Annotated in this window: 47 protein-coding genes and 1 pseudogene (2 of these 48 only partly in view); 15 read left to right on the top strand and 33 right to left on the bottom strand. The window is 67.5% G+C overall.

All coding sequences use genetic code 11. The features are described from left to right. The 3 genes from rfbB to E6C64_RS09265 all read right to left on the bottom strand — a co-directional run. Nucleotides 1–319, bottom strand: partial view of a dTDP-glucose 4,6-dehydratase gene (gene rfbB / locus E6C64_RS09255; protein WP_136427226.1) — the 5' end (the start) only. 692 nt of this gene lie to the left of the window's left edge; the window shows 319 of its 1011 coding nt (coding positions 1–319); the start codon lies at nt 317–319; the stop codon falls past the left edge of the window. After that, nucleotides 319–1194: a glucose-1-phosphate thymidylyltransferase RfbA gene (rfbA, locus tag E6C64_RS09260; RefSeq protein WP_136427227.1), complete on the bottom strand. Its 876-nt coding sequence runs from the start codon at nt 1192–1194 to the stop codon at nt 319–321. The genes rfbB and rfbA overlap by 1 nt, the downstream gene beginning before the upstream one ends. Before the next feature lie 81 nt (nt 1195–1275). Next, nucleotides 1276–3099, bottom strand: coding sequence for a DUF4012 domain-containing protein (locus E6C64_RS09265; protein WP_136427228.1), 1824 nt, complete (start codon nt 3097–3099; stop codon nt 1276–1278). Between the two features lie 168 nt (nt 3100–3267). Between E6C64_RS09265 and E6C64_RS09270 the strand changes: the two genes are divergently transcribed. Further along, entirely contained in the window at nt 3268–4551 is a 1284-nt protein-coding gene (locus tag E6C64_RS09270) for an O-antigen ligase family protein (protein ID WP_136427229.1), read from the top strand. A gap of 57 nt (nt 4552–4608) precedes the next feature. Here the strand turns inward: E6C64_RS09270 and E6C64_RS09275 are convergent, their stop codons facing one another. Then, nucleotides 4609–6570, bottom strand: coding sequence for a hypothetical protein (locus E6C64_RS09275; protein ID WP_136427230.1), 1962 nt, complete (start codon nt 6568–6570; stop codon nt 4609–4611). A 211-nt stretch (nt 6571–6781) separates the two neighbouring features. On the opposite strand from E6C64_RS09275, the gene E6C64_RS09280 reads away from it, so the two are divergent. Continuing rightward, nucleotides 6782–9007, top strand: a complete 2226-nt coding sequence (locus E6C64_RS09280; RefSeq protein WP_136427231.1) for a glycosyltransferase — start codon at nt 6782–6784, stop codon at nt 9005–9007. Nucleotides 9008–9101: 94 nt separating this feature from the next. Here the strand turns inward: E6C64_RS09280 and E6C64_RS09285 are convergent, their stop codons facing one another. Then, complete coding sequence (locus tag E6C64_RS09285) at nt 9102–11219, bottom strand: glycosyltransferase family 4 protein (RefSeq protein WP_136427232.1); 2118 nt, start codon at nt 11217–11219, stop codon at nt 9102–9104. 137 nt (nt 11220–11356) lie between these two features. Here E6C64_RS09285 and E6C64_RS19420 point away from each other — a divergent pair, with 137 nt between their 5' ends. Both E6C64_RS19420 and E6C64_RS09295 read left to right on the top strand, forming a co-directional pair. Next, complete coding sequence (locus E6C64_RS19420; protein WP_136427233.1) at nt 11357–12226, top strand: ABC transporter permease; 870 nt, start codon at nt 11357–11359, stop codon at nt 12224–12226. A gap of 142 nt (nt 12227–12368) precedes the next feature. Next, nucleotides 12369–12956 (top strand): annotated as a pseudogene (locus E6C64_RS09295) (ABC transporter ATP-binding protein); the annotation flags it as partial. A gap of 27 nt (nt 12957–12983) precedes the next feature. On the opposite strand, the gene E6C64_RS09300 reads toward E6C64_RS09295, so the two are convergent. After that, nucleotides 12984–13904, bottom strand: a complete 921-nt coding sequence (locus E6C64_RS09300; protein WP_158437809.1) for an NAD-dependent epimerase/dehydratase family protein — start codon at nt 13902–13904, stop codon at nt 12984–12986. A gap of 4 nt (nt 13905–13908) precedes the next feature. Further along, entirely contained in the window at nt 13909–14922 is a 1014-nt protein-coding gene (locus E6C64_RS09305; RefSeq protein WP_233255539.1) for a GDP-mannose 4,6-dehydratase, read from the bottom strand. Between the two features lie 313 nt (nt 14923–15235). Between E6C64_RS09305 and E6C64_RS09310 the strand changes: the two genes are divergently transcribed. Further along, the gene (locus E6C64_RS09310; protein ID WP_158437810.1) at nt 15236–15832 is read left to right on the top strand and encodes an SGNH/GDSL hydrolase family protein; all 597 of its coding nucleotides are present in this window, start codon (nt 15236–15238) and stop codon (nt 15830–15832) included. Here the strand turns inward: E6C64_RS09310 and E6C64_RS09315 are convergent, their stop codons facing one another. Continuing rightward, on the bottom strand, nt 15833–16801 hold the full coding sequence (locus tag E6C64_RS09315) for a glycosyltransferase family 2 protein (protein ID WP_136427238.1): 969 nt from the start codon (nt 16799–16801) through the stop codon (nt 15833–15835). It lies immediately after the preceding gene. Nucleotides 16802–16851: 50 nt separating this feature from the next. Here E6C64_RS09315 and E6C64_RS09320 point away from each other — a divergent pair, with 50 nt between their 5' ends. Together E6C64_RS09320 and E6C64_RS09325 are read left to right on the top strand one after the other, a co-directional pair. Further along, complete coding sequence (locus E6C64_RS09320) at nt 16852–18282, top strand: SDR family NAD(P)-dependent oxidoreductase (protein WP_136427239.1); 1431 nt, start codon at nt 16852–16854, stop codon at nt 18280–18282. Continuing rightward, nucleotides 18279–19112, top strand: a complete 834-nt coding sequence (locus E6C64_RS09325; RefSeq protein WP_158437812.1) for an NAD-dependent epimerase/dehydratase family protein — start codon at nt 18279–18281, stop codon at nt 19110–19112. Before E6C64_RS09320 ends, E6C64_RS09325 begins: the two co-directional genes overlap by 4 nt. A 21-nt stretch (nt 19113–19133) precedes the next feature. Here E6C64_RS09325 and E6C64_RS09330 read toward each other — a convergent pair whose 3' ends face one another. The 6 genes from E6C64_RS09330 to E6C64_RS09355 form a co-directional block, all read right to left on the bottom strand. After that, nucleotides 19134–20276: a glycosyltransferase gene (locus E6C64_RS09330; RefSeq protein ID WP_136427241.1), complete on the bottom strand. Its 1143-nt coding sequence runs from the start codon at nt 20274–20276 to the stop codon at nt 19134–19136. A 92-nt stretch (nt 20277–20368) separates the two neighbouring features. After that, the gene (locus E6C64_RS09335; RefSeq protein ID WP_158437814.1) at nt 20369–22771 is read right to left on the bottom strand and encodes an LGFP repeat-containing protein; all 2403 of its coding nucleotides are present in this window, start codon (nt 22769–22771) and stop codon (nt 20369–20371) included. Between the two features lie 143 nt (nt 22772–22914). Next, a complete protein-coding gene (locus tag E6C64_RS09340; protein ID WP_136427243.1) occupies nt 22915–24918 on the bottom strand; it encodes a glycosyltransferase in 2004 nt (667 codons plus the stop codon). Continuing rightward, nucleotides 24915–26078 (bottom strand): UDP-galactopyranose mutase, encoded by a 1164-nt coding sequence (gene glf, locus E6C64_RS09345; RefSeq protein ID WP_136427244.1) that lies wholly within the window; start codon nt 26076–26078, stop codon nt 24915–24917. The genes E6C64_RS09340 and glf overlap by 4 nt, the downstream gene beginning before the upstream one ends. A 94-nt stretch (nt 26079–26172) precedes the next feature. Further along, nucleotides 26173–27381, bottom strand: coding sequence for an acyltransferase family protein (locus E6C64_RS09350; protein WP_233255574.1), 1209 nt, complete (start codon nt 27379–27381; stop codon nt 26173–26175). A 141-nt stretch (nt 27382–27522) separates the two neighbouring features. Then, nucleotides 27523–28164: a histidine phosphatase family protein gene (locus tag E6C64_RS09355; RefSeq protein ID WP_136427246.1), complete on the bottom strand. Its 642-nt coding sequence runs from the start codon at nt 28162–28164 to the stop codon at nt 27523–27525. Nucleotides 28165–28201: 37 nt separating this feature from the next. Between E6C64_RS09355 and E6C64_RS09360 the strand changes: the two genes are divergently transcribed. Then, on the top strand, nt 28202–29164 hold the full coding sequence (locus E6C64_RS09360; protein ID WP_136427247.1) for a decaprenyl-phosphate phosphoribosyltransferase: 963 nt from the start codon (nt 28202–28204) through the stop codon (nt 29162–29164). Here E6C64_RS09360 and E6C64_RS09365 read toward each other — a convergent pair. From E6C64_RS09365 to E6C64_RS09410, 10 genes are all read right to left on the bottom strand, one after another. Further along, nucleotides 29149–30387 carry a lipopolysaccharide biosynthesis protein gene (locus tag E6C64_RS09365; protein ID WP_136427248.1) on the bottom strand — a complete coding sequence of 413 codons (1239 nt, stop codon included), beginning with the start codon at nt 30385–30387 and terminating at the stop codon, nt 29149–29151. The genes E6C64_RS09360 and E6C64_RS09365 overlap by 16 nt on opposite strands. Nucleotides 30388–30433: 46 nt before the next feature. Further along, a complete protein-coding gene (locus E6C64_RS09370) occupies nt 30434–31294 on the bottom strand; it encodes a glycosyltransferase (protein ID WP_233255540.1) in 861 nt (286 codons plus the stop codon). Then, nucleotides 31291–32247: a glycosyltransferase gene (locus E6C64_RS09375; protein ID WP_233255541.1), complete on the bottom strand. Its 957-nt coding sequence runs from the start codon at nt 32245–32247 to the stop codon at nt 31291–31293. Before E6C64_RS09375 ends, E6C64_RS09370 begins: the two co-directional genes overlap by 4 nt. Then, nucleotides 32244–32987, bottom strand: a complete 744-nt coding sequence (locus E6C64_RS09380) for a glycosyltransferase family 2 protein (RefSeq protein ID WP_136427249.1) — start codon at nt 32985–32987, stop codon at nt 32244–32246. The genes E6C64_RS09375 and E6C64_RS09380 overlap by 4 nt, the downstream gene beginning before the upstream one ends. Beyond that, nucleotides 32984–33748 (bottom strand): glycosyltransferase family 2 protein, encoded by a 765-nt coding sequence (locus E6C64_RS09385; protein WP_136427250.1) that lies wholly within the window; start codon nt 33746–33748, stop codon nt 32984–32986. The genes E6C64_RS09380 and E6C64_RS09385 overlap by 4 nt, the downstream gene beginning before the upstream one ends. Then, on the bottom strand, nt 33745–35895 hold the full coding sequence (locus tag E6C64_RS09390) for a lysylphosphatidylglycerol synthase domain-containing protein (protein ID WP_136427251.1): 2151 nt from the start codon (nt 35893–35895) through the stop codon (nt 33745–33747). Before E6C64_RS09390 ends, E6C64_RS09385 begins: the two co-directional genes overlap by 4 nt. Continuing rightward, nucleotides 35892–36455 carry an HAD family hydrolase gene (locus tag E6C64_RS09395; protein WP_158437817.1) on the bottom strand — a complete coding sequence of 188 codons (564 nt, stop codon included), beginning with the start codon at nt 36453–36455 and terminating at the stop codon, nt 35892–35894. The genes E6C64_RS09390 and E6C64_RS09395 overlap by 4 nt, the downstream gene beginning before the upstream one ends. 13 nt (nt 36456–36468) lie before the next feature. Further along, nucleotides 36469–39237: a GtrA family protein gene (locus E6C64_RS09400; protein ID WP_158437819.1), complete on the bottom strand. Its 2769-nt coding sequence runs from the start codon at nt 39235–39237 to the stop codon at nt 36469–36471. A 138-nt stretch (nt 39238–39375) separates the two neighbouring features. Next, entirely contained in the window at nt 39376–40881 is a 1506-nt protein-coding gene (locus E6C64_RS09405; protein WP_136427254.1) for a glycosyltransferase family 39 protein, read from the bottom strand. Continuing rightward, nucleotides 40878–41714 (bottom strand): glycosyltransferase family 2 protein, encoded by an 837-nt coding sequence (locus E6C64_RS09410; protein ID WP_136427255.1) that lies wholly within the window; start codon nt 41712–41714, stop codon nt 40878–40880. The genes E6C64_RS09405 and E6C64_RS09410 overlap by 4 nt, the downstream gene beginning before the upstream one ends. Nucleotides 41715–41753: 39 nt before the next feature. Between E6C64_RS09410 and E6C64_RS09415 the strand changes: the two genes are divergently transcribed. From E6C64_RS09415 to E6C64_RS09425, 3 genes are all read left to right on the top strand, one after another. After that, on the top strand, nt 41754–42200 hold the full coding sequence (locus E6C64_RS09415; protein ID WP_136427256.1) for a GtrA family protein: 447 nt from the start codon (nt 41754–41756) through the stop codon (nt 42198–42200). Beyond that, entirely contained in the window at nt 42193–44202 is a 2010-nt protein-coding gene (locus E6C64_RS09420; protein ID WP_136427257.1) for a DUF6541 family protein, read from the top strand. The genes E6C64_RS09415 and E6C64_RS09420 overlap by 8 nt, the downstream gene beginning before the upstream one ends. 75 nt (nt 44203–44277) lie before the next feature. Then, complete coding sequence (locus E6C64_RS09425) at nt 44278–45414, top strand: glycosyltransferase (RefSeq protein WP_136427258.1); 1137 nt, start codon at nt 44278–44280, stop codon at nt 45412–45414. Nucleotides 45415–45434: 20 nt separating this feature from the next. Here E6C64_RS09425 and E6C64_RS09430 read toward each other — a convergent pair whose 3' ends face one another. From E6C64_RS09430 to E6C64_RS09440, 3 genes are all read right to left on the bottom strand, one after another. Further along, a complete protein-coding gene (locus tag E6C64_RS09430; protein ID WP_136427259.1) occupies nt 45435–46172 on the bottom strand; it encodes a hypothetical protein in 738 nt (245 codons plus the stop codon). Between the two features lie 174 nt (nt 46173–46346). Next, nucleotides 46347–46832, bottom strand: a complete 486-nt coding sequence (gene purE, locus E6C64_RS09435; RefSeq protein ID WP_233255575.1) for a 5-(carboxyamino)imidazole ribonucleotide mutase — start codon at nt 46830–46832, stop codon at nt 46347–46349. A gap of 232 nt (nt 46833–47064) precedes the next feature. Further along, complete coding sequence (locus E6C64_RS09440; RefSeq protein ID WP_199241001.1) at nt 47065–48183, bottom strand: 5-(carboxyamino)imidazole ribonucleotide synthase; 1119 nt, start codon at nt 48181–48183, stop codon at nt 47065–47067. Nucleotides 48184–48248: 65 nt separating this feature from the next. On the opposite strand from E6C64_RS09440, the gene E6C64_RS09445 reads away from it, so the two are divergent. Then, complete coding sequence (locus E6C64_RS09445) at nt 48249–48800, top strand: GtrA family protein (RefSeq protein ID WP_233255542.1); 552 nt, start codon at nt 48249–48251, stop codon at nt 48798–48800. A gap of 103 nt (nt 48801–48903) precedes the next feature. Here the strand turns inward: E6C64_RS09445 and E6C64_RS09450 are convergent, their stop codons facing one another. From E6C64_RS09450 to E6C64_RS09460, 3 genes are all read right to left on the bottom strand, one after another. Further along, nucleotides 48904–50139 carry an acyltransferase family protein gene (locus tag E6C64_RS09450; protein WP_158437820.1) on the bottom strand — a complete coding sequence of 412 codons (1236 nt, stop codon included), beginning with the start codon at nt 50137–50139 and terminating at the stop codon, nt 48904–48906. 202 nt (nt 50140–50341) lie between these two features. Beyond that, nucleotides 50342–50854 carry a PH domain-containing protein gene (locus E6C64_RS09455; protein ID WP_158437822.1) on the bottom strand — a complete coding sequence of 171 codons (513 nt, stop codon included), beginning with the start codon at nt 50852–50854 and terminating at the stop codon, nt 50342–50344. Nucleotides 50855–50980: 126 nt separating this feature from the next. Further along, nucleotides 50981–51757 (bottom strand): biotin--[acetyl-CoA-carboxylase] ligase, encoded by a 777-nt coding sequence (locus tag E6C64_RS09460; RefSeq protein ID WP_136427263.1) that lies wholly within the window; start codon nt 51755–51757, stop codon nt 50981–50983. Nucleotides 51758–51862: 105 nt separating this feature from the next. Here E6C64_RS09460 and E6C64_RS09465 point away from each other — a divergent pair, with 105 nt between their 5' ends. The 3 genes from E6C64_RS09465 to E6C64_RS09475 all read left to right on the top strand — a co-directional run bounded on the left by E6C64_RS09465 (nt 51863) and on the right by E6C64_RS09475 (nt 54652). After that, a complete protein-coding gene (locus E6C64_RS09465; protein ID WP_233255543.1) occupies nt 51863–52648 on the top strand; it encodes a polyprenol monophosphomannose synthase in 786 nt (261 codons plus the stop codon). A gap of 187 nt (nt 52649–52835) precedes the next feature. Beyond that, nucleotides 52836–54407 carry an acyl-CoA carboxylase subunit beta gene (locus E6C64_RS09470; protein ID WP_136427523.1) on the top strand — a complete coding sequence of 524 codons (1572 nt, stop codon included), beginning with the start codon at nt 52836–52838 and terminating at the stop codon, nt 54405–54407. Next, nucleotides 54404–54652: an acyl-CoA carboxylase subunit epsilon gene (locus E6C64_RS09475; protein ID WP_199241002.1), complete on the top strand. Its 249-nt coding sequence runs from the start codon at nt 54404–54406 to the stop codon at nt 54650–54652. The genes E6C64_RS09470 and E6C64_RS09475 overlap by 4 nt, the downstream gene beginning before the upstream one ends. Before the next feature lie 388 nt (nt 54653–55040). Here E6C64_RS09475 and E6C64_RS09480 read toward each other — a convergent pair whose 3' ends face one another. The 3 genes in view from E6C64_RS09480 to E6C64_RS09490 are tightly spaced (at most 1 nt apart) and all read right to left on the bottom strand, a layout consistent with a single transcriptional unit that may run on beyond the window. After that, complete coding sequence (locus tag E6C64_RS09480; protein WP_233255544.1) at nt 55041–56135, bottom strand: DUF8320 family protein; 1095 nt, start codon at nt 56133–56135, stop codon at nt 55041–55043. Nucleotide 56136: 1 nt separating this feature from the next. Beyond that, complete coding sequence (locus E6C64_RS09485; RefSeq protein ID WP_136427265.1) at nt 56137–57483, bottom strand: sensor histidine kinase; 1347 nt, start codon at nt 57481–57483, stop codon at nt 56137–56139. Continuing rightward, nucleotides 57473–57671, bottom strand: partial view of a response regulator transcription factor gene (locus E6C64_RS09490; RefSeq protein WP_136427526.1) — the end only. Its footprint extends 515 nt past the window's final position; only the last 199 of its 714 coding nucleotides appear in the window; its start codon lies beyond the right edge, outside the window — the gene reads right to left on this strand; its stop codon occupies nt 57473–57475. Before E6C64_RS09490 ends, E6C64_RS09485 begins: the two co-directional genes overlap by 11 nt.

The following is a 57671-nucleotide window of genomic DNA, read 5'->3' on the forward strand; positions in this document are numbered from 1 at the left end:
AGGTGCCGATGATGTTGGTGGTGAGGAACGGGCTCGGGTCGTTGAGCGAGTTGTCGTTGTGCGACTCGGCGGCGTAGTGCACCACCGCGTCGCCGGGACCGGACAGCTGGGCGACGAGCGGGTCGACGACGCTCGCGTCGGCGATGTCGCCGACGACCAGCTCGAAGCGCTGGGGATCGAGTCCCTCCAGCGAGGCGCGATTGCCTGCATAGGTCAGCTTGTCGAGGACCGTGACCGTATGGCCGGTGTTCTCGAGGACGTAGTGGACGAAGTTGGAGCCGATGAAGCCGGCTCCTCCGGTGACGAGGAGGCGACCCATCAGTTGTCCTTGCCGCGCTGAAGCAGCTCCAGCAGGTACGTGCCGTAGCCCGACTTCACCAGCGTCTCGGCTCGCGCGCGCAGCTGGTCGTCGGAGAGGAAGCCCTGACGCCAGGCGATCTCCTCGGGCGCACCGATCTTGAGACCCTGACGACGTTCGATAGTGCGCACGTATTCGCTCGCGTCGGTCATGGAGTCGAAGGTCCCCGTGTCGAGCCATGCGGTGCCCCGCGGGAGGACCTCGACCTGCAGCGAGCCGCGCTCGAGGTAGGCGCGGTTGACGTCGGTGATCTCGTACTCGCCGCGGTGAGACGGCTTCAGACCAGCCGCGATCTCGATCACGTCGTTGTCGTAGAAGTAGAGGCCGGGCACGGCGAAATTGCTCTTCGGGTTGGCGGGCTTCTCCTCGAGGCTCAGTGCAAACCCCGACTTGTCGAACTCGACCACTCCGTAGGCCTTGGGGTCGGCGACCCAGTAGGCGAAGATCGCGCCACCGCGCAGACCGTGGAAGCGACGCAGCCGCGTGCCCATGCCCTGGCCGAAGAAGATGTTGTCGCCGAGCACCAGCGCGACCTCGTGGTCGCCGATGAAGTCGGCGCCGATGACGAAGGCCTGGGCGAGACCGTTCGGCTCTTCCTGCACGGCGAACTGGATGGTGACGCCGAACTGCGAGCCGTCGCCGAGCAGGCGCTCGAACGAGTCCCGGTCATGGGGCGTGGTGATCACGAGGATGTCGCGAACGCCCGCCGCGATCAGGGTCGACAGCGGGTAGTAGATCATCGGCTTGTCGTAGATCGGGACGAGCTGCTTCGAGACGCCGAGAGTGATCGGGTGCAACCGTGATCCGGTGCCGCCCGCAAGGATGATTCCACGCATTGTTCCAGCATGTCAGGGGCAGGTTACGCGCGCGTATCCCCAGAACGAGCCGCGGACCGCGGCGAACGCCGCTCCTCTGCGTTAGCCAGCGCAGATGGCCGGTTCAGCGACAACGACGTCGGTGGGGTGGACCATCGGGGTGGTCGTGAGCGCGAGCGGGCCGTAATCCCCTGCGACGCCGGTGAAGCGCACAGTGACCGTCGTCGTGCCCTCCGCCCCCAGCAGTGCATTCATCCGGACGATCGGCCGCCCCAGATCCCCGCCGTTGCTCAACACGGTGTTCGCGATGCCGGGCACGTCGACCGTGCTGTCCAGGAAGGTCGCTCCTGGCGGTCCCAGGATGTAGACATCCGTGAGAAATTGTCCGCGGGGGAGGGAGCCCGCGGCGACGTAGGAAGGCAGGCGATCCGCCTTGGCCTGGGTCAACAGCGAGCTGAGCGTGTAGGTGATGGTGAAGACCGGGGCGTCAGGCGCCGTGCAGTAGTCGGCGGTCAGGTCTACGACACTCGAGACCCAGTAATCGATCTTGGACGCGGACTGATCGTTGAAGTAGACGCCGGCCGTCGTCGCAGTGGTGTTGTCCGACGGGAGCACCCCGGCGAGTGGCAGGGTCGCGATCTGCGCCTGCTCCATCTCGTTCGTCGACCAAGCCAGGAATCTGCCCTGCGTGGCCGCCTCCTCGAGGGCGGAGAGAAGCTTCTTCGGATCGGTGCCACCAGAGGTGAGTGCGGAGAAGACGGAACCAGCCGCCTCTGCGAAGAAGCGGTCGGAGTCGTCGGGATCGGGATAGTTCTCGTAAGCGTCCGAGAGGATGAGCTTGACGGCGTTGTCGCTCGTGAGCGTCTCGCCTGTGGAGAGCTGGATCGGGCCCGTCGCGTCGAGCAGCGAGGCAAGGGCGATGGGGTCGAATGAGATGACGCCGTCGATGGTTCCGCCGAATACGCTTTCCCACCACCCCTTGCCCAGCTGCGCGGTGAACGGGAAGTCGGGGCGGGTCGCGACGTCCTGGATGTAGCGCGGGAAGCTCGGGTAATAGACCGAGTAGATGTTGGGATCGATGGCGATCGGCGGCTCAGCGTTGCGGGGAAAGTCGCCGCTCGACGCCTGCTGCGCAATCGACACGGCACCGTTGTCGACATGGATGAGCAGCAGCGAAGCGACGTTCCCGCCGAGGCTGCGCGCCTCGGCGTTGTTCTGGAACATCAGCAGGTAGTTGCGCGGACCGTCTGAGCCGAGCAGCGACGGGATGATCTGAGTGGCGATCCGCGCCGACGCGGTGGTGCCCGCGGCCTTCGCGATGAGACGCTCGACCTGCGCGCGGGAGTCGACGATCTCCTGCAGGGTTCCAGAGGTGTCGAGTGCTGCGACCTTGACCTTCGCCGAGGCGAGCGCGTCATCGCTGGAGGCGACCACCTCGCGCGCGTCGATGATCGGCTGAAGCGACACCCGCCCGTCTACGGGCCTCAGGGTGGAGATGTCGATGTTCGAGGCCACGCCGGCAAGCGGGACCAGTGCATCGACGGCGACCTCATCCACGGCTGCGATCAGCTGCCGACCGACGGACAGGTTCTTGCCCAGCACCGGGACGCCTTCGGCCGCTCGCCAGACCCAGTCGCTGGTCAGCTCGCGCGCGTGCCCCGTCTCCGCGCGGATTCCCTCCGCGAGAACCGCAGAACCCGCTGGGTCAGTCGTGACGGACTTCTGCAGCTCGCGGACCAGCGTCTGCGCGTGGTTGAGCGAATTCCGTGCCTCGTCGGCACGAACTGCGAGGTAGATCGTGCATGCTCCGAGTACCACGACGACCGCCAGGACCAGAATGCCGCCTACCAGCGCTGCCCGTCTGCGGGACATGAACGGCCGAGTTCTCTGGGCGTCGTCGCCATCGAACTGCGAGACATCGGCCACCCGGGAAGGCTACAGCGGACCTCTGCGTCATCAGCCGTAGCGCGGCCCCCCAAACCGGGTCTCATCCGCTCGGTCGCAGCGACGGAGACCGCGGATCTCGGGGCCGTGCCGACCGGCCGCCGTGCGCATGGGTGTCCAGGAACATGCGCCGCTACCGTGGTCCTCGACATGACCGTGCCGAAGCCACCCCTGCGCATCCCCAGCCAGCTGCTGGGCTTCTTCGGGTCGGCCCCTGTCACGTCCGCTCTGACGACCACGATCGTGGCGACCATCTTCTTCACCCATGTCATTCGCAGCACGATCGCCTGGCCCGGGCTGGTCGCGATCCTCATCGGTCTGACGCTCTGCGCCGCATTGTCGCTCGCAGCGCGACGGGATGAGCTCAACTGGCAGGGGGTGCTTCCGCTCACCCTGCTCCTCCTCGTCGGCTGGAGCGCCGCATCTCTGACCTGGAGCGAGTACTCCCGCGCTTCGCTCACGAGCGTGCTTTACCAGCTCGCCATCGCCTTCCTCGCCGTCTACGTCGCGGTCGCACGCGATCTCATCCAGATCGTGCGCGCGTTCGGCGACGTGCTGCGCGTGGTGCTCGTCCTGTCGCTGGCGCTGGAGATCCTGTCCGGCCTTCTCATCGACACCCCGATCTCGTTCCTCGGCATCCTCGGCAACCTGGCGGGCGGCGGCCCGATCCAGGGCATCGTCGGCACGCGCAACATGCTCGGGATCGTCGCGGTGATCGCGGGGATCACGTTCGCGATCGAACTGACAACGAGATCGGTGCCCAGAGGAGTCGCCATCGGCAGCCTCATCGTCGCCGGTCTCGCCTTCCTGCTCACCCGTTCCCCCGTGGCCGCGGGAGCCGCCGTCGTGGTCCTCATCGCCTCGGCGGCGCTGATCGGCATCCGGCGGGCGAGCGCCGAGCACCGCCCCATCATCCAGCTCGCCATCGCCGCGGCCTCCGTGGTCGGGCTCTTCTTCGCATACGCACTGCGGGCCCGGGTCGTGGATTCGCTCAATGCAGGTGGTGAGTTCGAAGTGCGCTACGCGCTCTGGCAGCGCATCATCGGGCTGACTTCGATCAATCCGCTCGAGGGCTTCGGCTGGATCGGCACGTGGCGCACCGATATAGCTCCCTACTTCGCCATCGACACCCTGAACGGCCGCGAGCCCACCTCAGCCCTGAACGCCTTCATCGACGTGTGGCTGCAGCTCGGCATCGTCGGCCTCGCGATCTTCATCGTGTTCATCGGCCTGGCGCTCGTCCGCGCGTGGATCGTGGCCTCCAACCGCCGAGCGGTCACCCACGTGTGGCCGGCGCTGCTGCTCGTGCTCATCGTGGTCACGTCTGCCGCCGAGAGCTTCGCACTGGTGGAGATCGGCTGGTTCTGCCTCGTCATCTGCGTCGTGCGCGCCGCCCAGGAGCTCAGCTGGCGCCGCGGGCTCCGGGCGGTGTGAGTCGCAGCGCGGCCACGGCGTCGTTGTCGGAGCGCGAAGGTAGCCCGGTCATGCAGGTCAGATGGTGCACCGGTTGGCGAAGACCCTGACCCCGATCGGATAGTTGACGTCCGCGTCGATGTCCTCCACCGCGGTGAGGCACGACGAGAAATCCGGGAGGAGACGCTTCCAGCGGGTTTCGTCATCCTGATACAGGACAAGGAAATCAGAGTCGACCGTGGGATCCTCCTGCCGGGTCGCGCTCCCCGTGTACTGGGCGAGCTGCACCGGAATCACGTCATTGCAGAGCCCCGGACCATACAGCGCGTAGGGCAGAGTGGTGAGCGTCGTCGCCTCGAGCACACCGCCCGACCCCACTCCGCCATTCGTCTGCACGGTGATCTTCACGCATTCGTCCGGAGCGTCGGGCAGCCAGGCCGATGCGAAGCCCTGTCCCCATGGATTGCCCGGGCTGTTCGGCTGATACCGCTCGTTCAGGCTGCTGAGCGCCCGGACGTCGCCGAGCCCGGGGTAAACATTGCGTTCGGTCCAGAGGATCTGGGCGCTGGCGGCTACCAGCGCGATGGTGGCGACGAGGGCTCCGACCCATCGCCGGGGCGGTGCCGCAGGAGCGAACAGCAGAATGGCGCACAGGAGCACGACGGTTGGCCCGATCACATACCTCGCATCGAAGGTCGCGGGCTGAAGCAGGAGGATGACGGCGGCCACGACCGCCATCAGGAGCTGAGGGCGCCACGGGATCAGGAACCTCGAGGGCCGGCTCATTCCGCGACGAGTGACGACGAGGCCCACCGCGACCAGGGCGATGGCAAGTACCAGAACGATCAGCGGCATGTAGCCAAACCCACCCGCCCGAGGGTCGTAGTCGGTCTTCAGCACGCCCTGGGTCATGCCGAGCAGCAGGTTGTCCGCGTAGGTCTTCCACCGGAGGGGGTCCACCAGGCCGGAACCACGATCACCCGAGGCGAAGACACTGAAGTCGATGATGCCGGGGAAGACGATGGGCCCGAAGCTCGTGGTGACGGGATATACCGGGCTGCCGTGCTCGATGAGGTTGCGGAGGTAGAAGGCTGCAGCGGCCGGACCGACGATGAGCAACGCGATCGCGAAGCGCGCGACGCCGCGGAGGACGTCGCGAGCACCGCTGTTCCGCCCCCGGATCGCCATCACCACGACGGCGACGCCGATCAGGAGAGCGCCGGTCAGCAGACCCGCGGGCTTCATCGCGGGGATAGCGAGCACCGTGACGGCCAGCACGATAAGGTCCGGCGTCCGAGGCCGACGGATCAGGGTCATCAGCGCGATAGCGGCGACGATGGCGGCCGCATAGCCCAGGTCCACGTACAGGATCCGCGGCTGCATCCAGATCACCGGAGTGGTCACCATCAGCGCTGCAAAGGGTGCCCGAGACCAGGACGAGGGGAACCGTGGGCGCAGGAGGGCCGAGATCGCTGCGATGAGGATCGCCAGATGCGGGATCTGTATGCCGTTGTCGAAGACCGTGGCTCCGGTGAACGTAGCGAGGTTCAGCCCCGTGACCATGGTCAGATCGGTGTAGAACATGTACTGGTTGGGCACATCCCAGCCCCAGATGGTGCCGTGCTGAACGAGCTCGGCGAGGACGGGGCCGTGGTACAGCTGGCCGTCGATAGACAGCTCCGGCGAGAGCGCGGCCGCCACGACCTGCACCAGCACGACGGCCGCCACGATCGCGAGAGCTCCGACGTGTCGTCGGAGCAGCGGCAGAACGGAGTCGGATGTCCGGCGCAGCCTGCCCCGGAGTCGGGAACTGACCAGTGACAGGCCGATGACGACGGCCAGAATCGGGTTGAAGGCGGTCCACGGGATTCCGAGGAGCATCGCTCCCAGGCACACCACTGCGTAGCCGTCCACGGCGACGAGCAGGCCCATCAGGATCGCCAGGCTGCGCCCCCGACGCGGCGCGCTGATCAGGTAGACGGTGGCGAAGATGGCGGCCTGGACAACGAGCCCGACGGCCCCCGCCAGCATGTTGAGCATTGGGCGAGACTACCGTCGGAGTGCGTCCGCCGAACGAGGCGACAGGCCGCCTGGTGCCTAAAGCGCCGCCGATCGAGGACTTCGATCCGCCGGCGGGTCCAACGACCCGCGTACGCGCAGCCTGCTCGTGAGATGCTCCGATGAGAGAATCTCTCGCCGGACGCTCGAGTCGGAGCCGCGGGCCTTGCGCTTCGCGGCGCGAAAGGATTTCATGCCGCTGCCCCCTCACGTCGATCTCACAGTGGTCGTCACGACCCACGGCGAGGGACGACTGCTTCGCCCCACCCTGCGGTCGGTCGAGAGCGGGATCGCGATGCTCGACGGCGAATCCGTCGAGCTCCTCCTGGTGCGGGACAACGCTGACGCTCTCACCATCCGCGAGACCGACAGCTGGGCGGCTCGGACCACGCCGACATACTCGACGCGCATCCTCGACGTGGCTTTCGGCGAATCCGGCGCGTCTCGCAACGCAGGAGCTACGGCCGCGACGGGCGAGTACGTGGCCTTCGTCGACGGAGACGATCTGGTCTCGGCGCGCTACCTCGTCGGAGCTCTGCACGCCCTCCGCAGCTCGACGGTTCCCCTCGTGATGCATCCGGAGTATGTGGTGAGCTTCGGCGCCCGAACGCTCCTCTGGCGGACCGAGTCGACGCGGACCCATGACATCTCGTACCGCGACCTCATCCGACACAACATCTGGCCGTCGTCTGCGGTGACCCGCCGCGACCTGTTCCTCGCCCACCCGTACCGGTCCCTGCCACCTGAGGCGGGATACGGACCGGAGGACTGGATCTGGAACATCGACACATCCGCTGCGGGAATAGCCCATGACGTGGTCGACGACTCCGTCTTCTTCTACCGCGTCCGCGCCCGCGGTGGCGTCAACAACCGGCATGCGATCTCCGTGCTGCCGCACTTCGACCTCGACGCACTCCGTCGCCAGCTCCCACTCACCGGACACGCCGGTGATACCCCGTCCTCGCGAGGGTTCCGGCACGCGCTGGTCGGGCTGTATCACGTCACCCGCCCTATCGCCCGGCGTCTCACCGGCTGGCTCAGCAGCGACATCCGAAGCGTGATCTACCGGACGGCGCGCTGGACCGCGCGAGCGATCACCGGACGTGGAGCTACCGAGACCATCGGCGAGATCCCACCTCGAGTGCTTTCGGCGCTGCATGCGGCGTCCGAACTCGACCCCTCGATCTCCTGGGCGGCATATCGCTTCCAGACCACCCCGGTCTGGCATGCCAGGGACGACGGCTATGCAGAGATCATCGAGGCCGCTCTGGAGCGCCTGCCGTCGCAGGGCGGCGCAATCGTCGCCGTGCCGTGGGTGGGGATCGGCGGGGCCGATCTGGTGTCGCTCAACTACGCGCGAGCGCTGCAGGCCTCCGAGCGGTTCTCGGGGAAGACCTCATTCCTCGGGACGTTCCTCGAGGAGCGCACTCGTCTCGATCTCATCCCGGACGACATTCCCTACGTCCACCTCCACAAGAGATGGCTGGCCTTCCCACCGCACGTTCGACGCCGTCTCATCGCCCAGATCATCATCCTCGCCCGCCCGGAGCTGCTGGTCTCGGTGAATTCCTTCCACGTCACGGAATCGCTGCAAGATCACGCGGCACAGATCACGGATGGCACGCGGGTCTTCGCGACTCTGTTCGCGTTCGATCGGATCGGGGACGGATTCCCCGTCAATCCCATCACCGATGACAGCCAGCGCGACTACCTGGATCACATTGACGGCCTCATCACCGACAACACGATGACAGCGGCACTCATCGAGGAGATCCTGGCCCTCCCCCGGGATCACATCCTCGTCCACCGGCAGCCAGCGGCGGGGGAACGCCCTGCTTCGACCGGCTGGGCCGCGTCCGACGACACCGCCTTCACCGCTGCGCATCCGTTCCGCCTGCTCTGGCCGCACCGGCTCGACGAGGAGAAGCGCCCCGACGCCCTGATTGCCATCGCGCAGGAGCTCACCCGCCGGAAGCTGCCCGCCGTGGTCGAGATCTGGGGGCAGCGGGTTCTGACCGGTGAGGGCGACGGCCTGATGAAGAACCTGGCGCGCGCCGGCGTGCTCTATCGCGGCCCGTACAGCGGCGGGCTGTCCGGCATCGACCTCTCCGGCTACCACACGCTCCTTCTCACGTCGAAGTCTGAAGGGCTTCCCCTTGTGCTCGTGCAGGCTCTGCAGATGGGCCTGCCGGTCCTAGCATCGAACGTGGGCGGCGTTCCCGACATCATCATCGATGGCGAGACGGGCCTGCTCACGGCAGGTCCCGACGACGCTGTCGGCTACGCCGACGCGGTCGAGCGGCTGATGGCCGATATAGACCTGCGCAGATCGCTGATCTCGGGCGGCGAGCGCTTCGCGCGCGAGCGCCACTCCTGGCAGGCATTCCTCGGCACCGTGGAAGGCAGTCTGTTCGGCTGACCGCCGAACGCCGGCGGCTGTCGCTGTCGCAGAGCGGGTCAGAGGAGCCGAGCAGAACCGAAGAGACAGCACGGCTCGGCCGGGAAGGGCCGGCTCACGACAGGTAGCCCTTCACCTCCCGAAGCCGCCTCTCGAAAGCGGCAGTGCTGAACTCGCTCTCGATCCGCTTCCGAGCGACATGTGCTCTCAGACCGGCCTGTTCCGGGTCGGCGGAGATCTCCAGCAGCCGCGCGACATAGGCGTCCACGTCGTCGAATCGCTGCACCGGGAAGCCCGTCGTCTCGTCGAGCACCTCACCGACGCCGCCCACCATCGGGGCGACCACAGGGACGCCATGCGACATCGCCTCTAGGACAGTGAGCGGCACGCCCTCCCACTCGCTGGTGAGCAGATAGACATCGAGGTCCTCGAAGGGGAGATCAGCGAAGTCGCCGAACGGAGGGTGGCGGATCGCTCCCGCTTCGTCGAGGCGCCGCAACGTCGTGGTCAGGGCCGGATCCCCCATCACCTCGACGCCGTAGAAATGCAGCTGGATGGGCAAGCGCCGTGCGCGAACGGTCGATGCCACGCCTGCGAGGACGTCGAGGCGCTTGGGCAGGTCGAATCTTCCCGCCCAGAAGACTCGAAGCGGTCCGTCCGATGGGCGCGCGGCGCGCATCGGCCCGACGTCCACCACACTGCGCTGCACCACGAATCGGTCGCGGGCGTAGCCGAGCTGACGCACAGCGGTCTCCACGAAGTGCTCGCTGTCGACCAGTACGGCCGATATCGGATCGAGGAACCCTGGTCGGCGTAGGAAGAGGACGGAGAGTCTCTCGCCGTCGTCGGACCGATCGATGGCGAAGGTCGTGAGGAACAGTCCGCTCTCGACCGCCATCCTGTCCCCGAGCCGCTCGAGCACGTCGAACGCGACTGTCGAGTTGAAGGCGTGGATGACCTTGGGCCGCAGCTGCACCATGAGTGCTGGGACGATCGTCTCGACGAAGCGATCCCGATGGACACCTGCGTCCAGGGCCTCGCGCAGCTCTAGGCGGCGAACCTCCGCGGGCAGAGCGGCCAGCATCGACGACTCGACAGGCTCCGTCGTCACAACCCCCACCGTGCTGGCGGGCGACACGCGCCGCACGGTCCGCACATACTGCCGCAGCACTGCATCCCCCCCGCCTGTGCGCAGCCAGGGCGCGAAGTAGAGGTAGTCGACCGAGCCGCCCAGCCCCGCGAGGGCCCACCAGTACGCCTCCGCCGTCGCATCCCGCTCCGCGCGATCCGCCTCGGGCCGCTCGTACCATTCGGAGACATCGGGCCGGGGGTACGGCACAAGGGGCTCGAGAGTGTTCGCTCCCGACCAGGCCTGTCGGCACCACTCTGGGAAGGGGTCGCGGCCGGTGTCGCTGCGGACGGCCCGCTGCATGGCGCTCACTGCGCGACCGACCCGGCGCCCCATGGGAATGCGGGAAAGCACAGCGGCTGCAGCCGAGGGCGCCTGAGCGCGCGGCGGGACTTCTGCTCGACCGCCGGAATCCGACAGGCACGCAAGAGCGGGAAGGGGCACCGGATGCCACGCCCATGGTGCGTGGTCCGTCCAGACCCGCTGGAAGACGAGTGTCTCAGGAATCAGGACGTGCCGGACTCCGAGGTCGACGGCCGCCCCATGCCAGGCATGGTCGAGGACTTCGTCGTCCGCCGAGGTCGCGGCGACCTGCTCCCAGGTATCTCTCCGAGCGACTGCCGCGCACGCCCAACCGCCGGCGACCGGAAGCAGACGGACACCGTCCTCATGCGACGGCTGCGTCCACCATCCGCTCCTCCGCCCGAATGTCACCGCCACCTCTGGATGTGCCATCACGGGCACCGCAGCGCCGCGGACAGTGTCGGCAGCCGCAGCCAGCCATCCGGCTCCGATCAGGTCGCCGCCATCGATCATCGCCACGATCCGCGCGGAAGACACCGCAAGAGCAGCGCGGCGCTGCTCTCCGCGAGAGGGGCCGCCCTCGACGACGCGGACGCCGGTGAGCTGCGCCTCGTCCATCAGGCGGCGCATCGCCGCAGCATCCGCCGTGGCGACGGCGACCAGTATCTCGAGGGATGCCCCAAGGCGCGACTCCCCGATGGATCTCACGGTGGGGAGGACGCTTCGGCCCGCCGCGCCTGCCGATACGACGATGGTGAGGTCTGGTTCGCGCTCGAGGGATTCGGACACGCCGACGCTCACCTCCTCGCCTGGTTCACGCGGCAGAGCGCGCACGCATTGATCTCGACCATTCGAATCCCCTGTCCGGCCAACGTGCTGCGCGCGCAACGGCACTTACACTAATCCGACGGGCGGTGCCTCGCGCCCCTAAGGAGATCATGACCACCGAAACGACTTCGGTCCCCGCGCTCCGCGCGCCGGGTGCCGGCCTCGGCCTCCTCGACGTCTTCCGACGCAGGCATCTTCTCGCACTTCTGGTGCGGAAGGAGGTGCAGATCCGCTACCGCGGCTCCATCCTCGGCTGGCTGTGGTCGTATGTGAAGCCGCTGACCCAGTTCGCGGTGTTCTTCGTCGCGCTCGGCATCGTGCTGCGCCAGGGCGAGACGATCGGCTACTACGCGCTGTATCTGCTGTCCGGGATGATGATCGTCACGTTCTTCACCGAGGCGTTCCAGAACGGCACCCGCAGCATCATCGACAACTCCGCCCTGATCAAGAAGATCTTCATCCCCCGTGAGCTCTTCCCAGTGGCGAGCACGCTCGTCGCGGTGGTGAACACGCTTCCGCAGGTCGTCGTCGTCTTCGTGATCGCGCTGATCTCCGGGTGGCAGTTCTCGTTAGGCGCTGTCGCCGCCATCCTGCTCTCCCTGCTGATCATCACCGTCTTCGCCACAGGACTCGGCATGCTCTTCGGCGCAGTGAACGTCGCTTTCCGCGATGCGCAGAGCTTCGTCGAGATCATCGGCATGTGCGCGGTGTGGGCGTCCCCTGTGCTCTACCAGTGGCACCTCGTCGCGGACCGCGTCGGCGAGGGCGCGCTGTTCACTCTCTACAGCATCAACCCGATCACGGCTGCGGTGGAGTTGTCTCACGCCGGGTTCTGGATGCCCTTGCATCCCAAGAACGGCCTGGTCCTGCCGAATCTCGTCCCCGCCAGCCTCGCCGGACTGGCGATCGCCTTCGCAACCCTGCTGCTCGGGCAGTTCGTCTTCCGCAGACTGGAGGGTCGCTTTGCTCAAGACCTCTGAGCCCGCTCGAACGGACGCGGTCGTCGTCGATGGCCTGCGCAAGACCTTCACTCTCCGTCACACCCACTCATTCAAGGAGACGTTCCTCGCAGCGCTGCGACGCAAGCCGCTGACCACTCAATTCCAAGCTCTTGAAGGCGTGTCGTTCTCCATCAAGCAGGGTGAGTCGGTCGCGCTGCTCGGCTACAACGGTTCGGGCAAATCCACGATGCTCAAGCTGATCTCGGGGGTCCTCTCCCCGGACGAAGGCAAGGTGCTCACGCGCGGCCGGGTGGCCGGGCTCATCGAGGTGGGCGCCGGCTTCCATCCCGACCTGTCGGGACGAGAGAACGTGTATCTCAACGCCGCCATCCTCGGCATGTCCAAGAAGGAGACGGACGCGCTGTTCGACGACATCGTCGCCTTCAGCGAGATCGAAGCTTTCATCGACACCGAGGTGAAGCACTACTCCTCGGGCATGTTCCTCCGGCTGGCGTTCTCGGTCGCGATCCACACCGAGGTCGACATCCTCCTCATCGACGAGATCCTGGCGGTCGGCGACGAGCCCTTCCAGCAGAAGTGCCTCGCCCGCATCCGCGGGCTGCACGATGCGGGCAAGACCCTTGTGGTCGTGAGCCACGACCTCGACATGGTGTCGAACCTCTGCCAGCGCGGCGTGCTGCTGCGCGGCGGATCGATCGCCTTCGATGGCGACAGCAAGGAAGCCGTCGCCATGATGCGGGCGGGCTGACCCCGGGCTCTCCCGGGATCACCGCCATCAGGACGACCGGAGGAAATCCCGGATCGACTCTTCGAACGGACGCCGGGGGGCCCAGCCCGTCTCGTTCCGCAGACGGCTCGCGTCGCCGACAACCGACGACGGATCGATGGCGCGATCCCTCACCATGTCGACTTCGGGAGACGGGATGCCCATCGCGTCCGCCAGGACGTCGAGAACCTCCCACCCCGACCTCGCCGTGCCGCTCGCCACGTTGTAGGTGTCGTGCTGCAGGGGCTCGGCGACGAGCAGCTTGAGATAGGCCTCGGCGACGTCGCGCACGTCCGTGTAGTCGCGGCGGGCGTCGAGGTTGCCCACCCGCATCGGCACACCCGCCTCTCGATCCGCGAGCCGCGCCGCCAGGTCCGGAACGATGTAGCCACGGCTCTGGCCCGGGCCGATGTGGTTGAGCGGGCGGGCCACGACCGTGTCGAGTCCCCGTGCACGGTAGTAGGCCGCCTGGTTCTCGACGAGCACCTTGGACACCGCGTACGGCGAGCTGAACGCGATAGGACTGCCTTCGTCGATGGGTGCTGCCGTCGAGCCCGAGTAGACAGCGCCCGAGCTGACGACGATGATCCGTGCTGCGCTCACTGCCGCCAGCAGCGGCTCGCAGAGATTGGTGAACATCGCACTGTTCGAGGAGATGTAGCGCTGAGGCTCATCGAACGAGCGCCCCACCTGCGCCAGGCCCGCCAGATGCACGACGGCGTGGACATCCGTGAACGGGACGATCTCATCCGCCAGATCGGAGGAGCGATACGAGCTCAGATGCTCCATCCCAGCGGACTGCTCCAGAGGAGCCGAACCCATGCCGAGGACCTCGTACCCCCGATCGGCTAGGAGCCCCGTGAGCGTGCGACCCACGAACCCGGTAGCCCCGGTGACGAGGACTCGACCGCCGTCGGGGAGGGCCGTCACGCGTTCAGACCGCTCCGCCGACGGTCGAGCGTCCCGGACTGAGACGCGCGACATCATGGCGGACCATCGTCTCCACGAGGCCGGGGAAGTCCACCTCGCGACGCCATCCGAGCATGTCCTCCGCCTTCGCCGGGTTGCCGAGGAGGATGTCCACCTCGGCGGGACGGGTGAAGTTCTCGTTCCGCTTCACATAGGCAGACCAGTCGTCGATCCCGATCTGAGCGAAGGCGAGGGTGAGGAACTCCTCGATCGAATGCGTCTCCCCCGTCGCGAGCACGAAATCATCCGGCTCCGGGTGCTGGAGCATCTGCCACATCCCGCGCACGTAGTCGCCCGCGTACCCCCAGTCGCGCTTCGGCCATAGGTCGCCGAGCTGAACATCGTCCTGCAGTCCGAGCGAGATGCGGGCGACTGCGTCGGTGATCTTGCGGGTGACGAACTCGAGCCCTCGCCTCTCCCCCTCGTGGTTGAAGAGAATGCCGCACGATGCGTACATGCCATAGCTCTCACGGTAGTTCTTGGTGATCCAGTGACCGTAGAGCTTGGCGACCCCATAGGGGCTCCTCGGGTGGAACAGCGAGTTCTCGTCGTAGCCGAGACCTGGACGGTTGTAATCCAGCCCGCCGTACATCTCCGACGTCGAAGCCTGGTAGAACTTCGTCTTCTCGGCCCGGCCGGTGAGTCGGATCGCCTCGAGAGCGTTCAGGACGCCTCGGCCGGTCGTGTCGAGGGTGAGAGTCGGGTTCTTGAAGGAGTAGCCGACGTGACTGATGGCCGCCAGGTTGTAGAACTCGTCGGGGTCCGACTGCTCGACGGCGCGGATCAGGGAGGATGAATCGAGCAGATCCGCCTCGATGAGCGTGACAGCCGGGAACTCCTGAAGGAAGACGTCCTTCTTCAGGTTGCTCTGACCTCGAATGACGCCGAAGACCTCGTATCCCTCCTCGAGGAGGAGCTTGGTGAGGTGGCCACCGTCCTGGCCTGTGACCCCGGTGATCAATGCCGACTTGGTTCCCAAAAGTGACGCCTCCAGGTCGCGAAAGGTCGCACGCGGGCGACTCAGGTCTCGCCATGATAGCGAGAACGCCATCGGCGAGATGACGTTGCGGGCTGCTCCGGACTGTCCGTCGGCGGCGGTGTCAGCAGAACCGATCGGGTCCTAGGCTCGCGGTGTGACGCGGTTGCGAGCGGCCAGGGCGCGGCCATCTGGCGCGCACACGGCGATGGGCGCGGCCATCATCGCGTGCTTTCTGGTATCGGGGATCGGAGGCGCCTCACCGGCGAAGCCGAAGGACGGCCTCCAGGTAGCACCAGCCACTTCGACCCTGCCTGTGACCGCAGCCTTCATCGGCGATTCCTACAGTCAGGGAAACGGTGCGAGCAGCGAATCGCTCCGGTGGACGAGCCTCTTGTCGGCACGCGAGCAGTGGAAGGAGATGAACTTCGCGCGCGGAGGGTCCGGCTACATCAGCACTTCGGGCGTCACGGGCTGCGGGCTCGCCTACTGCCCCAGCTATCTCGAGATGGTCCCGGAGGTCATCGCCTCCCGGCCCGACATAGTCGTCGTTGCGGGCGGTCAGAACGATTTCGACGACCTCGAGATGGACCGGTATGCCGAGGGCTCACGGATCGCTGCCGTCTACCGCGCACTGAGGGATGGACTGCCTGATGCACTCATCGTCGCCGTTGGTCCATCCACTCCTGGCCTCGTCGCGGGCGCGGTCGTGGAGTTGGATTCCGAAGTCCAAGATGCCGCTGGTGCAGTGAATGGGATCCACGTGTCCTTGAGCGAACCGAATGCGATCAGCCGAGCGAGCCTTGGGCCGGACGGGGTTCACGTGGATGATTCGGGACACGCGGCGATCGCAGCACGGGTCGCTGCCGCCGTCGAGCGAGAACGCGCGTCGATGCGAGACCTCGGCGGCTGATCAGCTCACCGAACGACGCACCCTCGACCGCAGCCTCGACCGCAGCCTGCGGAGGCGAGACCATATCGGGTGCGCCGCGAGCAGATCTGATGCGATCGCTTCTCTCTGCTCACGCAACTCCATCTGGATGAGTCGCCGCGTCGCCTCGACCGTCGCCTCGACTGTGCGCTCCACGATCCGCTGCTCCATGGCGGCCAGATAGAGCGGCAGTCCGAGCCCCTCCCGCGCCACCCAGCCGCGCAGCTCCCGTTCGCGGACGGCGATGTCGTCGCGTCGGTGAGCGGCATCGAGCTCGAACATGCTGTTGGCGTCGGCTCCCCGCGCGGCTGGGCGGTGCGTCCAGTAGGCGAGGGCAGTCCCGGGAATGAAGACGATCGGAGCCACGGCGGCCACTCGGAGGTAGAAGTCCCAGTCCTCCACTGTCTCGAGCGCTTCGTCGTAGAAGCCCACCTGCTCGTGCAGGTCCCGCCGGTAGAGGAACGAGATAGGCACCGCGCGGTTGACCTCGAGCAGATTGGAGAGGCCGACTTCCGTGAGTCCCGCCCAGAACGGCACTCGCTCCGTCTCGGTCCACTCACCCCCGCGATCCTCCTCGATCACGATCTCGGTGGGCACCATGGCGCCCGCCGCCGTCGGCGCGCCGTCGAGGACTGCGACCGTCGTCTCGAGGAATGCGGGGTGCCACAGGTCGTCATCGTCGTGCAGCACGACAAAGGGGGCCTTCGTCGAGCGCAGCCCCGTATTGGCCGCTGCACAGCGTCCTCCCGGTCCCTCGGACTCGATGACCGTCACCCGGTCGCGGATGGATGCGTCGGCAACCACGCGCTCGAGCTCGGCGCGCTCACCGCCATCGTTGACGACGACCACCTCCGCGTCCTGGAATGACTGGGCGGTGATGTCGGCGAGTGCGCGACGCAGGAAGTACGGCCGGTCCTTGGTGCGGACGACGATGGCGACGCGGTGGGGCATACCGTCACCCTACGGCCAGCCCACGGACCTCCGCGGGTAGCATCGAGGCGATGACTACGGCGAACGAACCCGGGCAGCAGCGCGATCGACCCGCGAGAGGCTCACGTGGTCCGCGGCGAGTACTCATTGCCGGGCACGGCACCGCAGGCACCAGTCTTGCGGACGATGTCCGCACCGCCGGCGATCTTGTGCTCGGCTTCCTGGACGATGTGTCCGGATCCGATGAGGTCCTCGGCCGGCTCGACGAGGTAGCCGAGGTGTGCGCTCGCATCGACGCGCAGGTCGTCTACTTCGCCATCCCGTCAGCCGAAGGCGACGTGGTGCGCGACTTCGTCGCCCATATGCCGAGCGGCGTCGAGCTGGCGATCATCCCCCGCACGTATCGAGTGGTCTCACGTGAGCGGGTCTCCGTCGATGACCTCACAGATGTGGATGTCCTCGACTTCGTCGGACGTGCCCCGGTGAAGCACGACATGATGAGCGCCCGCTCGCTGATCGCGGGCAAGCGCGTGCTGGTCACGGGCGCCGCCGGATCGATCGGCTCGCGGCTCGCCACCCAGATCCACCTCCTCGACCCGCAGCTAGTCGTATGTGTCGATCGGTCCGAGAGCGGGATCTTCCATCTCGGACGGAGCCTCCAGGACATCCCGAACTTCGTGCTCGAGATCGGCGACATCCAATCGGAGCCCCGGATCGCCCAGCTCATGGAGCGCCACCGGCCAGACATCGTCTTCCACGTGGCGGCGTACAAGCATGTCCCGCTGATGCAGGACAACGCGGTCGAGGCGTTCAACAACAACGTCTGGGGGACGATGAACGTCTTGACCCAGGCGGCCCGTCACGGCGTCGGCCGGGTGGTCTACGTCTCGACCGACAAGGCTGTCAACCCGACCAACGTGATGGGTTCGACGAAGCGGATCGGCGAGCTGTTGCTGCATGACGTGGGTGAGGCCGAGGGGGCGTCGACGGTCTACTCCGCCGTGCGCTTCGGCAACGTGCTGGAGAGCGAGGGAAGCGTCATGCAGACCTTCCGGAAGCAGCTCGCGGCCGGCAAGAACCTCACAGTCACCGATCCTGGGATCACTCGGTACTTCATGACCATCGACGAGGCGGCGCAGCTCGTCATCCAGACGGCGACATCGGGGCGGCATGGCGACCTCTTCGTGCTCGACATGGGCGAGCCGATACGGGTGTTCGATCTTGCGCAAGGCCTCATCGATGCGGTCAACCCCTCCCTCTCCGTCGATATCGTGGGTCTGCGCCCAGGAGAGAAGATGTACGAGGAGCTGTCCTACCGCGCGAGCGCGGTGGATGCGACGACCCACCCCAAGATCTTCGTGGTCACTGAGGATGACGATCACGAGCGTGGCGACACGCTTCGATGGGCCAAGAGGCTGCTCGAGCGCACGCGCACCTATTCGATCACCGACGACGAGCTCCGCGACGAGCTGCGCGCCTTCGGGTTCACTTCTCTTCAATGACTCCTTCGGTCCTGCTGATCGGCGGATCGAGCCCCCTGGGTCGGCTGATCGATGCGGAGCTGACCGCGTCGGGCAGTGACGTCCTCGCCACCTCGCGGGTCGGCGAGCACTCGCTCGACGTGACCGACCGCGCGGGCGTCGACGAGCTCTTTACCTCCGCCTCCTTCGAGAGCGTCGTGTACCTTGCCAGTCCGACAGCGACCGATCCGGGGAGCAGCCGTGCGCACCTTGACGCCCTGGACCATGTGCTGAGGCGGGCGCGAGATGCCGCCACCCGCCGATTCGTCTTCGTCTCGAGCGCCGCCGTCTACGGAACGGACGAGCGCCGTCCCCGCAGCGAGTCATCGCCACTGGCCGGCTCGACACCGTATGCGATGCTGAAAGCTGGATCGGAGAAGCTCCTGGTCGACGCCGCAGGCGACGAGTTCCTCGGCATCTCCCTCCGAGTGTTCAACGTCTGGGGTCCCGGCTTTCGACGCTCTCTGATCAATCGGCTGCTGGATGCCACGGATGCACCTCAGCTGCAGGTCAGCGAGTCATTCGTCCGCGACTACATCCACGGCGCAGACGTCGCAAGCGCCGTCGGTGCGGCTCTCGCCCTCATGGCACCAGGACCTCTCACTCTCAATGTGGGAACAGGCGTGGGCATCAGCAATGCGGCGCTCGCAGGGCTGGCGCCCCCGGGCAGCTTCCTTTCAGCACCGGTCGGGCCACCGACGTTCAGCGTCTCCGACCCACGTCGAGCGCAGCAGGTCCTCGGCTGGAGGGCTGCGAAGTCGGTCGCCGACGCATTCCGGGCCCCGACTGCCATGTCCGACGGCGGGGACTGACGAGCCGCGTCGGCACCGTCGTCAGGCGAGCTGGTCGTACAGACGCCTGTAAGCCTCGTGCGGCACGGGCGGAAGGTACTTCGCATCGAGTACGGAACGGACGCTCTGAGTGTCGTATCCGGTTTCCAGCGCGACCAGCAGTCCCCGAAGCAGATCGGCGTCGTTGCCCGCCTTGGTTATCTCGCCGAAGCCTGTGGTCTGCACGACCGTGCGCACTCCTGGGATGTCCGATGCCACCACCGGGATCCCTGCGGACATCGCCTCGACCTGCACGATGCCGAACGCCTCGAACGAGTTGATCGAAGGGAACACGAAGACGTCGAGGGAGGCGTAGTAGTGCTTGATGTCGTCCTCCTCGAGGAATCCGACGGAGTGGGCACGGCCCTGATCGATGAGCGCCTGGAGACGGGCGGTGTCGTAGCCGAGCTTCTCCGAGAGTCCTGAGACGGGTCCGGCGAACAGCAGTGCCACGTCGTCGTGCGGCATCCGCTCCATCGCTGAGATGAGCACGTTGATGCCCTTCTCAGAGGTGGGCCGCCCCATGAACCCGATCAGACGTTTGCCTTCGATCCGATAGCGAGGTTCGCCTCCCGCCCGGTCGATGGCGGTCACAGGGATGATCTCCCGATCGTTCTGCGCCATGACCGCGTGCAGTCGGGAGCTGTCGGCGTAATCCGCGCTGGATGCCACAGTGATTGCGGAACGCCGGATGAAGGATCGGTGCGAGAGGTCCAGTGCGGCAGCGATGAGTCGATCGCCGAGCCCCTCTGTCGGAGCGTCACACTGATAGGTGCCTACCAGCTTCCAGCCGCGGCGGAACAGTGCGGCGATCACGAACGACTCGGGATAGGGCATGTGCACGTGGGCGATTCCGCCGCGCTTACGCATCCGCCACATGGAGCGGATCAACCCCACCGAGAACGCGCCCCTGCCGAGGTTGAACGACTTGCGGTAGGCGTGGACCGTGACGCCGTTCTCGACTCGCCTGTACGGCGAGCCGTCTTTTGACACGCAGTGCACGTGCATGTCGTACCCGTGCTCTCCGGCGTATTCGGCGAGCACCGCGGCCATATTGGTGAGACCGGAGACATGTGGACGGTAATACTGCAGGAAGACATCCACCCGCGTGGCGCGGTCCGGCGACGCAGGCTCGATCGTGCTCATGATCTCCTAGTGGCTGACTGCGCGCGAATGCGCGCTGCTAGCCACCTTACAAAGGTGGCGTGACCCGACTCCGAGGCGGCGCCGGGAGTCGGTCAGTTGACGTGGACGGACGCTACTCCGTTCGAGACGGCGATCGAGCCGCCCTGGAAGCCCTGGGTGTACGCACCCGAGGTGGGGTTGGCAGACGGGGCACCTGTCGGGAATCCGAGCGAGCCGTACTCTCGGCCGTAGTAGCCCCACGCGACTCGCACAGCAGTCGGCAGCGCGAAGGAGCCGGCCTGGCTCTTGATGACCCACCCGCCCTGATAGTCCTGATAGCACGCGCCACCACCCAGATTGCAGGACTGCGCTGCGTTCGCGCTGCCCAACCACGGTGAGGTCAGCACAGCGTTCCACCACGGGTCGGTGCTGGAGGTGACCTTGGCGGACCCGCTGGTCACCGTCATCACCCCGCCCTGGAAGGGCTGGGTGTAGTTCCCCGAGGCGGGGTTGGCGGACGGCGCGCCGGCCGGGAAGCCGAGGATGCCGTATTCGCGGCCCCAGTCTCCCCACGTCTGGCGAACAGTCACAGGCACGGCGAACGCGCCAGCGGGACTCTTGACGACCCAGCCGCCCTGGTAGTCCTGGTAGCAGGCGCCGCCGCCAAGGCTGCACGTCTGGGCCGCGTTCGCGGTGCCGAGCCAAGGCGAGGTCAGCACTGCGTTCCACCACGGATCGGAGCTGGATGTGACCTTGGCAACGCCGCCGGTCACCGTCATCACACCTCCCTGGAAGTTCTGGGTGTAGTTGCCGGCTGTCGGATTGCTCGAGGGCGCAGCTGTCGGGAAGCCGAGGATGCCGTACTCCCTGCCCCAGTCGCCCCAGGCCGCGCGCACCGCGTTGGGAACTGCGTAGGCGCCGGACGGGCTCTTCACCACCCACCCGCCGGCGAAGCTCTGGAAGCAGGCCCCGCCCGAGAGAGTGCAGGACTGGGCAGCGGTCGGCGCTCCGAGCCACGGCGACGTGACGATCGCGTTCCACCACGGGTCGGTGCTGGAGGTGACGACGGCGACGTTGTTGGTGACCGTCACCACTCCTCCCTGGAAGGCCTGCGTGTAGGACGAGCCCCCCGGCACGGACGGGGCGCCGGACGGGAGTCCGAGCATGCCGAACTCACGACCCCAATTGCCCCATGTCTCCCGGACGGCGTTCGGCACGACCTGGGTCCCCGTCGCCGACGAGGTGACCATCCAGCCACCGTCGAACTGCTGCACGCAGATAGCGGCCGTGCACCAGCGGTCTGCGATAGGCAGGCCGAGCATGCCGTACTCGCGACCCCAGTTCCCCCAGACCGCGCGCTCGGTATTGGCTACGAGGCGGAAGCCGATGCGGTCGGACTGCACGAGCCAGCCGCCCTGGAACTCCTGGCGGCAGGCGCCGCCTCCCATGTCGCAGAGTCGTTCGGACGTCGGCAGACCGAGCGGCCCGTACTCACGGCCCTGGTTTCCCCATGCAGCGAGGAACTCCGGCCGTGCTCCGTGCACCCCCGTGGTGGCTCCCGAGAAGACCATGCCTCCTGAGAACTGCTGACGGCATCCGACGACGTCACAGCTCGCTGCGTAGAGCGGAAACCCCAGCCACGACGAGTTCGTCGCGTAGTAGTCGACGAACGCCGAGCCGACCTCGGGCCCGCGAGTGGCTCCGAACCAGTCGGAGAAGTAGGTGAAGAAGTTCCTGTTCCCGTATGCCGAGCAGCTGTCGCCGACGCCGTAGGCAGAGGCGAGCGCCGCGGCGTTCGGAGTGTACGGCGTGTAGACGTACAGCGCGTGCGTTGCCTGATTGGCAATGGTCACGCGCTTGGTTCCGCACGCGGAATTGGGGTGGTAGGGGACGTTGCTCGTCTGACCGACGGGATACATCAAGTCGTAGCGTGAGTAGTACGAGGTGCCGCTGCCGGTCCCAGCAGGCTGTGTGTAGCGGACCAACGCCTGAGCTGCACCATAGACCTGGTTGAAGAATCCGTAGTACTCGGCATCGCATGGAGCAGTGTCAGGGCAGGCCATGCCCATCGCCGCGCGGTAGTTCTGGCTGCTCGGCGCGGAGCTCGTGACGAGTCCCTGCTCCTTCTGCAGCATGACGATCAGGACCTTCGGGCTCACGCCGCAGGACTGTCCGACCTTTGCGATGATGTCGGCGGCGGACTCGTAGGCCGTGCCGACGTAGCCCCGGCACATCGGGTCGACTGACTTGTTCGTCGTATCGATGCGGAGGTCTTTGAGGCAGGTGTACCCATTGGAGCACGTCGGACGCTTGGACACGAGGAACGCCTGCACCTGCTGGGCGGTCATCGCCGAGCCGTTGAAGAAGATCGAGTCGTCGATGATCCGTCCGGGGTCGAACACGCTCAGATCAGCGGCAACGGCCGCGTCCTCTGCGTCCGCCATCGCGGGCATGAGCTGCAGGATGCCGACCACAGCGAGAGCGGCCGCCGCCATCGCGAAAATACGTTTGAACATTCTTCCCCCAAGCCCCCCCAGGCTTACCTTCCAAGAGTGACACATGTCCCGCCGGATCGCGGGTCATACGTCTGGCGGGGCTGGCCCCAGTCGAGGGCGCATCTGGATGGGGCGAGCGAGACGCCGCGATGAGGCGGCCTAGCTCAGCGCGGCGAGCGCCCTCGCTGTTCGAAGTATCGTCCCCACGTCTCGACGCTGACGAGGTCCGACAGGGAGCTCCGATAGCGGCTCGACAGCTGCGGCCACTCCCTGCGCAGGATGTAGGCGAAGCGGAGGGCGTTCAACAGACCTGCCCGGAAGATGCGCCGGTCGCGTCGATGCCAGAGCACCGCCGACCCTTCAGCGTTCGAGACCAGGACGCTGTCGAAGTCGGGAGTCACCCACCAGCGTGCTGTCGCGAACGCGAGATGAGCCTGCGCGGGTCTCTTGTCGTCCGCGCTCGCAGGCGAGAAGAAGTGACGCGCGACGGTCCGCAGAAGCCACGGGAGGGCGGCCAGTCGAGTCGGGGACTCATCCGTCTCGACCCGCTGGCGGTCGAGCTTGAGGCCTGAAGGGAGTGATGTCAGGTCGCGGATGGGGCTGCCCTCGCTGAATCGACCAGCGAGCGCTCGCGTCTTGCCGAGTCGGGTGTCCAGTTCGGAGAACAGCGCCTCGGGGCCGGCGAGAACGTTCCTGTACGCCTCGATGCGCGCAGCGGCGGCGAAGTACTGCATCGTGAGCAGATGCCGGAGATCGGTCGCGAAGTTGGCGCGCTGCAGCCTGCCGCCTCGCGGCATCGGCGAGTGCAGGAGGGCGGCGATCAGCCGATTGCGAGCGTGATAGAACGCCTGCCAGTCCTGAGAGTCGTCCTTGTCCACCCATGACACGTGCCAGACGGCGGCGCCGGGAAGGGTGACGGTGGCATAGCCGTGGTCGGCCGCGCGAAGCGAGTACTCGGCGTCGTCCCACTTGATGAAGACCGGCAGCGACAGCCCGATCTCCTTGACGATCTCGACAGGGATGAGGGACATCCACCAGCCGTTGTATGTCACATCGAATCGCTTGTGCATCCAGCGGGTCTGGCGGAGGTTGGAGGCACCCAGGTCGTGCCGGCCAGGGGTAGCCGGACCCCAGATGAAGTTGTTCATCTCGATGGTCTCGGCGAAGGCATGCAGCTTGCTGCGGTCGTACATGTCGAACATGTGACCGCCGACGATCGTCGGCGTGACCGTGTAGTCGGCGAATCGGACCGCGCGGCGGATGCTCTCCGGCTCGATGGCGATGTCGTCGTCGAGCAGCAGGACGTAGTCCGACTCGCCTGCGTCGACCGTCTCGAACATCCCGCGTGAGAAGCCGCCGGACCCGCCGATGTTCCCTTGCTCGATGACCTGCAGCTTGTCTCCCAGGCGCTCCTTGGCGACATCGAATCCGGGAGCGTCGACGATCTTCTCGGAGCCCTGATCGACGACGTAGATGCGATCGAGTGTCGCCACCACGTCCGGCTTGGCGCCGATGTCGGCGAGCAGCTTGGCGCAGTACTCCCCGCGGTTGAGCGTCGTGATGCCGATGCTGGCCGTTCCGATCCGGCCTCGGGTAGGCGCGCTGCCAGCTGGTGCGTGCCAGCCGGCTTCGGTGAGCGCGAAGTCATCCTCCTCGGCGATGAGGTCGAACCAGTACCAGCCGCCGTCGCCGAAGAAGGTGAACGGCAGCTCGAAGGTGGCTGCGCCCGCTTCTCGCTGCGTCGAAGAGTCGACCTGCTGCACGACTCCGCGCGCGTTGGAGCGGTAGACCATGATCTGGCCGACCCCGGTCGTCGCGACCCGCAGGACGACCGACTCCAATGACGTCCACCGTTTCCAATACGAGGCGGGGAAGGCGTTGAAGTACGTCCCGAACGACACCTTGCGCCGCCGAGGCACCCTGAAGCCCGAGTCCTCGACGAGGTCACTGAGCTCCCCGAAGTCGGAGACCCGCATCGGGACCCGCTTGAGGTCTTCATCCCACGGCTCGCGCCGTGCGATGGCGCGAGCATCCTTCGGGAGTGGGACCGTGGTCCAGTAGTCGGCGTCGACGTAGAGCGGAAGGACTCCCGGGTCGTGCTCGAGCGGGAGGATCACCCGCTGCAGCAACTGGAGTTCGACGGGGGCAGCCGGGGAAGCCGGAGTCACGCCCCGGCTCCGAACATCGGGGCGACCTTGTTCTGGAACGCGGAGAGCGCGGCTCCGATCGCCATGTGCATGTCGAGGTACTGGTAGGTGCCCAGTCGTCCTCCGAAGAGCACCTTCGCCTCGCCCTTCTGCAGCTCGCGGTAGGCGAGCAGCCGTTCGCGGTCCTGAGCGGTGTTGACCGGGTAATAGGGCTCATCCGCGCGGGTGGCGAACCTCGAGAACTCGCGCATGATCACGGTCTTGTCCTTCGGGTACCAATCCCTCTCCGGGTGGAAGTGCCGGAACTCGTGGATGCGGGTGTACGGCACGTCCCGATTGGCGTAGTTCATCACACTGGTGCCCTGGAAGTCCCCGACTTGGAGCACCTCCTCCTCGAAGTCGAGGGTGCGCCATGCGAGCTCGCCCTCGCTGTAGTCGAAGTATCGGTCGATCGGGCCGGTGTAGATGATGGGGATCGAGCCGACAGTTGCGGCCTTGTTCCACGGCTGCGACGCATCGAAGAAATCCGTCTCGAGCGTGACGTCGATGCGGGGATTGTCCGCCATCCGCTCCAGCCAGGCCGTGTAGCCATCGACGGGCAGCCCCTCGTGGGCGTCGTTGAAGTAGCGGTTGTCGTAGGTGTAGCGGACTGGGAGCCGGCTGATCACCTCCGCGGGCAGGTCCGTCGGGTCGGTCTGCCATTGCTTCGCCGTGTAGTCGCGGATGAAGGCTTCATAGAGCGGGCGCCCGATCAGCGAGATCGCCTTCTCCTCCAGGTTCTGAGGATCGCCGGTCGCCCCTTCTGCAGCGAGCTCCTGCACGAGCGCGCGCGCCGCAGCGGGCCCGTGCGCGGCCCGGAAGAACTGGTTGATCGTGCCCAGGTTGATGGGCAGCGGATAGACCTCGCCGTTGTAGTCGGCGTACACGCGGTGCACGTAATCGGTGAAGCGGGTGAAGCGGTTGACGTACTCCCACACGCTCTCGTTCGATGTGTGGAAGAGGTGCGCACCGTAGCGATGGACCTCGATTCCCGTCTCGGCCTCGTTCTCGCTGTACGCATTGCCGCCGATGTGATGGCGGCGCTCGATGACCTGGACATTGAGCCCCAGCTCGTTGGCAGCACGCTCGGCGATCGTCAATCCGAAGAACCCGGACCCCACAACCAGTAGATCTGCGTTCACGCGATTCCTCCCCGTAGACCTCGGATCACCCTAGCCGACGCGCCGAACCCGAGCCCTTGCGAGGGGGCGCTGAGCCTTCTCAACGGCCGACTGCTCAGTCCACTGCGCGAACCCGGGCTGCGGCATCAGCGTCAGGAGCCCTGCTGTCCGACGGCGGCGAGGCATCTGCAGCCCGCTTTCGGGACGATCCCTCAGCCAGGACGTCCCCCGGGGAGGGCCTGCGGAGCGATGCCTCCAGAACACGTCGCAGCCGTCGCCCGATCGGCTGCTCGATGATGCGGTTCACCATATACGCGACGACGAGCATGATGACGATCACCAGCAGGAGCACGAGGGTCTTCGGAAGGGCCGGATAGAGCTTCCCGATCAGCCACCACCCGGCTATCTCGTGAATGAGATAGAGCGGATACGTCAGCGCCCCGGCGGCGGTGAGCCATCTCCATCGGACTGCGGACAGCTGTGTCTGAGTGACCAGGGCGATCGCGATGACGAAGGTCGCGTAGACGAGGACGACGACATTCGGATTGGTCGGAAGATGGGGTCCGGGCGCGGCCTGCTCGACGTAGACCCCGCGCACGATCGCGATCCAATTGAGAGCGAGAGGCAGGATCGTGGCGATCGACCAACCCTCGCGATACGCGAGGAACAGGAGCATTCCCGCGGCGAAGAACGGCGCATAGTCAGGCATCAGGATCTCGCTGAGCGCCGGGAGCTGGAACTGGCTCACGAAAGCGGCGAGGATCGGCCAGGCGGTCGCGAGAACGATGATGCGAGCTCGCGTGACGCGGACGAGGACCAGCAGCCCCACGATGATGTAGAACTTCAGCTCAGCCCAGAGGGTCCAGTACACCCCGTCGACGTGCGGGACGCCGAACGCGGTCTGGAACATCGTCAGATTGACCAGGATGCCCGATGGACCGACACTCGCCCATGATCCGCCGACATCGATGCTCCGATCGAAGAAGAGCAGGCTTCCCGTCAGAAGGACTGCGAACCAGTACGCCGGATACAGACGTCCGACACGTGAGGCGACGAATCCCGGCAGGTCGGAGCTCCAGGCCGACATCAGGACGACGAAGCCGCTGATCAGGAAGAACAGCTCCACTCCGAGAAATCCGTACACCGTCACTCCTGACAGTGGAGCCCAGAGCTCGAGCGGCAGGCTGCCCGACCACGCCGAGCTGTCGCGGGCCGTGTAGTGGTACAGGACAACGGAGAGAGCAGCAACGAGACGCAGGAGATCAAGCAGCCGGAACCGCGGGCGACCGCCCGCACTGCCGACATCCACGCGCGCCTCGACCATCACCACCCCGCCCCTCATCACCGCATCCGCGGCCGGTCCTGCCGTCTGGCCCCTGAACGGGTCTCAGGCCGGATCACGATAACGCGGAGCCTCTCGGTGGGCGGGCATTCGGTCCCCGTGTCGCCGGTGCGGCTCCGACGGTCAGACCGCGCCGACGTCGCCCTTTCGGCGGCGCAGCGACGACGCGGGATCGGCGTAGTCCACTTCAGTCCACCCGTTGCGATTCTCGAAGCTAGTGATGCTCGACAGAGCGCAGCGGCGCTTGCGAGGGTCGTGAGCGAGACTCTGCCCGGCGACGCTGCGATGTGCCATCCAGATGGGCAGCTGGTGCGAGACGATCACGACGTCTCCGTCATCGACGGATCTCCACGCGAAGTCCATCTCCGCACGCATCCGTGCAGCGACCTCGACGAAGGGCTCTCCCCAGCTCGGTGTGAACGGATTGACGAGGTAGCGCCATGCCCCGGGCTTGAACAGGATGCCGGCGTTCATCTGATACCTGCCGCCCTCCAGGCGACTGAACGCCTCGATCAGCGGATCGCGGGTCTCAATCTCGAGATCGAATGCAGCAGCGACCGGCTCTGCAGACTCGACCGCGCGCTCTAGCGGAGAGGACAGGAGCCTCGTCACCCGATGTCCGGACCTCAGCAGATGATCGGCGGCGGCGGCCGCCATCTCCCGCCCGGCTGTGGAGAGGCCGAATCCGGGGAGGCGTCCGTAGAGGACGCCCCGGGGGTTGTCGACTTCGCCGTGGCGGACGAGGTGGACCTGTGACGCGGGCACAGCTCCACCCTACGGCGGCAATCCGAACCCGCGGGCTATGTTGGACTCCCGGAGCGATCGCGCCCAAGCGAGAAGGAGCACCACGATCAGCGAACCGGACCTCATCCCCGATCAGACCCCGCGCGCGTCATCCGTCGCCGGCGGGATCCTGCGCACCGCGCGTCCTCGTCAATGGGTGAAGAACGTGCTGGTGATCGCGGCTCCCCTCGCGGGGGTCCGGATCCTGGAGCCGGCAGTGCTCCTCGACACCGCCATCGCCTTCGCCGCCTTCTGTCTCGCGGCATCGGGCGTCTACCTCCTGAACGATGCGCTCGACATCGAGGCGGATCGCGCCCACCCCAAGAAGCGCACTCGGCCCATCGCTGCGGGAGTCGTCCCGCTGCGCACCGCCTACGCGGCAGCGGTGGTGCTCTTCCTCGCGAGCGTCGCGATCGCACTGCTCGCGGGACTCGGCCTTGCGGGCGTCATGGCCTTCTACATAGCGCTGCAGATCGCGTACTGCATCTGGCTCAAGCACCAGCCGATCCTCGACATCGCCGTCGTCTCCTCCGGCTTCCTGCTCAGGATGATCGCAGGCGGCGTGGCGACCGATATCCGGCTGAGCCAGTGGTTCCTCATCGTCGCGGTGTTCGGATCCCTGCTGATGGTCGCCGGCAAACGCTACGCGGAGATCCTGGCGACGCACGAGCGCACGGGCGAGGTCCGCGGTTCGCTCAAGGGCTACACCCGGAGCTACCTCGCCTTCGTCTGGCATACAGCTGCCACGGTGCTCGTGCTCGGCTACAGCCTGTGGGCATTCGAATCATCCGCCGGGGGCGGGAACATCTGGCTCTCCCTGTCCGTGGCCCCGTTCGTACTGGCGGCTCTGCGCTACACACAGCACATCGATCGCGGCGACGCGGAGGCTCCTGAGGACATCGCTCTGGGCGACCGGATGCTCCAAGCGTTCGCCCTCGCCTGGATCGTGCTCGTCGCCGTGGGGATCTACCTGCCGGGATGATCTCCTCGGGATGCGCGATGCGCGCGACCGGCTGCCACGAGTGAGAGCAGGCCGACACCCCACCCGATGAGCGAGCCGCCCGCGAAGGCCACGGACACCGAAGGCACGATGCCGATCGACGGACGGAGAATGAGCACCGTCGCCGCAAAGACGAGCACGGCCGCGATCCAGGCGGTCGACGCCTGCCGATGACGCCCGGCTCCGATGAGCGCCTGTGTCGAGACCACCAGACCGACGTGCACGAAGACGCCGGCGACCAGGAGCGCCACCAGCGGCGCCGCCAAAGCCCGCCCCTGCCCGAAGACCAGTCCGATGATCCAAGGCCCCAGCCACCCCGCGACTGCCGCCCCCACGATGGCGAGGCCCGCGATCGCACCTGCGATCGTGAGCATGAGGCGGATCATCTCGCTCGTCCGCCCTGCCGCCACCTGCGCGGCGAGGGGGGCGACCAAGGCGGCCTGCAGCGGCACGAGCATGAACAGGGGGATCCGCGCCACGCTGAAGGTGGCCTGGAACGCACCGGCGGCCCCGGCGGTCTCGGAGAGCGCTCCGATGAGCAGCGGGCCGACATTGAGCAGCACCTGTGCGGACAGCGTGCCGCCGACGAGGCTGATGACGGCCGCCCGCACCACCGGGATCGGCGCCCTCGTCCCAGGCACGGCTCGCAGACCGCCGAGCACCGGGAGATGCGCGAGGAGGATCGCTACGGCCAGCCCGATGGCGAAGAGCGCGGCGTCTGCGGGCAATCCTCTGCCGATAGTCAACGCCACGACGAGCGCCAGCATCACGCGCAGGATGCTGTCTACGGTGAGCACATCCGCGTAGCGCTTCAAGCGACCACCGGCGAGGAGATATCCCCGTGCAGTGAACTGCACGGCCGAGACGACGACCAGGGCCCCGGAGAGCAGGACGACCTGCACCGCGACTCCGTTGCCCACGAGCAGCGGAGCAGCGATTCCGAGGAGCACCAGAGTCCCGAGCGCGAGCTCCGCGGCGATCCGCACGCCGGCTCGTCCGGCCGCCTCGGGCAGCGCACCCGAGCCGCCGAGGCGGGACAGCTCCTGCTCGACGGGCAGGAACAGCCCGAATCCGATGATCAGGCTCACCGACCAGATGATGGAGAACACATCGAACTGCGAGGCATCGAGCGAACGCGAGACGGTGCCCAGGAAGACGTAGGTGAACACCCCGGAGAGGACGGTCGCGAAGATCACCCGTGTCACCGGGGACCGCATTCTGCCGCCGTTCCGCCTGTCGGCGCCGCTCACCCTATCGCCCGACCTCTGCCGAGGAACGATCCACACCATCGTCCTTGCGCGCCAGCGTCGCCCGGTAGAGCGCACGTCGGATCGCCGTGGGGATCAGACGGTAGCCTCCGCGGACGATGATGTTTCTCGCCATCTGACCGGACGTCGTGAAACCCGAGTGGCGGAACGCGCGCTGCAGCCGCAGCTCCGCCCGCAGCTGGCCCAGACCTCCGCGCCGCGAGTAGGCGCCGCTGTCGACCCGATACATCAGGAGTGGCTCGGCGAGGTTGTCGACCGCTGCCTTCGTCATGATCATGCGGGCGAACAGCCAGTAGTCCTCCATGAGTCCCATGGGCCGGTATCCGCCCGCGCGGAGAACCGCGCTGCGGCGATACACGACGGTGGGGTGATTGAAGGGATCGTGGAAGCGGGCGAAGCCGTCGATGCGCTCCCCCACGGGCGGGGTGCGTCGCGCGACGATGCCGCTGCCGTTCTCTGCGAACTCGAACATCCCCGTTCCCAGTAGGTCCAGTCGGCGATCGTGGAAGGCCGCCAGCTGGCGCTCGAAGCGGTGGGGCATCGCGATGTCGTCGGCGTCCATCCGCGCCACGATGTCGTGGCTGCAGCTCTGGAGTCCGAGGGTGAGCGCGGCCGCCAGCCCCCTGTTCTCGGGCATCACCAGATGGTGGACCGGAACCGGACAGCTCGCGACGAACCGCTCGATCGTGCGCTCGAGCGCAACGCCGACAGGGCCGTCCTGCACCAGGACGACCTCGTCCGGATAGAGGGACTGGTCCAGCACCGCGCTTGTCAGCGCGCGCTCCAGGTGATCGGCGCTGTCCTTGGCGTACACGGACATGAGGAGCGAGAAGTGCTCCGTCACAGCGCCCCTTCGAATGCCGCGATCGCCGCTCCCACCGCACCGAGGTCGGCCAGTGTCTCGGCATTGGGGCGCGGACGGGTGGTCAGCCCATCGCGGAGGCCTCGGATGAGGCCGCTGCGCAGCACTGCCCTCTGATGGGAGCCCGCGAAGGTCAGCGCCCACCGCACCGAGGTGGTCGAGACGTAGACCGCCTTCTCGAACGGCGAATAGGCGCGGGATCGAAGGAACAGCCAGAGCTTGTTGCGCACCTCGAGGTAGAAGCGCTCGCCCGGATCCGCCTTGGTGCTGCCGAACACCTTCGTCTTGTGAACGACCACGCTGCGCCTGCAGAAGAGGGCGGTGCTGCCTCTGACGATCCGCCCGCTGTACTCGAAGTCGTCGTTCCAGAGGAAGTAGTCGGCGATGGGCAGGCCCCGCTCCCTCACGATGTCCGCCTCGAGGAGGAGGGAGACGAAGGAGGACGAGCGGACGGGGAAGGCGTCGACGGCGGCGGCCGGCACCCGCAGCGCACGCGCCGCCCCCCATCGGAACGGCGAGGGCTTGGGGGTGTTCATCGGATGGTCGCGGCCATCCGTCCACACCACCCGCGACCCGTAGGCGCCGGCGCGCTTGCCGGTCGCCGTCCGTGCAGCGAGGAGCTCCTCGAGCGCGCTCGCCGTCGGAACGGTGTCATCGTCCATGACCCAGACGAGGTCGGCACTGTGCACGGTCACCGCTCGCTCGATGCCGACCGCGAAACCGCCCGCGCCGCCCGTGTTGCGCGGCAGCCGGACGATGTCCGCATCCGGTGCCAGCTGCGCTGCATGATCGGCCGATCCGTCGTCGGATCCGTTGTCTACCACCACGATCGCGCGCGGCGCATGCGTCTGCTCCAGCAGCGCCGTCAGCGTCTCGCCGAGGAGCTCGCGACGGTTGTAGGCGACTACAACGGCCACCACTGCATCGCCGCTCACGTCGGCAGACCGGTGGCTTCGAACCGCTCGAGCTCCGCCGGCGTGCCGAAGCTGTAGAACTCACCCCTCGCCAGCCCGACCGGGCGACCATCTTCGATGAGGCGGTTGAACAGGAGCGACACGTAGTACTCCTTCATCTCCGCGGAGATAGGAGTGGCCAGCAGCGCCTGGGCGGCTTCCAGGAACACAGATGCGGACACGAAGAAGTACGCCCCCATCAAGGCGTTGTCGGAGATGGGATCCTTCTCGGCCGTGCGGTAGACGCTGCCGTTCCCGTCCGTCGCGGCGTAGCTGTACCGAGGGTCCGTCGAGGTGAACGACAGCAGCAGCCCCTCGGGGGCGCCTGATTCGACGGCTTCGGCGATGCGCGTGAAGTACTCGTCGCTCTCGAAGGCGATGTCGCAGTCCATCACGACCAGCGGAGCGTCCGGATCCAGCACGGCGGCTGCCGAGAAGGCGGTCTCCACCGCTCCACGGGTGTCGTGGTCCAGCATCACGATCTGCGCGTCAGGCTGCACCTCACGGATCAGGTCCGCCAGCCGGAAGTCCCGCTGGTGCTCCTCTCGGACGACGACGATCAGGCTCTTCGCCCCCGGGTATGCGTCGAGGGAGGCGAGCGCCCGCTTGAACATGGGCACGCCGCGCACCTCGATCAGCGGCTTGGGCGTGGAGATGCCTGCATCTCGGAAACGCTGTCCGAGACCGCCCATCGGCATGAGGACCTGCAGCCTGCCGCTCATCGCGTCACCTCATCCCACTCGTACACCTGATTTTCGGGTGCCGATGGACTCGACAGGCCGAGCCGCCAGCGCGCCAGGTTGACCAACGCCGTCCGGAACACCTTCCAGTTGCGGGCGTTCGTCACTTGGTCCTCCTCGCGCCAGGTGATCGGCACGTAGACGAATCGCACCCGACGTCGGACGAGGTCGAGGATGAGCTCGAAGTTGAAGGTGAGGCTGTTCGCGAAGCCCAGGTAGGTGCGCGAGTCGAGGTCGGCGATCCGGAACACATTGAGGCCCGAGCCGAGGTCCTCCAGCCGATGCCAGGCGACGACGCTGTAGAGCACGTTGAGCACCTTGTTGCCGAGAATGCGCTTGGTGTCGTATCCGTGCAATTGCGACCGCTTGTTGAATCGCGATCCCAGAGCTGTGCGCCCCGAGCGCTCGGAGACGTCCAGCAGCCGGGCGACCTCTCGACTGTCAGCCTGGTTGTCACCGTGCAGGATCACCACGTGCGTGTAGCCGGCGGAGCGCGCATGTTCGAACGCCGCCTTGTGGGTGCCTCCGAGATTCACATTCGCCCGGTTGCGCAGCACGCGCAGCCCGGGGAGTCGTCCTCGCTCCTGGTAGTCCAAAGCGCGTGCCACCGTGTCATCGGTGCTGCCGTTGTCGACGACCCAGATCTCTTCGACCCGCGCTGCAGTCGCCTCGTCGATCTCGTCGAGCACCCGTCCGATCTGCGGCGCGCAGTTGTACGCGGGAATGGCGATGACCGCTCTCATGCGTCGTCCTCCGATGGGTACTGCTCTATGAATTGGTTGAGCGCTTCGACCGCGACCGCGTAGTACTTCAGCACCGTCGCGGGGTTGATCACCACTCGGTGCGTGAGCATCCGGGCGTAGAAGAGCCCGACGTGGAAGAGCACCGCCCGCTGCTCGGCCGCGCTCAGATAGCGCGGCATGAGCTCGGTCTGCATGTGCTCGGTGAGGTCGGCATAGCGCGAGGAACGCGCGTTGCGGTACGACACCGACGGCAGTCCGGTCGGGTCCTGCTCCAGAGGCACGGCGCTCTCGTCGGCATTGAGGAATTCGTAGCCGAATCGCAGGGACTGCATGTGCCGAGCGAAGTCGATGATCGGCCCGCGTATCTGGTTGTCGTCGGAGGGATCGATGATGAGGATGTCGTCGACGGCGGCGTCGACGAGGATGTTGTCGATGGTGAGGTCGCCGTGGATCGCAGCGGATTCCCGGTAGACGGCCAGATCGGGCCAGGCGTCTGGGTGGTCCTGGATGCGCCGCATCACCTGCGCGAAGTTGTCGAGCGTCTTGCCGTTGACCACGATCTGCGGGCTGCCGAGCGCCCGCTGGAGGTCCTCGTGCACCAGCGCAGCGGCCGCCACCCGCGAGATCAGCCGCTCTTCCACGTACTCGTCCCGGATCTCCGGGCGTGACGCTTCCTTCTCGAGGGTGTAGATCTCGCGGTGCATGAACGCCCACACGTCGTCGATCTTCTCGATCGCCGTCTCGAGCGCAGCCTGGTGCACGTAGTCGAAGAGCGGTCCGCTGGCGGGTCGGTACTCGAGATCGATCGCGTAGAAGTCCTCGTTGCGCTCCTCCCGCAGAGCCCTGACGAGCTGGGGGTTGCCATCACGCTCGACCAGCCAGTCGTACTGGTTGCGCAGCCGATGCTCGTATTCGGAGGGGACGAGCTTCTTGACGTAGCGGCCCTCGGGGGTCTGCGCCAGAACGGTGAGTGCGTTGGAGCCGCCCTTGAAGAACTTCACCAGCTGGAGGCGACCCGAGACCTCGAGTCGATGAACGACCTGCGAGAGCCGTTCGCCTTGGAAGTACGAGTCGAGGAAGTGCGGCATGGTCTGCGAGATGTCCTCGACCCGGACCAGCTTGTTCTCGAAGCTCGTCGTCTGGGTCACCTCGCCATGCTCGAGCGTCGGCTTGGTGGTGACGAGGAAGAGCATTATCAATCCGATCGCAGCGATCGGGAGGTTGAGCACGACGAAGGCCGCACCGGCGAACGCCGCGACCGACTCGGTCGCGCCCACGGGCACCAGGCCGAGTGTGCCGACGACCGTCTCCACGAAGTTCGCGGGATCGGCGATCCACGCGGACAGGCTGCCGACATAGGGCGCCACGGCAGCCACCACCGGATTCGCCCCGCTGCCGACACCGAGGAAGGCAGCCACCAGAAGGGCGGTGGCTCCGAAGTAGCAGATCCACGATGCCGCAGAGAATGCAGCGTAGAGCGCCAGGCGCCTTCTGTGCAGCAGCAGGCGCTGGAAGCCGAAGAGCACGCCCCAGATCCTGAAGCGCGCCTGTGCCTCGATCCGTGGGTTGAGCAGAGCGGTTCCCCGCCAGACGATCCTCAGCAGTGTGCGGTCCTCGCCCACGAAGCGCACGAACAGGAACAGAGCGACGACGCTGACGGTGAGGGCGAGCACGGCGATGCCGATCGAGAGGAGGCGGACCCCCTCGAGCAGGAAGGCCGCTAGGACGAGGAACACGGTCGACACGAGGATCGCGTCGATGAGGCGCTCGACCAGCACGGCGGCGAGCGTGTAGAGGATGCTCATCCGAAGCTTCCGGGCGATCAGAAATGCCCGGATGATCTCCCCGATCCGGAACGGGAGGACGATGTCGAAGAAGTAGCCCACCGAGAGGGCTTGGAATTGAGCCCCCAGGCTGCCCCGACGGACGTTGTCGAGCGGGATCTTCGTGCGTGCCGCGCGGAACAGATGGCCCACGAGGAGCACCAGCGCGGACCCAGCCGTCAACCACAGCGTCGTCGCTGACAGCTCCGCCAGCATCTCGAATATCTCGGCGAGCGGCGCGCGAGCCAGCGCCGCGAATACGGCGATGCCGATCGCTCCCAGCCCGAGGAGGACGAGACGGGTGCGCCCGAATCGTTCGATCACGCGAACCTGCCGATCCGGACCACCCGGATGCCGGCCGCCGCCGCGGCAGCCGCCCCAGTGTCGGAATCCTCGAAGGCGATGGCCTCGTGCGGCTCGACGCCCAGTCGACGGAGCGCGACCTCGTACGCCTCGGGATGAGGCTTGCTCTTCTCCACGTCTTCACCGAAGACGAGGACCTGGAAGGTGTCGGCGATGCCGACATGGGCCAGCACCGCGCGCGCGTTGCTCTCCTTCGCGGTGGTGACGAGTCCCGTCGCCAGCTGCGGCGCCATCTGTCGGAGGAAGCCGATGAGCGCCGTGTTGGGCACGGTCTGCTCCAGACGCTCCGCGTACGCCTCGCTCTTCCGGCGGCGGATGCCGTCGATCTGCGCCGTCGTCAAGCCTGGCAGCAGGGCGGGGATGAAGTCCCGAGAGTCCTGGCCCCACGTGCCGTCGAAGGTGGGGCGGTCGAGTTCATACCCCGCGGACTGGAAGGCCGTCCGGTAGGCGAGGTAGTTGGATTCGCGGGTGTCGACGAGAGTCCCGTCGAGGTCGAACAGCAGCGCCCGGATCTCCGTCACGATCTCGATCCTTTCACGGCGTCTGTCCCGAGGAGGGTCGCAGCGGCTCCTCCAGCGCGGCATCGGTCTCGGATCCGCCCTCCGGGTCGGCTCCTGCACGAGGCCGGGCGAAGCGGGCGAACAGCAAGCGCCCGAAGAGGAAGTTGGCCAGGAACGACAGCGGCAGCGAGGCCGCCTTGCTCACGAGGGGATGCAGGCCGAGGCCGTCGACGCCCCATTGGATGATCAGGGAGAAGACGGAGATCGAGAGCACGTACCAACCGACGAATAGCGCGAACGTCAGCACTGTGGCCTGCTGTCCGAAGGTGTATCTCGTGATGAGCAGATACAGCACGACGACCGCGGCGCCCGAACTGATCACGTTGCTCAGTCCCGCCTCGACACCGAGATGGGTGAGCAGCGCATAGAGTCCGAGGTCGACGCCCAGGCCGGCGCAGGCGCTCCACAGGAAGCGCAGCAGCTGAGAGATGAGCACTGTGAGCCGGGACGGCGCCGTCGGCTCGCCGCGCTCGGCCGCTCGTCGCTCCCGCCTCTCCTCGGAGAGGCGGAGCCGACGCGCTCGGGCGAACACGATCAGACCCGCTCCGGCGATCACCGCCAGGGCACCGATCAGCACAGCCGGGATCAGGACGCGCACGCCGATGGGCGCGTAGGCCACCTCGAGCCGCCCTGCCTCGGTACCTGCGGGGAGGTCGATCTCGACGATCGCCCCGTCGAGCGTAGACACCGGCATGTTGCGTCCGTCGAGTGTGGCGGTGATCCCCGGCCAGAACGGGACGGCGAGCACGACCGCCCCGCCATCGGACGCCGTGACCGTGTATTCATCCATGGGCTGACCGACGTACGCCGGGCCGCTGGCGAACTTCGACGCGATCGTCACGCCCGCAGCCGCCCAGGTGATGCGCCCCGGCAGCTCGTCGTTCCGTTCGTAGAATCGCCATTCGGACGACTCATCCGTCAGAGTCCATTCCTCGTCGAGGTAGGCCCGAATCGCAGCGGGTGCGTCCTGCGCGAGCACGATCCTGTCCTGGCTCGTGAGATCGAGCCAGGTCTCTCCGGTGAGCGGCTCACGTTCCAGCAGAGCGGCTCCGGAGTCGGCCGGGCCGCCGCACTGCAAGCCGAGATAGTCCTCGCACACGTGCCGCTGGTAGTCCTTCTGGCCGATCGCAAGCGAGCCGAAGCCGGGCTTCAGTCCAGCGAGGAGGTTGCCGTTGCCCTCCATGACCCCCGTCTCCCATCCGCGGTCGGGTGACGCCGTCCAGTCGAGGACTGTCACCGAGGTGTCGGTCAGGATGGACCTTTCCCGGTAGCTCTGCTCCGTCACTCCCGTCGCGGGCTGAGCGCTGCGCAGCAGTCGGTACGGAGCACCGTCGACGGAGGACGTGCCGACACCCTGCCGGTCAGCGGTCGTCTCGAGTGAGACCATGGCGCGCTCCTGGATGAACCAGGTGCTGGCGGTGCCGAGGACGAGAAGGACCGCAGCCGCCACGCGCCAGCGGCCGTTGCGCGCGAGGAGTGCCATCGCGGCAATCACCACGGCCGCGGTCACGAGTCCGCCGACGATATGCCATTCGACGAGACGCGGGGACCGGAACGCCGCGAGAAGCACCTGACCCGCCACGAGGGACCCGGCCAGGATGATCCGGCCGCGTGTGACTCGGCGCGCGCCGCTCACGGCGACGGCCGCGAGGATCGGCAGGGCGGTCTGCGCTACCACCACGTACCGCAGGGGCACCCGGAACCCGCCGATGACGGCGGGCAGCTGCGTGGCGAGGAGCGCGACTGCCACCAGAGCGAGCGCTGTCGGCACGCCGCGCAGCCTCACGGCGCGGGGCCAGTCGACGAATGCGAGCAGCGGCACCGCGAAGATGGCCGTGCTCAGCGCCATGACCGGCGCCACGGCGCCGCCCCACGCGTTGAGCTCTCCCGTGAGGGTTGCGCCGCCCAGCGCCGCATCGAGCAGATTGGGCACCGCGAAGCCGGTGTTGGCCAGGATCCCGGACGGCGTCGGCCGCTCCAGCACGGAGGTCGACCCCACCAGGGTCAGCAGGGTGGGCGCGGCGACGAGCGCTCCGCCGACGCAGGCGAGCGCCCTGCCGAGCACCTCGGCGTGGGTCAGGACGGATCGCCACGATCCATAGGCGCGTCGTCGCTGCACGATCTCGACGACGAACACCAGGACGGCGAAGGGAATCAGGTACGGGTTGCCGCTCGCCAGCACTCCGGTCAGTCCCACGCCGGCCGCGATCGCGCCGACCGCGGTCCGAGTGGACAGGCCGAACCAGAACCAGACGAGCCAGCCGACGCTCCACAGCATGGGCCACCACGCGCTGCCGAACCACATGAGGAAGCCCCCGGTGGCGACGCCGATGGCCGCGCCGACGACCAGCCAGAGATGCGCGCGGAGATGCCAGGCGAGAGCGACGACACCCGTGCCCAGCACGAGCATCGAGATGCCCGCCACGATCCATGACACCGTCAGGTAGTCGTCGGAGTGCGAGATGATCGCCTGGACGATCCAGTGGAGGGGGTCGAGCGCGCCGTACTGGATGTCGACGGTGAACGCTCCGGCGACGCCGAGGTCGGGATCCATCAGCGCGGGGATGCCGCCGTGCGCCGTGCGTCCGAGCCACCACCAGGCGGGCCCGAACTGAGCCTCCGAGTCGTCGAACCAGAAGAAGCGCGGCGCGATCGCACGCATCAGCGCCAGCACCGCTATCTGGAGAGGCAGGTAGACCGCGTAGGCGGTGATCAGCTGCCGGAACGGCGAACGTGGTGGCACTGTGTGGACCCGACCTCTGCAGTTGCACGCCCGCTGGGTGCCCGCGCGGCACCCGGAGCGCCGGGCCATGCTAGCAATCCGGAGGCGCCAGCGACCCCCGAACGGGTGGCGTGTCTGCACCCTGCAGCGAGTGGTCGATCAGTTCGAAGCGCTGCAGTACACGTAGCCGTCGGCGAGCATCGCGGAGCCCGCGCCGCACGCTCGGTCGGCTCCCGCTCGCGCGAGCTCTTCCCGATCCAGATCGCGCCACACCGGCAGCAGCCAGATCCCGGAGGTGTCTTCGTCATCCCCCGCAAGAACAGGCGGTCTGTCTGCGAGAAGCGCGATGGGAACCATGGGCCCCCAGTCACCGCGAATGCGGTCCCCCGGCAGACCGTCGACGAGCGCGGCAGCTGTGCGCTGGTCGGCGAGCGTCTCCCCCACGGGGTGATAGGCGAAAGCCACCCGGGCGCCGATGGACCAGCCGAGCGCGACCAGCGCCAGCGTGCCCGCCAGGATGACGAGGGATGGGGGGCGGTTCGTCCGGATGGCGGGACCACGGGAGCCGACGGCGCGCAGTGCGCCCACGCCGAGCCCGGCGACGAGTGCGCCGACCGCGAGCACTCCCGGCGAAGGGTGTCGGATCCATACGGGTTGGTGGATGGAGACGAGCCACCAGCCGACCCATGAGCCGAAGAGGAGCGCGGCGAGCAGCCAGCCGGTCGCGCTGGTTCCGGCACCCGTGCGCAGGTCGAGAAGTGAGAGCACCACGAGGCCGACCACGAGGAGAAGGACCACGACGATGGGCAGGCCCCATGCGGCCAACAGGGTCCGCACCTTGTCGAGGGGAGGCGAATCGAAGCCGGACTGCCCGCCGCTTCGGAGGAAGTAGTAGCTGTCGCGCGTCGAGGTCACATACGCGGATCGGCCGAGGGCGATGAGCTTGGCGCTCTCGAAGAGAGTGGTGGGGATGATCGTCGTTCCGATGAAGCCGCCCGCCGCGAGAAGGCGACGGCGCAGCTGCGGCCCCATGGTGATCACCAGCACCACCAGAAGGGCGGGGACGGACAGCACCGCCAGGTTCTTGCATTGGATCGCGATTCCCACGAAGAGCCCGGCGAGCCAGGGACGCGATCTGAGGAAGCGGATCGCGAGGAGTGTGAAGGCGGCTGCGGGCATCTCGCCGAGCACGTCGGTGAGACCCTGAACCGGCGAGTCGGTGATCCCGCCGTTGAAGGCGAGCACCACGCCCACAGCCGCTGCCCCTCCCCACCGTCCTCCATGCTGGCGTCCGACAGCGAACGCGGCCACGGCGAGGAGGACGGCGAATGCCGCCATCACCCCGCGCCCGGCAAGGACCGGGTCGACCCCCAGCAGGAGAGGCACGGCGATGGGCAGGAGGACGACGGGTCCGGTGGAGATGCGGAAGTCGAAGGAGGTGGGCACGCTGCCGATCAGGACTCCGAAGCTCGAGTAGCCGTCGCCCCGCGCCACGCTGAGGGGCACCGACAGGTTGTACGCCTCGTCCTCCCACAGCCGGGTGATCGCGAACCCGGGGACCAGAAGCGCGACGAAGGACGCGATCAGGACGCAGATGCAGACCAGATACGCGATGGAGCCGAAACTCGACGGCAGGCCTCTCGTCGTCGACTTGAGGCCGCTCACGTCGTGCGTCGTCTCGTCCCGTGCTCTCCCGATCCACTGAGCGCAGGGCGCAGTCGCAGCACCCGGAGCCGCAGCACCTCGAGCGCCGCATCGCGGGAGAAGCGTAGGAGCCGCCCGGATGGCAGTGCTGGTCGGCGCTCCCCCGATCCGTTCCACATGGTTCCGAGCACGGAGGCGCCTCGCCTGGGGATGCTCTGCACCCTCACGTAGTGCACCCGCAGATCCTGGGCACGCTCGAGGAGCGAGAAGTGGATGTGGGGAACGAGCGATGACTCGGGGATGAGGGAGATGAGCCGCTCGATCGCCGGACGCCGGTACACCCGCAGCGGGGTGTTCACGTCCGGGATCCGATGGCCGGCGAGCAGGGCCGCCACGAAGGAGGTGACGGCGGTGATCACCCGCCGGAACCAGGGATCGGTGCGAGAGGTACGGACACCGTGCACGACGTCCGCCCCGTGCAACGCGGCGAGCGCGCGCCGGAAGTCGGAGCCGATGAACTGCCCGTCGCCGTCGACGTGGATGATCACGTCGACGTCCAGCAGCAGGCCCTCGCGATACGCGTTCAGGGCAGTCGGACCGTGGCCGCGGTTGCTCGGGCTGCGGACGGAGACCACCTCCGCTCCGACGATCCGCAGCTCTTCCAGAACGGCGGCGGTCGAATCGGTCGAGAGGTCGTCCACCACGACGAAGTGCAACGAGGAGACGACCGGGCGAAGCGATTCGGCGATCTCGGCGAGGAAGACGGGGAGCGACTCGGCCTCGTTGTAGGCGGGCATCACGACCGCGACTGGCATCCCCGGCCCGTCGGTGCGCCCCCTGGCCGGCTCCGTCACGAGGTGTAGCGTAGCCGAGCCGGACACGGAGGACGACCGATGAAGAGACTGCTGCGATCAGGACTCAAGTTCCTGCTCGTGGGCGGGCTCAGCACCGCGATCGAGCTCGCGGCGTTCAATCTGTTCGTGCTCGTCTGGCGGTGGGATCCGGTGTCGGCGAAGGTCGTCTCCTCGCTGATCGCTCTGGTGAACGCCTACGTCGGGAATCGGGAGTGGGCCTTCCGGCACCGTCGTGGGCGTTCGCGCTGGATCGAGCTCTTGGCCTTCGTCGCCGTGAACGTCGCGTGCACCGCCCTCGGTGCCGGCCTCATCTCGGCCGGCATCTGGCTGATGGGTCCTCCCGAACCGCTGGCACTCAATCTCATCAATCTCGCCAGCATCGCCGTCGTGGTGGTCGTGCGCTTCGTGCTCTATCACTTCATCGTGTTCCGCGCCTCCGCCGAGGCTCCCCTCCAGTCGTCGATCGCACCGTCGCTGAGTGTCTGAAGTCAGCCTGATCGCCGCAGTCGCGGTGGCCGTCACGCTCGCCCTCCTGCCCGGCGCGGGGATCGGACTGCTGCTGCGACTGCGCGGCATCCTGCTGCTGGCCGTCGCGGGTCCCATCTCGATTGCCCTCATCGCGGTGACCGCGGTGGTCGCATCCTGGCTCGGCATCCCCTTCGGCGGATGGACGGTCGCCGTGGCGGTCGTGCTGGGATGGGCGGCCGCCGCTCTCGTCGGACGCCGGGTCCGGCCGCGAGAGCGCGAGCCTCACGAGTCATGGTCGGTGGGCACGGTCGTCACCGGCCTGGCGGCCGCGGCCGCCACTGCTGCCGTCGCCGTCATCGCCTTCTCCGGCGATCTCGCCAGCCTTCCCAGCCAGACCTACGACGGCGTCTTCCACCTGAACGCGGTCTCGTACATCCTCGACAGCGGCAACGGCTCGTCCTTCGACCTCTATCGGATGACCCATCCGGGTCCGGGTTCCGTCGAGTTCTATCCGGCCGCCTGGCACGATCTCGTCGCCCTCGTCGTGCTCCTCAGCGGAGCATCGATTCCCGTGGCGACCGCCGCAGCCTGGATCGCCACCTCCGGGGCCGTCTTCGCGCTGGGCAGCGCCCTCTTCGCCGCGGAGGCGTGCCGCTCGCTCCCGCGCCCAGACCTGGCGGCGCCCATCGCCGCCGTTGCGGCGTCCTTCGGGGCGGCGGCCCCGTTCGTCCTGCTCTCGTGGGGCGTGCTGTACCCGACCGCGCTCGCCTACTCGCTCATCCCCGCCGGGCTCGGTCTTATCCTCCGCCTCGTCCGAGTGCGTGGACATCGCGCAGGCACGGTCGCGCTGCTCATCGTCTGGCTCGCGGCCACGGGGCTCGCCCATCCGCGGTCGCTGCCCAGCGTGATGCTCATCGTCCTGCCCCTTGCCGCTGCCGGCGTCGGCGGCGCGATACGACGCGGCTGGGTCGACGCATCGACACGACGCCGCACCGTCGGGTGGACCCTCGCGGGGGTCATCGCTCTCGTTGCGGCCGTCGGCGCGTTCTCCATCGCCGTTCTCGTCTACTTCGATGCCGCGTCCAGGCCCATCTCGGATCGACTCAACGGCGGCCCCGCCACTGCGCACCAGGGCTTCGGCGAGTCGCTGCTCCAGGCGCTGCTCGTCGCTCCTCCGTCGGGACCGGGCGAGTCGACTCTCGCCCCCACGCCCCTCTTCGCCGCCGTGCTCGTGATCGGGTTGGCCGTCTGCTGCCTGCATCGCTCGACACGGTGGCTCGTCGGCGCGTTCGCGCTGACAGCTCTGCTCTATGCGTTGAGCGCCGGCAGCAACGGCGACTTCGCCAAGATCGCGACGGGCATCTGGTACAAGGACAAGTTCCGGCTCTTCGCCATCCTCGGCACGCTCAGCCCTGTGCTCGTCGCGGCCGGCGCCGCCATGCTGGCCGACCGAGTGAGCCGGATCCGCGGCCTGGAACCGTGGGGAACGCGCCGGTTCCTGATCGTCGCGGTGGCGATCAGTGCGGTGCTGGCCGGCACGAGCTGGTGGGGCCCGACCCTGACCGGCATGCACCGAGCGATCGCCGACACCGTGACCGTGACCGATGCGAAGGACGGACGGCTCCTCGACAGCGACGAACTCGCTCTCATCCGCCGGCTGCCCGAGCTCATCCCCGATGCAGACGAGGCCGTCGTCGGCAACCCCTGGAACGGCTCGGTGCTGGTCTGGGCCGAGGGTGCACGCCGAGCGGTCTTCCCCCACCTGATCGGAGACTGGGACCCGGATCGCCTCATCGTCCTGGAGAAGCTGGACCAGGCGGGATCCGATCCCGAAGTGTGCGCGGCCCTCGATCGTCTCGACGCGCACTACCTCTTCGCCTCGGAGGGCCTGCTCTGGAACGGCGATCCGCAGGCTCAGGCCTTCTCGGTCGTCGACCGGGCGCCCGAGGCGCCCGGATTCACCGAGATCGCACGCTCGGGCGGCAGCGCCCTGTTCCGCATCACCGCGTGCGACGGCTGACCGTCGTCCTCGCGAGACATAGCAGGAACTGCTTCCGGTTCCTTTCAGGGCCGCGCGGATAGGCTCACCCGTGGAATGGTGACCCTTCGCGTGATCGTGGATGACGACGCCGATCGCCCCGCGCATCGGCCTGCCAGCTATGCCCGTGACCTGATCCGCGAACTGATCGCGACGGCGCCGCGGGGCGCCGACGTCGAAGGCCTCGTGCCGTCCACCGATGCCGAGGACATCGCGGAAGTAGACGCCGCCCTGCCCGGCCTGGTTCGCGTGAGTGCCCTTCCTCTCGCACGGAGAGAGCTGGTCCGTGCATGGCAGAGCAGCCGTGCGACGAGCTCGATGGACGGCATGATCCATGCTCCAGGGCTTCTCGCTCCTCTGCGCAAGCACGACCGTCGCCTGACAGTGGGCACGCAGACGGTCGTGACGATCCACGATGCGATGCCGTGGCTCTTGCCCAGGTTCGGTGGCGACCATGCATCGTGGCTCCGGCAGATGGCCAAGCGTGCGATAAAGCACGCCGACGCCATCGTCGTGCCAACCCATGCGGTGGCCGCCGAGCTCGCGGGGCTCTTGCCGTTCGGCGAGCGACTGCGTGTCATCGGGACCGCAGCGCGGTCAGCACTTCGGTTGCCCGGCGATGTCGACGCTGTCGCAGAGTCGCTCGGGCTGCCGTCGGAGTATCTGCTCACGAGCGCGTCGATGGATCCGCTCGACGGTCTGGTTCCTCTGCTCAGCGCGCTCGCGTCGCCCGAGGCACCACAGATGCCCCTTGTGCTCGTCGGCATCCGCGCTCCCCAGGCGGGAGCCTATGAGCAGGCGCTGGCTCAGGCGGGCTTGCCTGCTCAGCGCGCGATCCGCCTGATCGAGCCGTCGATGTCCGAACTCGCTGTCGCCATCAGTCGCGCCGTAGCTGTCGTGATACCCGATCATTACGCGGCCACCGGGCAGCGTGCCATCGAAGCGCTGGCCCTCGGGGTGCCGGTCATCCACTCCGACTCAGCCGCTCTGATGGAGGTCGTCGATGGGGCGGGTGTCGTGGTGGAGCGCGAGCCGTCCGCGGGCTATCCCGAGCGCCTCGCCGGCGCGATGGCCACCACGCTGGCTGACACGGCGGGCATGGAGCGATTGCGCGTGATGAGCATCGATCGCGCGCGGGCATTCAGCTGGCGCGACACGGCCGAGAAGGTGTGGAGTCTGCACGCCGACCTCTGACCGAGAGTCGCGCCGATGGGCTACCAGCGGCGTCCGACGACGGCGCGCACGATGACGCCGATCACGAAGAGCACGGTCATCGCCAAGGCGATCGCCAGCACCGTGGCAAGCAGAGCGTTCGACGGCGGGCTCACTGGCGCCGCGCTGCTCGCGGCATCTCCCTCACCGGCTGAGGATGCGTCCGCCTCCACTCCGGTCGGCCGGGGACCGGGCACAGTGGACGCGGTGGGCGACGGAGCAGATGCCTGGGTGCGGGGAATGGGCGAAGTCGACGAGACTGCGGACGGGGACGCCTGCGAGGCGGTCCCTCCGGTCGAAGCGGTTGACACCTCGGCGAGGTCCGAATGCGTCGCTTCGGCCGTCGAGGTCGTTGCAGGGGCTACGGGCGTGGCCCCTACCGGCGCCTCCGCCTGTAGCGGCGCCGGAGCGGCGGGCGCCTGAACGATCGGCGCTGGCTGCGCAGGAGCCGGGTCCGCAGGAGCCGGCAGCGCAGGAGCCGGCGGAGCAGGAGCCGGCGGAGCTGGAATCGGTGCTGCGGGCGCCGGTGCAGGCGCAGGCGCCTGCACGACGGGCGCGGGTGTGAGCACGCGGCCGATCAGCCCTTCCACGTCACCGGACAGCGAGTCGTGGAAGATGCCGCTGACCAGGTCGCCGAGCCCACCGCCGCTCGAGTCGTGATGTCCGAACCCGGTCGCGAACACGGGCGCGGCGACGGCCGGGCCGACGAGCGCGCCGAGGACGATTCCGGCAGTCGCCACGAGGCGCAGACGGCGACCGGATGCGGAAGGCGCCTCGCGCGGGCGCGGCGAAGAGAGGGGTGGTCGGGGCAACCGGGGCTCGTCTCGGGTAGTTGAGCGGGGGTGCGAGAAACCTATCAGCCGCCCGCGAGTCGCGAGAGCGCCGGGATCACTCCGCGTTGCCCGGCATTCCGACTATTTAGAGGCCTTCGCCGCGATCGACTCGTGCAGGGCGTCGTTCTTCTTCTCGACCTGCTCCGCCAGGTCCTCGGCGAAGGCGGCGAGCTTGGCGTCGAGCGCGTCATCCGATGTGGCGAGGATCTTCACCGCGAGCAGACCGGCGTTGCGCGCTCCGCCGATCGAGACTGTCGCGACGGGAACACCGGCGGGCATCTGAACGATCGACAGCAGGGAGTCGAGCCCGTCGAGTCTGCTCAGCGGGACGGGCACCCCGACGACGGGGAGGGTAGTGACGCTGGCGAGCATGCCCGGCAGGTGCGCGGCTCCGCCGGCTCCCGCGATGATGACGCGGATGCCGCGTTCGCGGGCGATCTTGCCGTAGGCGAGCATCCGCTCGGGTGTCCGGTGCGCGCTCAGCACCTCGACCTCGAACGGCACATCGAATTCGGCGAGCGCGTCGGCAGCCGCCTCCATCACCGACCAGTCGGAGTCGGAGCCCATGACCACTCCGACGATCGGATCCGCGGTCTCGTCCGTCCTCCCGGGTGTCGCTGCGGGAGAGGGATTCGTCGGGGTGGGCGTGCCCTGCACGGTGAAGCCGATGATGCGTTCCGCCATGCTCGCAATCGTATGGCGTGCTGCTCCGCCGACTGCATCGACCGAACTGCCCAGTTCTGCCGCCTGGAACGTGCGCCAGGCGGCAGAACTGGGCAGCTCAGGTCGCTCGCTGCGCTCAGTCGAAGGCGGCAGCTGCGGCGCGCGCCTGGTAGACGACCTCGTCGAGGTCGTCCCCTCCGACGGTGACGTGGCCGACCTTGCGGCCCGGACGTGGATCCTTGCCGTAGTTGTGCACCTTGGCGGTCGGCTGATCGGCGAGCACACGTGGGTAGCGGTCGGCGAGCGTCCCCGTGGCGGGGCCGCCGAGGATGTTCACCATGACGCTCCAGGTGTCGCGGCATCCCGTCGCGCCGAGCGGCAGATCCAGGACGGCTCGAAGGTGCTGCTCGAACTGGCTGGTCGTCGACCCGTCGATGGTCCAGTGACCCGAGTTGTGCGGGCGCATGGCGAGCTCGTTGACGAGGACTCGGTCATCGGTCGTCTCGAACAGCTCGACGGCGAGCACACCGGTCACGTCGAGACCCTCGGCGACCCGGTAGGCGATGTCGCTGGCGGTATCGCTCAGCGAGCCCGCCGACCTCGGCGCGGGAGCGAGGACCTCGGCGCAGACGCCGCCGCGCTGCACGGTCTCGACGAGCGGCCAGGCGGCGATCTCTCCCGACGGCCGACGGGCGACGAGCTGGGCGAGCTCACGACGGAACTCCACCAGCTCCTCGACCAGGAGGTCTCCCCCGGCGGCGTCGAACCAGTCCGCGACCTCGCTCGCGCTGCTGACCACGCGGACGCCCTTGCCGTCGTACCCGCCGCGCGGAGTCTTCACCACTGCGCGACCGTCATGGTCGGCGAGGAACTCGGCGAGCTCACCGGCATCCGACACCCGCGCCCAGTCGGGCACCGGGAGACCGAGCTGGCCCAGGCGCTCGCGCATCAGCAGCTTGTCCTGCGCGTACAGGAGGGCGTGCGGGCCGGGCCGGACCTGCACACCGCGAGCTACGAGTTCTCGAAGAATCGGCTGAGGAACGTGCTCGTGATCGAAGGTGATCACGTCGACGCCTTCCGCGAAGGCGAGCACGGTGGCGGAGTCCCGGTAGTCCCCTACTTCGCTGACGGCGAGCCGCGCCGACGATTCCGGCGTCTCTCCGAGAACCTTGATCTCGATGCCCAGCTCGATCGCCGCGGGGATCATCATCCGGGCCAGCTGGCCGCCGCCGACCACTCCGACGCTCAGACTCACGTAACCCCCACTGCTTAGACTGCCGACTTCCGCAGACCATCTTCGCCCATCGACTGGACTCCCGCATGACCGCATCCGCACGGAACGCCGCCTCGTCGGCGGCTGCGACCGCGAATGCCGGAGGCCAGCCGACGGCCGGATCGGCCGCCACTGCGGGGTTGCGTAGTCGGATCCCCGTGCGCCTCCAGGCGCTGATGGCTCAGCTGACGAAGTTCGCGCTCGTCGGCGGCGTCGGCTTCGCGCTGGACTTCGGCATCTTCAACCTGCTGCGGGCGACCGTCCTCTCCCCCGAGAGTGTGCATGAGGGTCCGCTGATCGCGAAGCTGATCTCCACCGCGGTGGCGATCGTCGCGAACTGGCTCGGCAACCGGTATTGGACGTTCGGCCCGCACCGCCGCAGCAATGGCGCAGCGGAAGGGCTGGAGTTCTTCGCGGTCAGCCTGCTCGGCATGGGCATCGGCCTCGCCTGCCTGTGGGTCTCGCACTACCTGCTCGGCTTCACCTCGCTGTTAGCCGACAACATCTCCTCGAATGTGATCGGGCTCGTGCTCGGCTCGATCGTCCGGTTCGCGCTGTATCGGTACTGGGTGTTCCACCCGAAGCGCGCTGGTCGCTGACGATCGGAGCCTCCGGGGACCCGACGTTGTCGAGCAGCGTCGTCAATGCCTGCTGGCGGGCGGACCGGCTGCCCTCCAAGAGTCGGCGACAGCCGGGACCCCGTCAGACCCTCGTCGGCTCCACTGCTCGCTCGGCCGGTAGGACATGGCCGAGGTCCGCTCCCTTTGCGGCGGACAGCGGGTGGGAGGCAGGCGTTCCCGACCTCACTGACTCTGCAGACCGTGGCGGGGACGTCACAGATCCAGGTGCATATCGGAGGCCCGCCTCGACCCTCCTCCGCAGAATGGGGCCGAGGGGCCTCTCGACGAGACGGTGAATGAGATAGGCGACCAAGAAGAGTCCCCCGAGCACGATGGCGAGGACGACCGTCTTCGGAAGGGCCGGGTAGAGCATCGAGATCGCCCACCAGCCGATGACCATGTGCAGCAGGTAGATCGGGTAGGTGAGAGAGCCCGCGAGGGTGAGCCATCTCCAGCTGATACTGGCCAGCCTCGTCTGACTGATCAGAGCGATGATGGCGATGAAGGCGGTGAAGAGGGCCGCGATGACCGTGGGGTTCGCCGGTATCGATGTCTGCTCCGTGATGCGCTGCACCACGTCGACATAGGCGATCCGGACCATGAGTGTCCAATTGAGCAGGAGCGCGAGCCCGGAGACCAAGGTCCAGCCCTCTCGGAAGATCAGGTAGAGGATCATGCCTGCCGCGAAGAACGGCGCGTAGCGCGGCATCAGCAGGTCATTGACGATCGGGAGTCCGAGCACGGTCAGCAGGCTGCCGACGACGGGCCAGGCGATCGCCAGCAGCAGCACACGCTGCCGGGTGATGCCCACCATGAGGAACACGCCGAGGATCACGTAGAACTTGAGTTCCGCCCAGAGGGACCAGTAGACGCCGTCGACGTGCGGGACGCCGAAGGCCTCCTGCATCATCGTCAGGTTGATCAGGACGCCGAAGGGCCTCACCGAATCCCAGGACCCCCCGATCCACAGACCACGGTTGAAGAACAGGACCGTGGCGGTCAGGATGACCGCCACCCAGTAGGCCGGATACAGACGACCGACCCGCGAGGCGACGAATTTGGGAAGGTCAGCCCCCCAGGCACTCATCAGCACCACGAAGCCGCTGATGAGAAAGAAGAAGTCGACGCCCATCAGGCCATAGGACGTCACAGTGCTCAGCGGCGCCCAGAGCACCTGGGGGGCATCGTTGCCCCAGGCGACGTTGACGCGAGAGGTGTAGTGAAACAGCACCACCGACAGCGCGGCTATGAGACGCATGGCATCCAGAAGGCGCAGACGTCCGTGTCCGGTCACCTGATTCGCGCGTACCTCGACCACTGAGCCCCCCTTTGTCCTGGATGACCCTAAGCGAGCACCCGCAGACGGGGGCCAGCGACACTCAAGCAAATCGAACCTCGACCCGAGCGGCCGTGGGCCACGCCACCGACCGTCCATCACGACGAGTCGCATCCAGAGCACCTTGCTCCTCAGCCAACGGACTTCTTCGACCCGAGGTAGCTGAGCCGCGGAGCGGGCTCAGCTACCTCGGGTCGAAGGGCCTGCGGGTGGCGTCGAGCTGCTGCTGGCGCGTGGTCGCGACGTGGGTGCTGTTCTCCATCAGATCCGCCAGCGTCGCCTGCACGAGAGCGGCCCGCGGCACGTCACGCAGCACGATGGGGCGGTCGGCGCCCGAATCGATCCGGATGTCGCCGCTGCCGACCACGAACTGCAGCGGTCCGCGGCGCAGCGTCACTGCGTAGCCGCGGGTGTGCATCAGCTCCTGACGCTCGCGGGTGAAGAAGCCGCTCTTCAGCACCACCCGACGCGTCGTGATCACGTAGACCCGGCTGAGCCAGAAGAGGTAGGGGAACAGCACGACGAACAGGGCGACGGTGGCCGCCACGAAGGCGAGCGCGATGTTCTCCCACTGCTCGGGGAGCCGGCCGTAGAGGTAGGCGGTGGTACCGGCGATCAGCACGAGGAGGACGGCCGGCAGGATCAGCCGCCGACCGGAGGTGTGCAGCCGGGCGATCACGGTCTCGGGCTGCTCCATGCGACCCGATCGGCCGCCGAGGTTCCCGGTCTGGCTCCCCTTCGGGGCGCCGGGCGCGCTCGATCGAGAGCCGCGTCGAGTGCCCCCGACCCCGGCGCTCGTCATGCCCCCGCCCGTGCCATGTGCCTACTTATACCGCAGGTGGGTCACGTCGCCCGCGGCGACAGCCAGGCGTTGCGCAGTCGTTGCATTCGTGACCAGCAGTCGACCCGTCTCGTCGATGTCGGCGGCCTCGCCGACGAGCTCCTCCCCGGACGGCAGGATGACCCGGACGGATCGTCCGAGGGTGCCGCACGCCACTCGGACCGCCGCGTGGACTCCGCCGCGCTCGGCATCGCCGCCCGCCGCGTCGAATGAGCCGAGCAGCGCGGACAGCTCGGTCAGGTAGGCGGCCAGCAAGGGGTCGATGGCCGTGTCCGCCCCCTGGATCAGCAGCGAGGTCGCGGTCGGGACGGGCAGCTCGCGCTCATCGAGCGTGAGGTTGACGCCGGAGCCGACGACGACCCCACTGGCGTCGGGCAGCAGCTCGGCGAGGATGCCGCTCACCTTCAAGCCGTCGATCAGGACGTCGTTCGGCCATTTGAGCTCGGCCCGCGCGCCGGCGGCAGTCACTGCGCGGGTCATCGCGACTCCGGCGATCAGGGGCAGCCACCCCCAGGTGTCGAGCGGACTCCGCGGCCGGAGGAGGACGGAGGCGGCCAGCGCCGAGCGGGGCGGCGTCGTCCACACCCGGCCGAGTCGCCCGCGGCCCGCGGTCTGCGTGTCCGTGGCGACGACGGAGAGACTCGGCAGCGGATCGTCGCCGGAGGCCCGCACGCGACCGAGCAGATCGTCATTGGTCGACGGCGACTCGTCGAGCCACCAGAGACGGGCGGCGATATCCGCCGAGAGCGGGAGCTGCATGAGTTCGACGCTAGTGCCCACCCGGTCCGAGTGTCATAGGAGACCCTCAACTGACACCCGTCCAGCTCCCAGTCTGCCGGCGCCTCGCCGTTTATGATTGCCGACGTGAACGCGCAGCAGACCCCGCCGTCGCGGGTGCTCGTCGTGATCCCGACCTACAACGAGCTGCAGAACCTGCCGATCGTGACGGGTGCGGTTCAGGCTCTCCCCGCAGTGAACGGCCGCAGCATCGACATCCTCGTGGTCGATGACGGCAGTCCCGACGGCACCGGCGAGCTGGCCGATCGGCTGGCGGCGGAGCACGGCGAGCTGCACGTCCTGCATCGGATCACGAAGGACGGCCTCGGTCGCGCCTATCTCGCGGGCTTCGCATGGGCCATCGCCCACGACTACGACGTGGTCGTCGAGATGGACGCCGACGGCTCCCACCCGCCGGAATCGCTCCCCGCACTCCTCGACGTGCTCGCTCGGCGCCCGGACGTCGGGCTGGTCATCGGATCGCGCTGGATCCCGGGCGGACGCCTCGTGGACTGGGGAGCGGCCCGGCAGTGGCTGAGCCGCGGCGGCAATCGCTACGCCCGCACCCTGCTGCAGCTGCCCGTGCACGACTGCACCGCCGGCTACCGCGCCTACCGGACATCCGTGCTGGCCGGCATCGACCTCGACGACGTGCACTCCCACGGCTACTGCTTCCAGATCGAGATGACTCTGCGGGTGCGCGACGCTCGCGTGCCCATGGTCGAGGTGCCGATCGTCTTCCGGGACCGGATCGCGGGCACCTCGAAGATGAGCAAGAGCATCGTGGCCGAAGCCATGCTGCGCGTCACCTACTGGGGGCTGCTGCGCGCCCTCCGCAGCGCGCGACACCAGTTCCAGCTCCGTCGCGCCTGAACCGCGCTCCGCTACGCCTTCGCCGGAACTGAGTACAGGTCTGGCATTTGTGCGATTCGTCAACAAGTCGGGCGGTTGGGCCGCCGGTAGGGTGAACCGCGTGACCCTGAAGGATCCAGCACAGACTGATCTCACGACATCCAGCGATCCATCGGGGGTCGAGGCACCCACGCCGACTGCGCCTGACATGCGCACCACGGCGGGCAAGCTGCAGGACCTCAACAACCGGTATCACGAGGCGGTCACCGCGAGCGGCCAGGCCGCGATCGCCAAGCAGCACGCCAAGGGCAAGAAGACCGCTCGGGAGCGGATCGACCAGCTCCTCGACCACGGCTCGTTCGTCGAGCTCGACGAGTTCGTCCGCCACCGCACGCACGCATTCGGGATGGACAGGAACCGTCCGTACGGCGATGCCGTCGTCACCGGCCTCGGCACCATCCACGGCCGTCAGGTGGCGGTCTACTCCCAGGACTTCACCATCTTCGGCGGATCGCTCGGCGAGGTCGCCGGCGAGAAGATCATCAAGGTCATGCAGCACGCCATCAAGACCGGCGTGCCGATCATCGGCATCCTCGATTCGGGTGGGGCGCGCATCCAGGAGGGCGTCGTCGCCCTCGGCAAGTACGGCGAGATCTTCCGCCAGAACACGGCGGCGTCCGGGGTCATCCCGCAGATCTCGATCGTGATGGGCCCGGCCGCGGGCGGCGCCGTCTACTCCCCCGCGCTCACCGACTTCGTGATCATGGTCGACAAGACCAGCCAGATGTTCGTGACCGGACCCGACGTGATCAAGACCGTGACCGGCGAGGACGTCGGCATGGAGGAGCTGGGCGGCGCGCTCACCCACAACACCCGCTCGGGCGTCGCGCACTACCTGGCCAGCGACGAGGACGACGCACTCGACTACGCGCGCTCGCTGCTCGCCTTCCTGCCCGACAACAACCTCTCGGACGCTCCTGTCTATGACGCCGAGCCCGAGCTGGAGATCACCGACGCCGACCGACGGCTGAACACGATCATCCCGGACAGCCCCAACCAGCCCTACGACGTGCACACCGTCATCGAGCACATCGTCGACGACGGCGAGTTCCTCGAGACCCAGCCGCTGTTCGCACCCAACATCGTCGTCGGCTTCGGCCGGATCGAAGGGCGCTCGGTGGGCATCGTCGCCAATCAGCCCAGCGCGATGGCGGGGACGCTCAACATCGAGGCCGGCGAGAAGGCCGCACGCTTCGTGCGGTTCTGCGACGCGTTCTCGATCCCGATCCTCACCCTGGTCGATGTGCCCGGCTACCTGCCGGGGACGGATCAGGAGTGGACCGGCGTCATCCGCCGTGGGGCGAAGCTGCTCTACGCGTATGCCGAGGCCACGGTCCCCCTCGTCACCGTGATCACCCGCAAGGCCTACGGCGGGGCCTACATCGTGATGGGCTCCAAGCAACTCGGCGCCGACCTCAACTACGCCTGGCCGACCGCGGAGATCGCCGTCATGGGCGGCCAGGGCGCGGTGAACATCCTCTACCGCGGCGAGATCCGCAAGGCCGAGGAGGCCGGCGAGGACGTCGCCGCCGTCCGCACCCGTCTGGCCAACGAGTACACCTACAACGTCGCCAGCCCGTTCCTCGCGGCGGAGCGCGGCGAGCTCGACGGCGTGATCGAGCCCGCGGCCACCCGCGTGGTCGTGCTCAAGGCGATGCGGGCGCTGCGCACCAAGCGCGCCAGCCTGCCGCCCAAGAAGCATGGGAACATCCCGCTGTGAGCCCCGACGAGCGATCAGGCGACGTGCGATCAGGCGACGAGCCGTCGGGCCGGGAGCCCGAGGAGACGCCGGTGGACGTGCGCGTCACCTCTGGCGTTCCCACCGACGAGGAGACGGCCGCGGTCATCGCGGTCCTCCAGGCGCTCCCTCGGATCACCGCGGTGAGCGCACCGGCGGCACCGAGCGGCTGGGAGCAGAACCGCCGATCCATCCGTCAGCCGCTGCACACCTCCACCTGGCACTGAGCCCTCCCTCGATCCGTTCGGGAGCACGCGCAGATCGCCTGAACGGCGCCGATCGCCCCGGTTAACGGAAAGGGGGCCGATCCACCCCTGGACCGGCCCCACTGATTGTTCCGAATCAGGATGACAACCCGAATATCATCCTGACTCGCCCCCAGATCATCCGCTCGCTTACCCTAGTCAGCGAATGCCCGGCGATGACTCTGTTACAGAGTCACCTGTTATGAGTAATACTCCCGGTTTCTCAATGTCCGTACTAGTCGGCATTTAGGGGGACATAGAGGGGACATTCTCAGCCTTATTGAGGCGTCTCATCAGGGAATCACCCCCGAACAGGTCGGTCTACCAGGGTACGCCCCACTGGTGCAAGAGCCGGAGCATGTCGCGGGCGTCAGAGCAGATCGCGCCGCGCGAGTTCCTCTTCGTCCTCATCGTCGTCGCCCCAGGCGCCGGCGAGAACCGGGACGGCATTCGCATCCCGAGGGATCTCCTTCCAGAGATCCACCTCGTCGTCGTGGTCGTCGGAGAGCAGGCTGGCGTTGCTGCCATCGGGTGCGCTCAAGGCGACGATGGTCACAGCGGCCGCCGAGCCCTGCGGCACGGTGCGGATGATGACGCGGTCGGTCTTCAGGCCAACGAGCGTGTTCGCCAGATCATCGAGCACGCGAGCGAGCTCGGCCTCGTCGAGATCGTCGACTCCCCCGTCATCGAGCAGCGACACCTGGGTGCCCGCCCGCCGGAGGATCATGATCTGGGCGCGCACCGCATCGTTGAGCAGTCGTCGTCCGCGGATCTCGTCGCGCAGCGCGCCTTCGAGATGGAAGCACTCCTCGCGGTCCTCCTCGCTGAGATTGCCGCCGCTGAGGGCGATCTTCTGCAGCATGGGAAGGGCGACGCGGCTGGTCTGCATGAGGCGGAACTGACGCTCGTAGAGGTGAGCCTCCTGACCGGCCTGCCATTCCGCCGCCTCGCGCTCGGCGAGGGCGAACTGGCGGGCGTCGCGAGCCGCCTTCGCGAGCGCGCGGGCGATCATGTGGGCGACGCCGACCCAGACGACGCTGCCGATGACGCCGATGCCGAGCAGGGCGAGCGGACCGGCCCAGACGATCGTCTGCAGCACGAGTGCGCCGACGCCGATCCAGGCGAAGGTGTACTGCCCGCGCACGGCGGTGATCGTCATCAGCGTGCCGATCGCAGCGACGTGCCAGGTGGCGTAGCCGTTCTGCGCCGCAGGATCCAGTCCGCTGGTGACGAGGAAGCAGAGGGTCAGCGAGACGCCGACGTTGAGGGCCGCCATCCACATGGGCATGGCGTTCGGGCTCTTCGGCCAGAGGCTGATGACCGTCGCGAGCGCGTAGATGGCGATCGCGACGATGAGGGGCGCCATCTTCTCGACCATCGACGTTCCCGACCAGGCGAGCACGACGTGGTACGCGGAGAAGATCGCGCCCAGCAGGAGCACGAAGTGCTTGGGGATGTGGACCATGTCACCACTCCCGACTGAGCTCGCGCGCGGGCGCGGCAGCCATCGAGGTGTCGAGGTCCGTGGTCTCGGGCGCCGGCCAGATGACGGAGATCACGGTGCCCTCCCCCGGTGCCGACTTCACGGTCGCGAGGCCGCCGACGTTCGACACGCGCTCGAGGATCGAGGTGCGCACGCCGAGGCGCTCGAGCGGGATGAGGTCCATGTCGAACCCGGTGCCGTTGTCCGTGACGGTGACCGACACTCCCCCGGGCTCGCCCTGCACGACGACGGTGCGGGTGATCGCGCCGCCCCCCTTGCCGGCGTGGTTGACGCTGTTGACCATGGCCTGAGTGGCCGCGGAGAGCAGGGCGTCCGCCGCATTCTGCGGGATCATCGAGGTGTCGATGCCGCGCGCGTGCATGTCGAAGGGCGCCTGCTGGTCGGCGACCGCGAGGCGCACCTTGTTGGCGAACATCCGCAGGTCGATGGGGTGGTCTGCGCCCGGGAAGCGCGACTGCGCCTCCACGAGATGGCGCATCGCGTTGCGCGCCATCTGTGCGGAGAGCACCTTGGTCTCGGGCGTCCGAGCCCGCGCGGCGGAGAGCAGCGAGATGAGCACGTTGTCGTGGACGAGGGCGTCGATGGCGACCCGCTCGGACTCCGTCGCGTTCTCCCGCACGGCGCCGGTGTAGCTGACGAGCGCGTCCGCTTGGGCGATGTCGACCTGAGCTGCCGCGTGACGCAGGGAGACGACGATCACCAGGATCCCGAAGCCGAGCAGCAGGCCGTAGAAGACGTCGAAGATGGCGAAGCGCCAGCCCAGGCCGCCGCCGGCGGGCGAGGCGCGGAGGAAGCCGATCAGGATGGAGACGACGACGATGTAGATGGCGGGAAGCCACCAGTTCTTCCGCACCGCGACGACCGCGCACGCGGTGGCGACGTTGCAGAGGTAGTAGACCCATGGGGCGTCGTCGCCGACCAGCGGGTGGGTGGAGAAGAGGATCCAGGAGATCACGACGGCGAGGTAGACGGCCGACACGAGCCCGAACAGCGGCGCCGTCCACTGGCGGAAGATCGAGGCGAGTCCTGCCAGCGCCAGCGATCCGTAGACGCTGATGACTCCGGTGAGCCCCCAGCTGTTGTCCATCAGGCCGAGCTGGCTGATCAGGGCGGGCAGGGTCTGCAGCCCGAAGAGCACGCTGAAGATGCTCACTGCGCGAGTGGAGACGACCTCGATCTGACTCGAGGTGATCGGATTGGCCACGGAGCGGAGCTCGGGTGTGGCCTTGGTGCGCTTCTCGGCAGCGCTGCTGTCGGAGGAGTCGTCCTCGACAGCGGAATCCTGAGCCTGGAGCGCTCTATCGCTCATCGGACGCGTCGGGGTCGAGACCGGGCAGGATGCCGTCCTCAACTGCGCGACGCAGCAGATCGACCTTGGTCGGCGCGGGGCGCCCCACTTCCACGTACTTCACGCGGATGCGGTCGAGGTACTCGCGCGCCGTGGACGGCGCGATGCCGAGCTGGCCGGCCACCATCTTGAGCGGCAGGCCGGATGCG

Origin of the sequence: Naasia lichenicola (genome assembly GCF_004801885.1) — a bacterium.
GTDB classification, from domain to species: Bacteria; Actinomycetota; Actinomycetes; order Actinomycetales; family Microbacteriaceae; genus Naasia; species Naasia lichenicola.

What these genes read in the sequence shown, in the direction of transcription:
- E6C64_RS09470 (WP_136427523.1), top strand. Translation starts at nt 52,836, where the DNA reads ATGCGCACCACGGCGGGCAAGCTGCAGGACCTCAACAACCGGTATCAC.
- E6C64_RS09425 (WP_136427258.1), top strand. Translation starts at nt 44,278, where the DNA reads ATGGTGACCCTTCGCGTGATCGTGGATGACGACGCCGATCGCCCCGCG.
- rfbA (WP_136427227.1), bottom strand. Translation starts at nt 1,194, where the DNA reads ATGCGTGGAATCATCCTTGCGGGCGGCACCGGATCACGGTTGCACCCG.
- E6C64_RS09280 (WP_136427231.1), top strand. Translation starts at nt 6,782, where the DNA reads ATGCCGCTGCCCCCTCACGTCGATCTCACAGTGGTCGTCACGACCCAC.
- E6C64_RS09455 (WP_158437822.1), bottom strand. Translation starts at nt 50,854, where the DNA reads ATGGAGCAGCCCGAGACCGTGATCGCCCGGCTGCACACCTCCGGTCGG.
- E6C64_RS09480 (WP_233255544.1), bottom strand. Translation starts at nt 56,135, where the DNA reads ATGGTCCACATCCCCAAGCACTTCGTGCTCCTGCTGGGCGCGATCTTC.
- E6C64_RS09270 (WP_136427229.1), top strand. Translation starts at nt 3,268, where the DNA reads ATGACCGTGCCGAAGCCACCCCTGCGCATCCCCAGCCAGCTGCTGGGC.
- E6C64_RS09415 (WP_136427256.1), top strand. Translation starts at nt 41,754, where the DNA reads ATGAAGAGACTGCTGCGATCAGGACTCAAGTTCCTGCTCGTGGGCGGG.
- E6C64_RS09350 (WP_233255574.1), bottom strand. Translation starts at nt 27,381, where the DNA reads ATGGTCGAGGCGCGCGTGGATGTCGGCAGTGCGGGCGGTCGCCCGCGG.
- E6C64_RS09385 (WP_136427250.1), bottom strand. Translation starts at nt 33,748, where the DNA reads ATGAGAGCGGTCATCGCCATTCCCGCGTACAACTGCGCGCCGCAGATC.
- E6C64_RS09320 (WP_136427239.1), top strand. Translation starts at nt 16,852, where the DNA reads ATGACTACGGCGAACGAACCCGGGCAGCAGCGCGATCGACCCGCGAGA.
- E6C64_RS09445 (WP_233255542.1), top strand. Translation starts at nt 48,249, where the DNA reads ATGACCGCATCCGCACGGAACGCCGCCTCGTCGGCGGCTGCGACCGCG.
- E6C64_RS09335 (WP_158437814.1), bottom strand. Translation starts at nt 22,771, where the DNA reads ATGTTCAAACGTATTTTCGCGATGGCGGCGGCCGCTCTCGCTGTGGTC.
- purE (WP_233255575.1), bottom strand. Translation starts at nt 46,832, where the DNA reads ATGGGCTCCGACTCCGACTGGTCGGTGATGGAGGCGGCTGCCGACGCG.
- E6C64_RS09325 (WP_158437812.1), top strand. Translation starts at nt 18,279, where the DNA reads ATGACTCCTTCGGTCCTGCTGATCGGCGGATCGAGCCCCCTGGGTCGG.
- E6C64_RS09460 (WP_136427263.1), bottom strand. Translation starts at nt 51,757, where the DNA reads ATGCAGCTCCCGCTCTCGGCGGATATCGCCGCCCGTCTCTGGTGGCTC.
- E6C64_RS19420 (WP_136427233.1), top strand. Translation starts at nt 11,357, where the DNA reads ATGACCACCGAAACGACTTCGGTCCCCGCGCTCCGCGCGCCGGGTGCC.
- E6C64_RS09360 (WP_136427247.1), top strand. Translation starts at nt 28,202, where the DNA reads ATGTTGGACTCCCGGAGCGATCGCGCCCAAGCGAGAAGGAGCACCACG.
- E6C64_RS09380 (WP_136427249.1), bottom strand. Translation starts at nt 32,987, where the DNA reads ATGAGCGGCAGGCTGCAGGTCCTCATGCCGATGGGCGGTCTCGGACAG.
- E6C64_RS09275 (WP_136427230.1), bottom strand. Translation starts at nt 6,570, where the DNA reads ATGCTCAACATGCTGGCGGGGGCCGTCGGGCTCGTTGTCCAGGCCGCC.
- E6C64_RS09315 (WP_136427238.1), bottom strand. Translation starts at nt 16,801, where the DNA reads ATGCCCCACCGCGTCGCCATCGTCGTCCGCACCAAGGACCGGCCGTAC.
- E6C64_RS09330 (WP_136427241.1), bottom strand. Translation starts at nt 20,276, where the DNA reads ATGAGCACGATCGAGCCTGCGTCGCCGGACCGCGCCACGCGGGTGGAT.
- E6C64_RS09485 (WP_136427265.1), bottom strand. Translation starts at nt 57,483, where the DNA reads ATGAGCGATAGAGCGCTCCAGGCTCAGGATTCCGCTGTCGAGGACGAC.